The sequence below is a fragment of the Massilia eurypsychrophila genome (assembly GCF_002760655.1).
Taxonomy (GTDB): domain Bacteria; phylum Pseudomonadota; class Gammaproteobacteria; order Burkholderiales; family Burkholderiaceae_D; genus JAFCUW01.
Genome location: NZ_PDOC01000030.1, coordinates 1 through 48,566, shown reverse-complemented (window position 1 = coordinate 48,566; position 48,566 = coordinate 1). Strand labels below are relative to the sequence as shown.

The following is a 48,566-nucleotide window of genomic DNA, read 5'->3' as shown; positions in this document are numbered from 1 at the left end:
GCGGGCGGATGTGGCGGTGCACGAAGAAGCGCGCCGGTTCCACATCCAGTTGTTCGCTGATGTCTTCGCCAATCTTGACCAGGTCCTTGCCGCATTGGCCGCACTGGCAGGATTCGGGTTCGTGGCGCTGCTCAACACGTGGCAGCTCTGGAGGCAATGCTTGGCGGCCCGCGCGATCGTTGGCATAGGCGGCGGCGCTGCCGGTCCAGAACAGCAGCGGCGCGAACAGCAGCCACAACCCGGTCGTCGCCGCCGCCCAGCGCGCCCAGCCGGCGTCGCGCGACAGCGACAGCAGGCCGAACAGCACGAGCAAGGCGCCGCTGCCGACGTCGCTGGCGGTCATCCACGTGTCGGAGTACGGCAGGCCGCGGCCGTTCGGACCTGCGTATGCCTGCATTCTGCGGCCGCGGCACCACACCGGCATGCGATTGTTCAAACGGGCGCACCACCGGCGTGGTCTGATCTCGACGGGCAGGCTCAGCCAGGGTGCGGGGCGATGCCCTGCGCGCAGCGGCTTTGCCCGCCGCGCGCAGGGCATCGCCCCCTGAGCCCCGTGGCTTAGGCGGCCGCCTGGTAGGCGCCGGCGCCGTACGTCAGCTCGTAGCTGTGGCTGTAAATTTCGAGGATGTTGCCGAACGGGTCTTCCATGTAGACCATGCGGTATGGCTTTTCGCCCGGGTAGTAGTAGCGCACCGGCATGCGCTGCTTGCCGCCGGCGGCGACGATGCGCGCGGCCAGTGCTTCGACGTCGGGGTCCTGCACGCAGAAGTGGAACACGCCCGTCTTCCAGAACTCGAAGTTGTTTTCGCGCCGCTCGCCGTTGGCAAACTCGAACATCTCGACACCGACGCGGTCGCCCGTCGACATGTGGGCGATGCGAAACGAATTCCATGCCGGCCCGAAGACGTCGGTGCACATCACGCCGATCGCCGACGCGTCTTCCTTGATGGTGGTCGGCGGCATGATCACGTACCAGCCGAGCACTTCCGAATAGAACTTCACGGCGGCGTCCAGGTCCGTGACGGTAATGCCGATGTGGGAAAAGTTGCGTGGGTAGGTCATGTCTGCTCCTGCTGGAAAAGATACTACTGTAGGCCGATGAGCCTATAATGGGAAGCCGCGTTTAATAATCGATTCCATAAATTATTCTTATGATTAAACCGCTCAATCCGGCCTGGTTGCGTTCCTTGGTGGCGGTGTGCGAGAGCGGCAGCTTCACCCGCGCGGCAGCGCTGCTCGACCTGACCCAGGCGGCGGTCAGCCAGCACCTGCAGCGCCTCGAGGCCGAATGCGGGCCGTTGCTGATCCGGCGCACGCGCCAGCTCGAACTGACGCCGGCCGGCGTCAAGGTGCTCGAGCACGCGCGCGCGGCGGCCACCGCCCACCAGCGCCTGCAGGCGGCGCTGGCCGGCCAGGATCCGCATGCCGGCCCGGTCGCCATCGCCAGCCCGGGCAGCATCGGCCTGATCCTGTACCCGCGGCTGCTGGCGCTGCAGCAGCAGCATCCGGGCCTGATGGTCAGCTACCGCGCCGCGCCCACCGCCGACATCATCGCCGCCGTGCTGGCGGGACGGGCCGAACTGGGCATCGTCAGCCAGCGGATGGACGACGAGCGATTGTCGGCCGACCTGTTCGCGCGCGAAAGCCTGTGCCTGGTGATGCCGGCGGCGGCAGCCGACGACAGCTGGCCGGCGCTGGCCGCGCTCGGCTACATCGACCATCCGGACGGCCGCGACATGGGGCGCCGGCTGCTGGCGCGCGCGCATCCCGGCCATAACATCGACGAGCTGCCGGTGCGTGGTTTTACCAACCAGATCGGCACCATCCTCGACCCGGTGGCGCGCGGCCTGGGGTTCGCCGTGCTGCCGCGGTTCGCCGTCGCCGCCTACGCCGACCAGCGCGCGATCCGCGTCGCCAGTGCGCTGCCGCCGGTGGTCGACAGCCTGTGGCTGATCCATCGCGCGCAGTGGCCGTTGTCGGCCAGCGCCGCCTGGGCCGTGGGGCAGCTGCGCGCGCAGGACTGGTCGATGGGCATGCAGGCGGCATAAGAATGCGTCAATACGAGAAACGCGATATTTTTGCAAAATGATATGTTTTTCTCCGACGACAGGGCGGCGTTGACGTATTTCCTATCCACCAGGCTGTAGCGGAGTGCGCCGTGCGAGTAACGTTTTTTCATGTCCGGCCGGTTGCGGCCGCCGCTTTGCTGATGGCGGCCCAGTGCGCGCAGGGCGGCACCGCGGTCGACTACGCCGCAGCGCTGCGCCAGCTCAAGGCCAGCTCGGGCGCGATCAACGGCGCCAATCTCGATTTTCAGGCGAAGACGCTGCAGGCCGAGGCGGTGCGCCGCATCGACGGCCCCGACCTGCGCCTGTCCGGCTTCGCCGGCCGCGTCTCGACCACCCTCAGCGTCGACACCAGCAACCTGGCGCAGGCGGGCAACCCGGTGCTGGACCTGCTGCCGCCGCTGCCGGGCCTGACGCTGCCCGACATCCCGAGCACCCTCGACGTCGACCGCGTGTTCGACGTCCGCTCGCTGGGCGTGGCGTCGATCTGGCCGCTCTACACCGGCGGGCGCCTGCAGGCGGTCAAGCAGATCGCCGCCGGCCGCGCCGACGAAGCCGGCGCCGGCGTGCGCAAGGAACAGGACGAGGCGGCGACGTTGCTGGCGCAGCGCTATTTCACGGTGCAGCTGGCGCGCCAGGCGTCGCACCTGCGCGCCGACGCCGCGCGGCTGGCAAAGGAGCACCAGGGCGACGCCGTCAAGATGGAGCGCGCCGGCATGATCGCCAAGGTCGAGCGGCTGAAAGCCGATGTCGCCGTCGACAACGCCAGCCGCGAAGCGTCGAAGGCCGTCAGCGACCTCGAGATCGCGCAGCTGGCGCTGCGCCGCCTGCTCGGCGCAGCGGACGCCGTCAGCGCCACCACGCCGCTGTTCGTCCATGACCAGCCGGCCGGTTCGCTGGCCTCGTTCGTCGACGCGGCGATGGCGTCGAACGCGGCGTGGAAGCAGATCGACGGCAAGCGCCGCCAGGCCGCCGGCGCCGTGCAGCTGCAGGGCGGCGCCTTCAGCCCCACCGTCATCGGCGTCGCCAACTACAACCTGAACCGCGGCAGCTCGGCGCGCGCCAACTGGCTCGTCGGCGTGTCGGTCAGCGTACCGCTGATCGACCGCATCGACCGCGCCAAGATGAGCGCCGCAGCCCGCCTCGAGCAGCAGCGCGTCGAGGTCGCCGCCGAGCAGGCCGGGCGCGACATCCCGACGCTGGCCGAGAGCCAGTGGCGCGCGATGGAAGACGCCCGCCAGCGCTACCTGGCGATGGGCTCGACGATCGAACTGGCGCAAGAGACGCGGCGCCTGGCGCAGGTGTCGTTCAAGAACGGCCAGGCCACCTCCACCGACGTCGCCGACGCCTCGCTCAACTTCACCAAGGTGTCGCTCGAGCGCGCCCAGGCGGCCTACGAGTACGTCGTCGCGCTGGCCAAGCTGCTCGGCACCACGGGCGAGCCGGAGCGGCTGGCCGCGCTGGCACGCACCGCAACCCACACCGTCGACCTCACGAAAGACTGAACCCATGGCCAAACCCGCCACCCGTCGCCTGCTGGGCGGCGCCGCCGCCGTCGTCGTCATCGCCTTGCTCGGATGGGGCGTCTACCAGGCGTTCCGGCCGGTCCATGATCCGGTCCAGGGCCAGATCGAGGCGCAGGAAGTGAACGTGTCGTCGAAGGTGCCGGGGCGGGTCGGCCAGGTCCACGTGCAGCTGGGGCAGGCGGTCAAGCGCGGCGACCTGCTGTTCGAACTGGACAGCCCGGAAGTGCGCGCCAAGGTGGCGCAGGCGGCCGCCGCGCGCGACGCCGCCGGCGCCGCCAACCAGAAGGCGCAGGCCGGCGCGCGGCCGCAGGAGCTGGTCGCCGCGCGCGCCAACTGGGAGCGCGCGCAGTCGGGCGCCAAGCTGGCCCGCGTGACGTTCCAGCGCGTCCAGGCGATGTACGCCGAAGGGGTGATCGCGCGCCAGAAGCGCGACGAGGCCGAAGCGCAGGCGCGCTCGGCCGACGAACTGGCCACCGCCGCCCGCGCGCAGTACGACCTGGCGCGCCAGGGCGCCAGGCCGGAGGACAAGCTGGCCGCCGCGGCGCAGGTGCGCCAGGTGGCCGGCGTGGTGGCCGAGACCGACGCCGCGCTGGCCGAGACGCGCATCATGGCGCCGGCCGCCGGCGAGGTGACCAAGGTGGCGATCCAGGCCGGCGAGCTGGCGCCGCAGGGCTTCCCGGTCATCACGCTGGTCGACCTGGCCGACGTGTGGGCGGTGGTGGCGGTGCGGGAAGACGAATTTCAGCCCTACGCCAAGGACACGCTGCATCAGGCCAGCATCCCGGCGCTCAACGTCAAGGCGCAGTTCAAGGTCACGCTGGTGTCGGCGCTGCCGGCGTTCGCCACCTGGCGCGCCGCGCGTCCGGGCGGCACCGACCTGCGCACCTTCGAGGTGCGGCTGCGCCCGACCGCGCCGGTGCCGGGGCTGCGGCCGGGCATGACGGTCGTGTTCGAGCGCTGAGCATGTGCCGATGACGCGCGCCGCCAACGCCATCTCGTCGTCGCTGCGGCGCGAGTGGCGGCGCCTGCGCGCCGACCCGTGGGACCTGGCCATGCTGACCTCGATTCCGCTGGCGCTGTACCTGCTGACGTGGTGGATATTTGCCGCCGGCGTGGCGCGCGACCTGCCGCTGATCGTGCGCGACCTCGATCATTCGGCGATGTCGCGCAGCCTGGTGCGCATGCTCGACGCCTCGCCCGGCCTGCGGGTGGTGCGGGCGGCCGACAGCGACGCCGAGGCGTTGCGCCTGATCCGCGAGCGCAAGGCGTTTGGCATGGTATCGATCCCCGCCGGTCTGCAGAAGACCATCCAGGCCGGCGGCAGCGCCAAAGTGCAGTGGGCCTACAACGCCCAGTTCGCGGCGCACACGGGCGCCATGACGCGCGACGTGCGCGCCGTGGTGTCGACGCTGTCGGCCGGCATCGAAGTGCAGGCGCACACCAGGCGCGGCGCCGCCACCATCCTGGCAAGGCAACAGTACGAGCCCGTGCGAACCCGGACGGCGGCGCTGTTCAACGAAAACGGCAGCTACCTGCCGTCGCTGGCGCTGCCGGTGATCTTCAGCCTGATGCATATTTTCGTCACCCTGGCGGCGGTGACCGCCATCGGCCGCGAGTTGCGGGCGGCCACCGTGACCGAATGGCTGGCCGCCGCCGACGGCAAGCTGGGCGCGGCCTTGCTGGGCAAGCTGCTGATCCCGTTCGGCGCCTTCATCGTGCACGCGCTGCTGCTGGTGCTGCTGTTTGGCGTGATCCTCGGATGGCCGATCCTGGGCAGCGTGCTCGCCCTGATGCTCGGCACCGCCTGCTTCGTCAGCGCCTACCTGGCGATGGGCGCGTTCATCGTCGCCGCCACCGCGTCGCTGCGCTCGGCGCTGTCGATCTGCGCCTTTGTGACCGCGCCCGCGTTCGCGTTTTCGGGGCAGGGGTTTCCGATGCTGGCCATGCCCCTCGGCGCGCGCATCTGGGCCGATGCGCTGCCGCTGACGCACTACCTTCCGTTGATGAACAACACCTGGATGGCCGGCGCGCCGCTGCGCTTCGGCATCGCTCCGGTGGCGCTGCTGTTGTTGTTTACGGTCGGCTTCGGCGCCGCCGCCTACCTTCGCCTGGCCAGCCGCGCCAGGCAGCCCGACACCTGGGGCAAGCTGTGAACGGCGCGCGCGCGTTCGCGCTGACGTGGAAATCGATTTTCGGCGACAAGGCGGCGCTGCTGCTGTTTTTCATCTCCGGCATCGTCTATTCATTTTTCTATCCGCTGCCCTACAGCGCCGAGTCGGTGCGCGGCGTGCCGGTGGCGGTCGTCGACCAGGACAATTCGGCCCTGTCGCGCCAGCTGATCCGCTACGCCGGGGCGCATCCCGGCATCGACGTGGTGCGCGTCACCACGCGCCCCGAGGATGCGCAGGAATCGATATGGCGAGGCGACGCCGCCGGCGCCCTGTTCATCCCCGCCGATTTCAGCCGCAAGGTGCTGGCCGGCGCGCAGCCGGAAGTCGAAGTGAGCGGCAACGGCTCCTATCCCCTGTTGAACAAGGTGGTGCTGAACGCGCTTGCCGAGGTGGCCGGCACCGTTTCGGCCGGCATCGAAATCAGGCGCCTGGGCGCGGCCACGCCGTCGGCGGCGCAGGCCGCGGCGCTGCGCCAGCCGCTGGGCATCGAGGCGCTGCCGCTGTTTAACGTGCGCGAGGGGTACGCATCGTACATCGTGCCGGGCGTGGTCGTACTGGTCATGCAGCAGACCTTCTTGCTCGGCATCGGCCTGCTGTTCGGCAGCTGGGCGAGCGCGGGATCGTTTCCGTACGCGCCGAACGCGGCGTCGTATTTCGGCGCACTCAACGCGTTCGCGCTGGTTGTCGCCTTGAATGCGATGTATTTTTTCGGTTTTGTATTCTGGTGGCAGGATTATCCGCGCGGCGGCAACCTGGCCGGCACGGTCGTGCTGACGGTGCTGTATGCATACGCGGTGGCCGCCCTCGGCATCCTGATCGGGACGTTCTTCCGCACCCGCGAGCGCAGCATCCAGCTGCTCGTCGCCACCTCGATGCCGATCATGTTCTTGTCCGGACTGAGCTGGCCGACCAGCGCCATCCCGGTGCCGCTGCAGGCGGCCAGCTGGCTGCTGCCCTCGACCGCGGCGATCCAGGGATTCATCGCCACCAACCAGATGGGCGCGTCCCTTCACGAGGTACGCATCGAGCTCGCCGCGCTGGCCGGCCTGTCCGTCGTGCTGGTCGCGGCGGGCCTGCGCCAGTGGCGGCGCATGGAGCTGCCTGCCTAGCGGACGCCGTCTGCCTTCCTGGTCGTCACCAGGTTGCACCTCACCGCCAACGCGGCAATGTCGCTTGACAGCACCGTCGAAGCCGTTATAACGTAATATCGCACGTAATACCTCCGTCAAAGCCGATCAGAACGCTCCCGCTATCACAGAGCTGCTCGCCCGGTTTACCGTGAATCACCCTCCAGGGGATGGGACAGGCGGCGCTTGCTGCGGTCGCGGAGCTGTCGCCGGCACCCCAGGCAGCAATTCTGGGCCGCAAGGAGCGGGTCGACATCGCCAACGCGGCGATGATCAACGGCATCAGCTCGCACACATTCGACTTCGACGATACCCACCTGAAGACCATCATTCACCCTGCCGGCCCGGTCGCATCGGCGGTGCTGGCTCTCGGCGAACACATCGGCGCGACAGGCCGCGAGATGATCGATGCCCTGGTCATCGGCATCGAGGTGTCGTGCCGGGTTGGTAACGCCATCTATCCGGATCATTACGAGGTTACAGGCGCCGGCCGCAATATCGGCCGCGAAATTGCACTGCGGCTCGCAAGGCAAGGGGTCGCGGTCGCCGTCAACGTGCGCCAATCCGTGGCCGAGGGGCAGGCCGTCGTCGATGACATCAAGCGCCAGGGGGGCGCCGCCATCTTGTGTATGGCCGATGTCACCGACCGGGAGGCGGTCGAGAACATGGTCTCGACGATCGACGCCGCGTGGGGCAGGCTGGACATCCTCATCAATAACGCGGCGATCCGCAAGGAGGTCGAGTTTTCCGAACTGTCTGTAGCGCAGTGGCACGCCACGCTCGGCGTCGTGCTCGACGGCACGTTTCACTGCAGCCAGGCGGCATTGGCGCTGCGGAAAAAATCCGGACAGGGCACGATCGTCAACATCGGTGGCCTGACGGCGCACACCGGCGCCGAGCACCGGGTGCATGTCATTACCGCCAAGGCTGGCCTGGTGGGGATGACCAAAGCGCTCGCCAACGACCTCGGGGCCGACGGCATCACCGTCAATTGTGTTGCGCCCGGCATGATCGATACGCAGCGGGCCACCTCGAGTTCATCCGGCACGCCGGGGCATCATGCAACCCGCCATACCCTGCTTGGCCGCAACGGCACGCCCGCGGAAGTGGCAGATGCCGTGCTGTGGCTTGTCGGCGACGGCGCCCGTTTCATCACGGGACAAGTAAGTCACGTCAATGGCGGCGCCTACCTTGGCAGTTGATTGGTCCGCTTGCTGCGCGGCGCTTACCGGCGCCTTGGACTGACGCGCCCGCAGACGCTACGCAGGCGACGATGGCAGTCGCCTCGGCGCCACCGTGTTGCGGCAATCAGGATCACGACGCCGCTGTCACGTGCACCGCACCACCGTCGCCGCCGCCTGGTCCACCTCACGGCGGCCCGTCAGGCCGCCTGCCTGTAGTGCGAGCGGCCGCGCCAGTGGCGCGCGCGCCAGCGCCATGCCGCTGCCGTTGCAGGCGCTGAGCTTGCGGTTGCCTTCGACTGCCGCCATCCGAGGCTTCATCGCCACCAATCAGATGGGCTGCGCATGGCGCCGCCTGAATCGCCGGCGTCCTGCCTAATCAATTGATTTGGAGGAAATGGCAGGCCCGTTCCACGGGGCCCGCCGAGCGGCTCGCGCGCAGGTGGGCAATGGCAACCGTCAGCCGTGCACGGGAGAGAACGGGTAAAATATTGCTTTTTATATTGCGCACATCAACATGAAGACATTCGCTTCGTCGTTTCGCGGCGCGCGTATCGGCGCAATCATCTGCTGCTGGATCGCCATGCTGGCGGTCGCTGGCGCCGAGGCGGCCGAGCGCGCACCGGTCCGGGTCGGCATCGATGCCGAGTTCGAACTGGAAAACAGCACGTCGGCCCAAGCGGTCGAGCTCGGCGTGCGCAGCGCGATCGACGAGATCAACGCGGGCGGCGGGGTCTTGCACGGCCGCAAGCTCGAACTCGTGCTCAAGGATCACCGGTCGATTCCGGCGCGCGGCATCCGCAATATTGCACAGTTCGCGGCGATGCCCGACCTGGTGGCCGTGTTCGGCGGACGTTTCAGCCCGGTCGTGATCGAGCAACTGCCCAAAATAAAGGAAACCGGGACGCTGTTCCTGGCGCCCTGGTCATCGGCGGACGCCATTGTCGACAACGGCATGCACCCGAACTACGTATTTCGCCTGTCCTTGCGCGACAGTCTGGCGATGCCGACCTTGCTCGGTGCCGCGCGCAAGCGCGGACTGAAAAAGGTCGGGCTATTGTTGACCAACACATCCTGGGGGCGCAGCAATCTTGCCGCCGCCGACAGTTTCATGGCCAACGCACGCGACATGAAGGTGGTGCGCACCGCCTGGTACAACTGGCGCGACACCTCCCTGGTCGAGCATTACAAGGCGCTGCTGGCGGCCGGCGCCCAGGCCGTCGTGCTGGTGGCGAACGACGACGAAGCGGCCATCCTGGTGCGCGAAGTGGCCGCGCTGCCGCCGTCGCAGCGCTTTCCCATCCTGAGCCATTGGGGCGTGACCGGCGGCGAGTTCGTCAAGCAGGCCGGGCCGGCACTGCAACAGGTCGATTTCTCGGTGATTCAGACGTTCAGCTTTTTCAATGCGCAGCCGGCCATGGTCGAGCGCTTCCTTCGCCACGCCGCCAAGGTGTCCACCGTGCGCCGCATCGAGGACATCAAGGCGCCGGTCGGCGTCGCCCACGCCTATGACCTGATGCACCTGTTGGCCAAGGCGATCAACCTGGCCGGCAGCACAGAGCGCAGCGCGGTGCGTGATTCGCTGGAAAAGCTCTCGGCGCACCGTGGCCTGGTCAAGCTGTATCAGCCGGCGTTTACCGCCACGCGCCATGAAGCGCTCGGCGCCGGCGAACTGCTGATGGCGCGCTATCGGCCGGACGGCGTGCTGGTGCCGGCGAAGGACTAGCGATGCTGCGACGATTATTCGGCACGGCGAGCCTGGCGCGGCGCTTCGCGCTGGCCGCCGCGGTGCTGACGGCGAGCGCGATCGTCCTCGTTGCGCTCGCCTCGGCCGCGCTGATCCGGCAGCAAAGCGCCAGCGCCGATGCACTGCTGAGGCAGCGCGAGATGGCCTTCAATGCGATCCTGGTGCGCAACAACCTGACGGCGCTGTCGTCACGCGTCGGCGAGTTGGCGAACAATCCGATTCTTGCCAACGCGCTGGTCGACAGCGCCGGCAAGGAAACCTATCTGGCGCCATTCCTGCGGGGAATGCGACAGATCAACGGCATTCCGATCCAGTTGATGCTGACCGATTTTGAAGGCCAGGAGATCGCCAGCAACGGCGCCGCCCCATTCGGCAGCGAAGAGCTGGTTTGGTTGCGGGGCCAGCTCGCCGCCAATACGGAGCAGCCGTTGCTGGTCGGTACTGCCGACGGCGCCCGGCTGGTCGCCATCAGGTTGCTGCGCTACGCGCGCACCAGCGGCGCGGAAGGGGCGGTCATGTACAGCGTGCGGTTGGCCGACCTGGCGCCGGTGGACTGGACGCAACTGAGCCGGCGCGCCAGCGGCGATCGGCGCGGCGCGGCGGCGTCGATCGCGATCGACCAGCCGCCGCAATTTGCCGCGCTGGGATTGATTCTGGAAGCGAAGCCGACGCATGTCGCCGCCGCGCTGAGCGATCCGGCGCCGAACTATGCCATCATCGCCGCCATCGCGCTGGCGCTGGCCGGCAGTGTGTTTCTGCTGGCCTCGCGGCTGGCGTTCGGGCTCACGCGCGACCTGCGGCGGCTGGAACATTTCGCCAGCAACGTCGGCGAGGATGGCATCAGCGACCAGCGCGCCGAGCTGGTGGGCAGCACCGAGGTGACCGGCCTGGCGCGCTCGATCAACCGCATGCTCGACCGGCTGTACCTGCAGCATCGCGGCATACTGCATGAACGCAAGCGGTTCGTCGAACTGGCAAATACGATTCCGCAGCTCGCCTGGATTGCCGAGCCGGACGGCAAGATCAGCTGGTATAACGATCGCTGGTACGCCTACACGGGCGCCGCGCCGGCGCAGATGGAGGACAGCGGCTGGATGGCCTGGCATGACCCCGACACCTTGCCGGCCGTGCGCGAGGCCTGGCAGGCGGCAATTGCCAGCGGCAATCCGGCGCAGATGACGTTTTCGCTGCGCGGCGCCGACGGCTGCTATCGGCGCTTTTTCACCTCTGTCGCGCCGCTGCGCGACAGTCAGGGCCGCATCGCGCAGTGGTTCGGCACCAATACCGACCTGTCGCAGCTCGAACAGGCCGAACTGGTCGCCCGTCGCAGCGAAGAGCGGCTCCACCAGGGGATGGTGGCGGCACGCATGGCGGTGTGGGACTGGGACCTGGCCACCGGCCAGATCCATTTTTCCGCCAATCTGCGCAGTATTGTCGGCACCCAGTGGGACCGCATCGCCTGCGCCTGGGAGGCGGTACATGCCGACGATGTGGCCGAACTGAGGGCGGCGGTGACGGCGGCCGTTGCCAGCGGCAGCCAGTACCATGCCGTCGTGCGCATCAGGGGCGCCGCCGAAGCGCCGATGCTGTGGGTCGACATGCGCGGCCAGATCGGCATTGCCGCCGATGGCAGCGCGGTGATGCACGCGGTGGCGATCGACGTCACCGAGCGCAAGCGGGCGGAGGAGGCATTGCGCGAGGCCGACCGCAGCAAGGATGAGTTCCTGGCGATGCTCGCTCACGAACTGAGAAACCCGCTCGCGCCCATCAGCAGCGGCGCTGAACTGCTCAAGCTCGGCGTGCTGTCCGGCGAGCGCGTGGCGCGTACCGGCGAAGTGATCGCGCGCCAGGTGGCGCACATGACGCACCTGGTCAACGACTTGCTCGATGTCTCGCGGGTGACCCGCGGGCTGGTCTCGATTGCCAGCGGGCGGCTCGATCTGCGGCAGATCGTGCAAGAATCGGTCGAGCAGACCCGGCCGCTGATCGACACGCGCGGCCAGCGCTTGACGGTGGTGCTGCCGGCCGATCCGGTGTGGGTCGACGGCGACCGCACCCGGCTGGTCCAGGTGATGTCGAACTTGCTCAACAATTCCGCAAAATTTACCGCCGCCGGCGGCGTCATCGACGTCGCGCTGGTGCGCGATGACGCCGGCGCGGTGCTGACGGTGCGTGACAATGGCAGCGGCATCAGTGCGCAATTGCTGCCTAACATCTTCGATTTGTTCACCCAGGGCAAGAGAGCGCTCGATCGTTCGCAGGGCGGGCTCGGCCTCGGATTGGCGCTGGTGAAAAAACTGATCGAGCTGCACGGCGGCAGCGTCGCGGCGGCCAGCGCCGGCGTCGGCCACGGCAGCGTCATGACGATCACGCTGCCGCTGATGGGCGAGGATCGGCTGCGCCCTGCCAGCGGCGCGGCCTAGCCGCTGGCGTGCCGCCGGCCGCAGCGCATGAGCGCCGCGTCATGCCCGGCCGAGCAACGCGGCCAGCTTGTCGACATCGACAGGCAGGACGAAAAATCGACGCCGGTCGCAATCAAGCGGCTGACCTGGCGCTCGATGATCTGGCCCGTCTGTGCAAGGCGCTGCTGATCGAGGTGGCGGCCAAACTGCGGCAACGCCGGGGAAAAGTGCGGCAGGGGAGGGGGCATGGACGGGGGACAGGCACCGGCGACGGCGCTTCGACTTGCCTTGTGTTACCGGTTTGTATACCCTGACGGGACGACGCCGGCCACCGAGGTCGGCGCCATGCCTGTCGAGGAGCTGTCCCGTGCAAGACAAACGTTGGATGCGGCTCTTGTTGGCCAACCTGGTGCTGGCGGGGGTGTACTACGGCGCCGCGCGGCTCGGCTTGATGCTCGCGTTCGAGTCCACCAATGTGTCGCCCGTCTGGCCGCCATCGGGCATGGCGCTGGCCGCCTTGCTGCTGGTCGGGCGCAGCGTCTGGCCGGGCGTCCTGCTGGGCGCCTTTTCCGCCAACCTTGTCGTCTTTCTCGGCAGTGGCCAGCTCGGCGCCGGCGCCGCGCTGGCCAGTTCGCTGGCGATCGCCGCCGGCAATACCGTCGAGGCATTGACGGCGGCCTGGCTGCTGCAGCGCATCGCGGCGCCGGCGCAGCTGCTGGGCAAACCTGAACATACCTATCCGTTCGTCGGCGCCACCGCCTTCGCCGCGGCGGCCGGCGCGCTGATCGGCACCACCAGCTTGCTGTGGGCCGGCATCGTGGCGCCGGCGGCGGTGCCGATGATCGCGGCGACCTGGTGGGTCGGCGATCTTGCCGGCATGCTCATCGTGGTGCCGCTGGTGCTGGCCTGGCGGGCGGCGCCGGTGGCGCGCGGCACCGGCCGGCTGCGCGCCGGCGCCGAGCTGCTGGCGCTGCTGGCCTTGCTCGCCGCGCTGCTGAATCGCCCGCCCGATGCCGGCCAGCGCATCTGGCTGCTTGCCTTGCTCGCCTGCATCGGCTGGGCGGCGCTGCGCCATGGCCGCCGTGGCGCCACGCTGGTGGTGCTCGTCATCGCCGGTGCGACCGTGCTGGCGACGACGCAAGGGCTCGGGCCGTTTGCCGCCGGTAGCCGCAACGAGGCGCTGTTCGGCCTCGAAGTGTTCATTGGCCTGTTCAGCACGGTGGGCATCTTGCTGGCCGCCGACGCCGACCTGCGCGTGCAACGCCACAGTGGCGGGCCGGGCGGCTGGCTGCACTGGGCGGTGCTGGCCGGCACCATGCTGCTGACCTTGGTGGGATGGCAATACGTCACCAATGAGACCGAACAGCGCGCCGTCGATCGCTTCCGTGTCGAAACCGAGGACGCCCGGCGCCGCGTCGCCGACCGCATCGACGCCTACGCGCAAATCCTGCACAGCGGCCGTTCGCTGCTGACCGCATCGCCCGGCCTGGCTGGCGCCGACTGGCGCGATTTTGTGCGCGCCATCGACGTCGACAGCAAGTATCCCGGCTTCCAGGTGCTCGGCGTGGCGCGCCGCGTGCGCGAGCGCGATGCGCTCGAGCGCCAGATGCGCGCCGCCGGGCATCCCGCGTACGCGATCTGGCCGGCCGGCCGGCGCGAGTCCTACGTCGCCATCGTCATGGTCGAACCGTTCGTCGGCCGCAACCTGCGCGCGTTCGGCTTCGACATGCATTCGGAGCCAGTGCGGCGCGCCGCGCTGACGCGGGCGATGGAGAACGATGCGCTGGCCGTCAGCGCCAAGGTGACGCTGGTGCAGGAGGTCGGCAAGGACCGCCAGGCCGGCTTTCTGATGTACCTGCCGGTGTACCGGCGCGGCGCGCCGCACGACAACCGCCAGCAGCGGCTCGCCGCGATCGAGTCGTACGTGTACGGCGCATTCCGCATGGACGATCTGATGCGCGGCATCCTCGGTGCCGCCACGCCGGCCGTCTCGATCGAGCTGTTCGACGGTGTCGGCACGAGCGAAGTGGCGCGCCTGTTCGCCAGTGCGGCGGCGGCGAAGTCGGCCGACCGCGCCGGCGCCGCCTACACAAGCACCACCAGCGTCAGCGTCGGCGACGCGCGCTGGACCTTGCGGGTGACGTCGCTGCCGGCGTTCGAGGCGTCGATCGACCGCGCCAAGGGGCTGATCGTGCTGTTTGCCGGTACCCTGAGCGCGCTTTTACTTTTTGGCATGATGCGGGCGCTGCGCCAGACCAGCGAGGACGCGCTGGCGCTGGCCTCGAGCATGAAAGGGGCGTTGCGCCAGTCCGAACACCGGTTCGCCATCCTGGTCGATTCGGCCAGTGAATTTGCCATCATCGCCACCGACCTTGACGGTGTCATCGAGGTCTTCAGCGTTGGCGCCGAACGCATGCTCGGCTACGCTGCGAACGAGCTGGTCGGCGTGGCGTCGCCGGCCTTGCTGCACGACGCCGACGAAGTGGCGGCGCGCGCGCTGGTGCTCGGCGCCGAACTGGGCGAGCCGGTGGCCGGTTTCGACGTGTTTGTCGCCCACGCGCGGCGCGGGCGTGCCGAGACGGCCGAATGGACGTACCGGTGCAAGGACGGTTCGCGCCTGCCGGTGCAGCTCACGGTCAGTGCCATCCGCGATGGCGAAGGGGCGGTGATCGGCTTTCTCGGCATCGCCCGCGACATCACCGCGCAAAAGCGCATCGATCAGGACTTGCGCCTGGCGATGATGCGGGCCGACGCCGCCAGCCGCGCCAAGGGCGAATTTGTGGCCAACATGAGCCATGAATTGCGCACCCCGCTCAATGCCGTGCTCGGGATGGCGCAATTGTTGCAGCGCACTGCCTTGAATGACCGCCAGCGCCGCGATGTCGACGCCATCCGCACCGCCGGCGCGGCGCTGCTGGCCATCCTCAACGACATCCTGGATTTTTCGAAGATCGAGGCCGGCAAGATGGAGCTGGCGTGCATGCCGTTGCGCCTCGAGGACGTGGCGGCGGCGCTGGCGACAATGATGAGCCTGAATGCGCGCGAAACGCCGCTGGTGCTGACCATCGCGCTCGACGCCGCCTTGCCGCCGTTGCTGCTGGGCGACGCCTTGCGCCTGCAGCAAGTGCTGGTCAACCTGGCCGGCAATGCCGTCAAATTTACCGAGCGCGGCCACGTCGCGGTGCGCCTGCGCAGCGCCGGCCGGCGCGACGACACGGTGAGCGTGGAGATCAGCATCGAGGACAGCGGAATCGGCATGAGCGCCGAGCAGCTCGACACCGTGTTTTCCGAGTTCGCGCAGGCCGACTCGTCGACCACGCGCCGCTTCGGCGGCACCGGCCTGGGCCTGGCCATCTCGCGCCGGCTGGTGGCGATGATGGGCGGGCAAATCGCCGTCTCCAGCGCGCTTGGCGTCGGCAGTCAGTTCGTTGTCTCCTTGCCATTGGGCGTGGCGCCAGACGATGCCGTCGCCAGCGTGGCGCAGTTGCCGGCGCTGCGCGTGCTGGTCGCCGACAAGGCGCCGGCCAGCGCCGCCGTGCTTGGCGCGGCGCTGGCCGCGCTCGGTTGCCATGCCGAGCTGCTGGCGCCGCACCGGGGCGGCATCGCCGCCGCCATCGCCGCGGCCGCGCCGGCGCAGGTCGTCCTGCTCGACCTGGGGCTGGCGGGCGACGATCCCGCGGCGCTCATCGATGCGCTGCGCGGCGGCAGCGGCTGCGCGGTCGTGCTCATGCTCAGCGCTTATGAGCGCGCCGTGTTCGACTTCGACCCGGCCGCGCTGGGCGCCGATGCGGTGCTCGACAAACCGGTCACGCCGCTGCCCTTGCGCAACTGCCTGGCGGCGATCCTGGCGCGCAGGGCCGGCGGCGCCGCTGCCGCTGGCGCGCATGCGGCCGCGCCGCTGCGCGGCACGCTGCTGCTGGTGGAGGACAACCTGCTGAACCAGGCGGTGGGCCGACGCCTGCTCGAGGCGGCCGGCGCCCAGGTCGTCATTGCCGGCAACGGCCAGATCGCCGTTGACATGCTGCGCGCCGATCCTGGCCGCTTTGCGCTGGTGCTGCTCGACATCCAGATGCCGGTGATGGACGGTTTCCAGGCGATTGCGCTGATCCGCGGCGAACTGGCGCTGGAGCTGCCGGTGCTGGCGATGACGGCCGGCGTGATGGAACACGAGCGCGAGCGCTGTATCGCGGCCGGCATGAACGGCTTTATCGCCAAGCCGCTCGACGCCGAGCAGTTGTTCGACGAAATTGCGCGCCACCTGCCGCAGGCCGCTGCGGCGCCCGCCGCGGCGCCGCCGGACGCTGCAGCGAGCGACGCCGGCGGCGTGTTCGACGTCAGCAGCCTGGTCAACGAGGCCGACGCTGACGACGGCAACGCCGGCATCATGGCCGCCCTGATCGGCGCTGTCGTCGATACCGGCACCGACGAGCTCGACCAGGTCGCCGATGCCTGGCGTGAAGATCGCCTGCCGGCGGCGGCGCGCACGCTGCACGCGATGCGCGGCGCGATCGGTTCGCTCGGTGCGCGGCGCTTTGCCGCCGCCGCGCTGGCACTGGAACGGGCCATGCACGCGCGGCCGGACGACCATGCCCTGCTCGACCAGCTGCTGCTGAGCGCACAGCAGGAGCTCGGCGCGACCTTGCGCGCGGCGGCGGCGTGGCTGGCCCGGCGGCTGCCGCCGGTGGCCGGCGCCGGCGCCGGCGCCAGCGCGGTCACCGGCGCCGAGCTCAGCGACCTTGGCCGGCTGCTCGGCGAGCGCAACCTTGCTGCCTGCGAGTTGTTCGCGCGCATCGAGCCGGGGCTGGAGCCGCTGGTCGGCGCCGAGGTGGCGCAGCAGTTGCGCCTGGCCATGCGGGTACTTGACTTCGAGACCGCAGCGGCGCTGCTCGCAGCCGAGCCGGCCGCCACCGTGCGCACCCAGGCGGCGCTGCTCGGCGCACCCTGCTGATCGGCCATGCCTACCAGGCCGCGCTTGCCAACGACGGTCGATGCCAGTGCCGCGCAATTGCGCGCCCCCGATGCGTGGCGCTGGTAGAACAGGCGCTGGCGCCAGGGTGCAGTTGCTGCAGCTGGCGCCGAGCGAAGCAGGGGGCGCGATGACGTGGTGGCGCTGACCGGCAACATGGTTGCGTTGAAGTGTTGCGCTAGTTTGTTTTGCAAAAATTGTAAAAAATCAGTCGTTAATGTTGTAGTATTAAAATGATTTTCTTGGCGTCAACGCCGTGTGGTCGCCGCGATGCTGGTCGCCCGCCACCGCGGCACGCCGCCCGATGCGCCTTGGTCGTTCGATCCGGCCTGCGCGCACGGTTGAATTGCTTGAGGACGACATGGACACAGCTGTATCAACATCGCAGCACGGCGGGCCCGTTGAACCGCTGATTCTCATCGTCGACGACGTCGCCGCAAATATCACCTTGTTGGGCAAGGCGGTGGCGGGCCTGGCGCAGGTCGTGTTCGCCACCGATGGGATCAGTGCGCTCGAACTGGCGTTCAGCCGCGCGCCCGACGTGATCCTGCTCGACATTGAGATGCCGGGCATGGATGGCTACGCCGTCTGCAAGGCGCTCAAGGCGTCGCCGCGCACGGCCGGCTGCGCCGTCATCTTCGTCACCGGCCACGACAGCGCAGAGCACGAACTGGCGTCATTGAACGAAGGCGCGGTCGATTTTGTGCAAAAGCCGTTCAACCTGGCCGTGGTGCGCGCGCGCGTGCGCACCCATCTGGAACTGCGCGCGCGCACCCGGCAACTGCGCCTGGCCCGGCACGACCTGATGGACCTGGTCCATTCGCTGCCCGCGTTTGTCGCCTTTTGGGACGCCGCTTTTGTCAACCGGTTCAGCAACGACCGCGATGGCCGCTGGTTCGGCGTGGCGGCATCGGCGATGCGCCTGCGCCCGCTGGCAGAGGTCGTCGGGCCGGGCAACGCGGCGCTGATCGCCGCGCATGCCGCTTCGCTCGAGGACGGTGGCGAAACGACGTTCGAAATGCAGGTGTTACACCAGGCTCAGCGGCGATATTGCCATGCCGCGCTGGTGTGCCGCATGCGCGAAGGCGGCCGCCACGGCTATCTGCTGCTGCTGACGGACGTCAGCGCCAGGAAGCTGGCCGAGCTGGCGCTGGGCGAGGAGAAGGAGAAATTCCGCGTCACCTTGAATTCGATCGGCGACGCGGTGATCGCCACCGACGGCGACGCCAGGGTCACGTTCATCAATCCGGTTGCGGAACTGATGACCGGTTTTCACGCCGGCGAGGCGCTCGGCCTGGCGATCGAGACGGTCATGCCCCTTTGCAACGGCGCCAGCGGTGAGCCGAGCGTCAATCCGATCCGCATCGCCCTGCGCGAGAACCGCATTGTCGGCATGGCCTTCGATTCGCAGCTGATCGGCCGCGCCGGCCGGCGCTACGCAGTGGAGGACTCGGCCGCCCCGATCCTCGACGCCGGCGGCAAGCGCAGCGGCGCCATCATCGTGTTTCACGACGTCAGCGAGGCGCGCGCGATGGCGTTCAAGATGACCCACCTGGCCCAGCACGACGCCCTGACCGATTTGCCCAACCGGGTGCTGCTGCGCGATCGCACCAGCCAGGCGCTCGAACAGGCCGGCCGGTCGGGCCAGCGGGTAGCGCTGCTGTTGCTCGACCTGGACAATTTCAAGGCCATCAACAGTGCGATCGGTCACAGCATCGGCGACGCCCTGCTCAAGCAGCTGGCCGATCGCCTGCGCATGTTCCTGCGCGTCAGCGACACCATCAGCCGCCAGGGCGGCGACGAATTCGTGATCCTGATTCCGGCCCTCGATGAAGTCGCCTACGCCGACCGGGTGGCGCGCCAGCTGCTGGCGCTGGTGGCGACGCCGCTGTACCACGATGGCGTGCGCTATGACGTGACCGCGAGCATTGGCCTGAGCCTGTATCCGGACGATTGCAGCGAGCAGGAGGAGATGTATCGCCACGCCGATGCGGCGATGTACAAGGCGAAGCAGGATGGCAAGAACCGTTACCATTTCTTCGCCTCCGAGATCGAGGAAATTCTGCTGGCGCGCAACGCGCTCGACCGCGACCTGCGCATTGCGCTCGACGAGTCCGAGTTTGCCGTCGCTTACCAGCCCAAGGTCGACGCCCGCAGTGGCCGCATCGTCGGGCTCGAAGCCTTGCTGCGCTGGTGCCGCGCCGATGGCGTGCAGGTGTCGCCCGCCGACTTCATCCCGCTGGCCGAGGAGACCGGCATGATCGTGCAGATCGGCAGTTTCGTGCTCGACCAGGTTTGCCGCGATCTGGTCGAACTCACTGCCGCCGGTTGCGCCATGCGCATCAGCATGAACATCTCCGGCAAGGAATTCCAGGAAGAGGGCTTCGCCACCCGCATCGCCGCCGCGCTCGATGCAGGCGGCATCGCGCCGGCGCTGCTGGAGCTGGAAATCACCGAAGGCACGCTGATGGGCGACATCGAACGGTCGCGCGCCAACCTGCTGCAACTCAAGCGCACCGGCGTGAGCATCAGCATCGACGATTTCGGCACCGGCTATTCCAGTCTGTCGTACTTGAAAAATTTTCCGATCGACGTGCTAAAGATCGACCAGTCGTTCGTGCGCGACATGTTGAGCAACACGCAGGACGCCTCGATCATCTCGGCCATCATCCATCTGGCCAACAGCCTGCAGATCGCGCTCGTGGCCGAAGGGGTGGAGCAAGAGGGGCAAGCCGCTGCGCTGGCGGCGATGGGATGCAGCACGATGCAAGGCTACCTGTACGCCAGGCCGATGCCGCTGACGTTATTGTGGCCGCTGCTCAAAGCGGGCCGAGTGCCGGCGCGTTAGCGCTTACAGCGCGGCGCCGCAGACGCGTGCGCGACCCTCGCGTTTTGCCCGATACAACTGCGCATCGGCCGCTTGCACCAGCGCCGTCTCGACCAGTTGGCTGGGCGCGCCGATGCCGGCGACGCCGACGCTGACGGTGACGATGCCGCCGAGCGCCGCATCGGCGTGCTCGAGCGCCAGCGCGCGCACCCCTGCCTCGATCTCTGCCGCCTTCACCAGCGCGCCCTCGAAGGCGGTATCGGGCAGCAGGCAAGCGAATTCCTCACCGCCGTAGCGCGCCGCCAAGTCGTGCGGGCGGCGCATCGCCGCCTTGATCGCCGTCGCCACCGCGCGCAGGCAGACGTCGCCCTGCTGATGGCCGTAACGGTCGTTGTAGCGCTTGAAGTGATCGACGTCGATCATGATCAAAGACAGCGGCTGGCCGCTGCGCCCGCAGCGCCGCCATTCGCCGCTGAGCAAGGTGTCGAACTGGCGCCGGTTGGCGACGCCGGTCAGGCCGTCGATCAGGGCCATCATGCGCAGCAGGTCGGACTGGCGCTTGAGGGTGAGCTGGGTGTGGACGCGCGCCCGCACCACGGTGGCGTGAAACGGTTTGGCGATGAAGTCGACGCCACCGACCTCAAAGCCCTGGACCTCGTCGAGCGGATCGCTGTTGCCGGTGACGAAAATAACCGGGATGTCGCAGTTGCGCGGGTCGCGCTTTAGCAAATCGCACAGCGCATAGCCGCCCATGCCGGGCATAACCACGTCGAGCAGGATCAGGTCGGGCGTGCGGCGGGCGCAGAATGCCAGCGCGTCGGCACTGTTGACGGCCATGCAGACCTCGTAGCGGTCCTTGAAGATCGCGTACAAGGTCTGGATGTTGCTTGGTTGGTCGTCGACCACCAGCAGCAGCGGCGGCGGCGCATCGATGGCAAGCCGGTCGGCCAGATAATGAAAATCTTGCATCAGGTCGATTCCTTGCGAAGGTAGTTGCTGTGGTTCAGTGCCGCCTGGAAGTCCAGCGCGGCGATGGCGCCGGCCAGCGGATAGAGGCGATCGCCAAGCTGGGCGCCATAGTCTGCTTGCAGTGTACCAAACACGGCCAGCGCACGCATGTTGGCCTGGTCGAGCAAGGGAGCGAGTTCATCGAGGCAGGCGGTGAGGCCGGCGAGCGGGAGTGAAGGCGCCGGCGCCACGGACGCGGGGCGGTTGGCCTGTTCGATCAGCTTCAGTTCTGCCTGGATGGCCGCCACTGCCTCGCGGATCGCCGTCAACGCGGCGTCACTGTCGACTTGCTCGGGCGCCTTGCGCAACTGCTGTTCGAGCGTGCCGGCGAAATGGTGCAATTCTTCGGCGCCGATCATTCCCGCCGCAGTCTTGTAGGAGTGCAGGCGATCGGCTGCCTGTTTCCATGCGCGGGCGGTAAAGCAGCTGGCCAGTTCGTCGATCAGCGCATCCGATTCGGCGGCAAAAATGCCGCTCAGGCTAAGATAGATCGAGGTGTCACCACCGAGGCGGCGCACGGCGAGGTCGAAATCGACCGCGCTGCCCTTCGGGGGCGGCAGGCGCGGCGGGCCGGCCGCCGTGGCTGCTGGCTGAGCCGGCGTAGCCCGGCACAGCTGCAGCAGCGCAGCGACAACTTGATCGACGTCGATCGGCTTGTTCAAATGATCGTTCATTCCCGCCGCCAGCGACAACTCGCGGTCGCCCTGCATCGCATTGGCCGTCATCGCCAGAATCGGCAACTGGCGCCCGCGCGGATCGGCGCGGATGGCGCGGGTGGCCTCGTAGCCGTCCATGTCGGGCATCTGGATGTCCATCAGCACGGCGTCGAATGACGCCTGCGGTGCCAGCGCCAGCCGCACCGCCGCTGCGCCGCCATCGGCCACCGTGATGACGGCGCCGCGCCTGGCCAGCAGTTCGCGCGCCACTTGCTGATTGAGCGGATTGTCATCAACCAGTAACAGCTGCAGCCCGGCCAGCGGAGTGGCAGGCGCCGCAATGCCGGCCTGCGCCGCCGCCTTCGGCAGCGTCGCTTCCCGAATCGCATCGACGAGCATCGGTGCGGTGACCGGTTTGACCAGGAAGCCGTGCGGCAGGATGCTAGCTAGCTGCATCCGCTCGGACAGCTCGGCGCGACCGCTGGCAGTGACCATGATCACCACCGGCAGCTCCTCGGCGCCACATTGATGGGCGATCCGGCTAGTCAGTTCCCAGCCATCCATGCCGGGCATGCGCCAGTCGACCAGGATGACGTCGTAGAGCGCCGATTGCGCCAGCATGGTGAGCGCTTGCGGCCCATCGGCGGCGCTGTCGGCGCGCCAGCCGAGCGCCTCGACCATGCCGGACAATACTTCGCGCGCGGCGCCGTTGTCGTCGACGATCAGCACCCGCATGATCTTGCTCGCGCGCGCGGCCGGCCACGGCAGGCGCGGCGCCGACGGCCCACCTTGCGCCGGTTCGGGCAGCGCGAGCGCGAAGCTGAATCTGCTGCCGCGGCCCGGGCTGCTCGCCACGTCGAGCCGACCTCCCATCAGCCGCACCAGCCGCTGGCTGATCGCCAGTCCCAGCCCGGTGCCGCCGAAGCGTCGCGTGGTCGATTCTTCGGCCTGACTGAACTGGTCGAAGATGGAATCGAGCTGGTCGGCGGCGATGCCGATGCCGGTGTCGGCGACTGCGAACCCGATCAGGCCGTTGGCATCGCGCCGGATCGACAGGCGCACCTCGCCGCGGGCGGTAAATTTGATGGCGTTGCCGGCCAGGTTGATCAGCACCTGGCGCAGCCGCAAGGCGTCGCCGAACAGGTGACGCGGCAAGGTCGAATCGATGCTCAGGATCAGTTCGACTTGTTTGTCGCCGACCAGCACGCCGAGCATCGACGACAACTCGCCCGTCAGCGCGGCCAGCTCGAAGCTGTGCTCCTCGAGCCGCAGTCCGTCCGCTTCGATGCGCGACAAGTCGAGGATGTCGTTGAGCAGCGCCAGCAGCGACCTGGCCGCGCCCAGCGTCTTGCTCGTATAGTCGCGCTGGATCGCCGTCAGCTCGGTGTACTCGAGCAGCTGCAGCATGCCGATCACCGCATTCATCGGGGTGCGGATTTCGTGGCTCATGTTGGCCAGGAACTGGCTCTTGGTCTGGCTGGCCGCCTGCGCGGCATCGCGCGCGGCGATCAGCTCGTGCTGACGCGCCTTGTCGATGCCGATGTCCTTGGCCAGGCCGAGGTAGCCGATGACGGCGCCGGCGTCGTCGCGCACCGCCGACATGGTCAGGCTCACCGTCAGCGCGCTGCCGTCCTTGCGCCGATACGTCCACTCGCGCGATTCCGAGCCGCCGTCCATGACGGGCGCAAATACCGCGCTATACAGGCTGGGCAGGGGGCCGCAGCTGTCGCCCAGGCTGTCGGCGCGCGCCAGCAATTCGGCGCTCTCATGGAGCAGCTCGGGCGTGCTGGCGCCGACCAGCTCGTCGGCGCGGTAGCCGAGCATCAGTTCGGCGCCGGGGCTAAACAGGGCAATAATGCCGGCGGTGTCGGTCAGGATGATGGCAAAATCGCGCGCCGCGTCGACCACGCCGCGCAGCTGCGCCAGCGCCGCCGCCTGGCCGGCCTCGGCCTGGCGCAGTGCCGTGACGTCGCTGACGAAACCGTAAAAGCCCTTGACGACGCCGTTGTCGATATCCGGAATATAGGAGAACAGCGCCTGGCGCTGCTCGCCGCCATTCAGGTCGACGAGCGATTCGAACAGCGCCGTCTCCCCCTTCAGCACGGCGCGCACGCGCGGTTCATGCAGGGCGAAACGGCGGCGCCCGACCAGATCGACCATGTTCATCCCCTGCAGCTGTTCCGGCGCCAGGCCGAGCCAGTCGTACGAGGCGCGGTTGGCGAAGCGGTTCACCAGTGCGGCATCCCAGTAGACCACCAGCGCGGGGGTGTGATCGATCACGGCCTGGACGTCGGCGCGCGCGCGCGCCAGCTCGGCCACGCTGGCCTGCAGGGCCAGCTGGGCCGCCTCGCGCTGGACGATTTCGTCGCGTGTCAACGCCTGCGTGCGCTCCAGCTGATCGGTCATGTCGTTGAAGGTGGCGGCCAAAAAACCGAGTTCGTTGGCCAGCGGCAGCCGCACGCGCGTCGCCAGGTCTCCTGTCGAGACCGCTTCCATGACGCCCTTCATTATTTCGATAGGGCGCAGCACGCGGCGCCGGATGGCGAAGCTGCCAAAGGCGATCAGGCTGCCCAGCATCACCACGTTGCCCAGCATCAGCGCCGACAACAACTGCTGTGTGCTGCTCAGTTCCTCGCGCCTCAGGCGCGTCAGTGCGAACGCATCGTCCGCCATTTCCTGTGTGACCAGGAACAGCGCGTTCATCAGCGCAGGGGCTTGTTGCGCGCCGGCCGTGCCGCCATTGACCAGCGGGGCGATCCCCGGAAGCGTCAACCTGGCGTAAAGGCGTTGTATCACTTCGAGGTTGCTGTGCTGGCGCGCCAACAGCGCGCGCGTCGGCGCCGAGTCCGGTTGCAGTGTCGCCAGCGCAGCGCGGAAACTGTCGATCCGCGCGCGCCACTGCGCTTCGGACCGGTCTTCCTGGTACATCGCAGTTTCCATGGCCATATAGAGGAAATGCGAGGTCGCACGGGCAACGACCTCTGCCTTGCCGGCGTGCGTCGCGGCGTCGCGCGCCAGCGCGCTGGCGTACAGCGTGAGCGCCAGACACAGCGCGATAGCGACGCTGGCGGCGACGATGAACCAGTTGGTTTGGCGGTGCAAGGTCATGGTGGCTACCGGATCAGCTTGATGGCGGCCGGTTGCGTCAGTGCCAGCGGGCGCACGTCGATCGCGTCGAGATAGTTCGGTACCCGGCCCGCTCGAATCAGGCCGCGTTTCATGGCCCAACGGGTCTGGTCGTCGAGCGAGAGCAGCAGCGACTGGTCGAGCGAGAGCGCATAGTCGCCGGCGCGAAACGAGGCCGCCAGTTGCTGCGGCTGCAGCCCGATGGCGCGCGCGATCAGCGCCTGGGCCTCGGCCGGGTGTTCCTGAATCGATGCGGCGGCGTCCGCCAGTGCCGACAGCGCGCGCGCGACGCGCTCCGGATGGGCGTCGAGGAAGCGTTTTTTGCCCACCAGCACGAAACGGTAGACGAACATGTCCGGCTCCATCAGCACCGCCGCATTCGCCCCGTGGGCGGCCTGGATTCGGGTCAACAGCGGGCTCCAGGCGGTGAGCGCGTCGACCTGGCCGCTGCGCAGCGCCGCATCGAACTGCTCCGGCTGGAGTTCGACAATCATGACGGCGGCGTCAGGAATGGCATGAATGGCGAGCAGCTTGTCAAGAAAATACTGTGCGTTGGTGCCTTTCACGGTGCCCAAGGTCTTGCCGGCGAGGTCGCCCGGCGCGTTAATGCCGCGGTCGAGCCGGCCCAGCAGCGCCATCGTGTGGCGCGATGCGAACACGGTCGCCACGACGGCGATTGGCTGCTGGTTGGCGCGTGCGAACATGAAAGGGACGTCGGCGACCAGCGCGAGGTCGGCCTTGTCGTCGAGCACCGACTGCAATGCTTGCTTGCCCAGGGTAAACGACTGCACCGTCACCGCCAGATCCTGCCGGCTGAACAACCCCTTGTCGCGGGCGACAAACACCGTTCCGGCGCTCATCTGGGTAGGAATGGCGATGGTGATCGATTCGGCCGCGGTTGCATCGCTGCGCTGCCACCCATACCAGCCAAGAGCGATCGCGGCGCCGGCCATCAGCAAGGGGACTGCAATACGGGACAGTGAGGGCATCGTCATTCCTGGCAGGGTGGTGCGAATTCTTGTTGGGGATTATACGTGTCGGCGCTGCGTTTCCCGCAGGGAATTTTGCCGTGCATCAGAGTGTCGCGATATGGCGCTGTTCAACCAGAAAGCAGCCATCGAGTATTCCCGCTTTCGAGCGGCTCGACAGGTAGCGTACCGACCAGGCGGGCCTGCCCGCCAGCGCCACCGTCAGCGCCGCCGAGCTTGGCGCGGCGCCCGTCAGCGCCTGCTCGAGCGCCGCCTTGTGGATGGCGCGCGAGCCCGGCTCGATCAGCGCCGGCCACGCGCCGTGCTCGAGGTTGGCACGGTGATCGCCAAGCAGGGCGGCGAAGCGCGCGTTGCTGAAGTGGCAATGGGTCGACAAGTCGAGGAAGGCCAGCGCCCGTCCGCTTAGGTCGGCGATGGCATGGGTGAAATGGTCATTTACTTCCAGCGCGCGCGTGCCCGCCTCGGCGCGGTTGCGCGCCTTGATCAAATCGGCTTCGAACAGGCTGCGCTCGCGGGCGACGAACAGCACCCACGTATAGCCCGGGTGGGCGCCATCGCTGCCGCGGCTGGCGTTAACCATCACCGGGATGCGCGTCGCGTCGCCCGCGCGCAGGTGCAGGTAGATCTCGCGGGCGGCGCCTTCACGCAGCAGCATCGGCCAGACGTGGGTCTGGAGAAAAATGCGACTCGCCGGCGGCAGCAGCTGGTCCATCAGGGCGCCCGGGCGCACCGGCGAAGCTGGGCCGAGGATGCGCAGCAGTTCGGCATTCATCTGGATGATCTTGCCGTCGTCGTCGGTGTGCAGGACGGCACAGGGAAGCTGGTCGAACAGGTTCATCGCGGCTGCGTGACCAGGCTGGCCGGCGCCAGCGACAGATAGCGGCGCATCGCCGCCACCACCAGATCCGGGTGGCTCATGTGGGCGCAGTGGCCGCTGACGTCAAGCACTTGCAGCCGGCTGTTGGCAAGATGGGCATGCAGGTAGTCTCCCACCGTGAGCGGCGCCAGGGCGTCGCGGCGATGCTGCAGCAGCAGCGACGGCACCGTCACCGCGGCAAGGTCGGCGCGGTTATCGGCGAAGAACGTTGCACGCGCAAATGTCTTGGCAGCGAGCGGATCGGTTGAACAAAAGCTCGTCGCCAGTTGCGCGCCGGTGGCGTGGGCCTGCTCGGCGCCGGCCACGATCGGCGCGAGGTACTGGGCCCAGCCGACATAGTTCTGCTCCATCATGTCGAGCAGGCCGGCGAGGTCTTCGCGCTCGAAGCCGCCGTAATAGTCCGGCGGGCAATTGAGGAAGCATGGCGACGGACCGATCATGACCATTCGTTCGAACAGGGCTGGACGCGCAATCGATGCCAGCAAGCCGATGCTGCAGCTGACGGAGTGGCCGACAAAGCGCACCCCTTCGGACAGGCCGAGCGCGTCGCATACATCGAGCAGATCCTGCACGTAGCCGTCGAGGCTGGAATAGCGCCGCGCATCGAACGGCACGCCGCCGGCGCCACTGCCCGTGTAGTCGAACAGCACTTGGCGATAGTCGCCAAACTCGCTGGTGATCTGCTGCCACATCGCCTGATTGCAGCCGAAACCATGGGCATAGATCATGGTCGGCCCGGTGTTGCCTTTGATGGTGACGCGATTACGGTCCAAGATGTCTTGCATTTGCGTCCTGTCGCGCGAAGGTGCGCGGGCTAAGGTGGTAGGTGCGCGGCTTGCCGCGGTGCGAGTTTGGCCTCGGGGATGGGGAGGCGCGGCGGGCGTCCATGCGGCGCCGAGCGCCGGACGCCTGGCGATGTTTAGCCAATGCATTGTGCAGTGGAAACTAGTATATGCCGTTCTAACCGTGCGTGTCTATCTGCGCAGGACTTCATTCGAGCCATCGCCGAGCGTTATCCGCAGCACGCAGATCGCCCGTCCGATTTCGCCTGCACGGGAACGACGTGATCTGCGCCGCTGTCGCGACGCCTTTTGCCTCATGTATAATTTAGCTATACAAAGCTTGCAAGTCTACAAGGAGACCCGCCAGAAACCCAGTGGCACTTGCACCAGAGGGCACGATGGTTTTCAGTTCCGCGGTTTTCCTTTTCTATTTCTTCCCTGCGTTTTTGCTCTGCTACTACGCGCTGCCGTGGAAAAATGCCGTCCTCCTGATCGCCAGCCTCGTCTTCTATGCATGGGGCGAACCGCGCTTCGTGCCGCTGCTGATGGCCTCCGCCGTGCTCAACTACGCCTTCGGCCGCCTGGTCGATGCAGCCGCGACCCAGCAATGGCGCTGGCGCTGGCTCGTCGCCGGCGTCGCCGCCAACCTGGCGATGCTGGCCTGGTTCAAGTACATGGGCTTCTTCGCCGATTTGCTCAAGCAGGTGGGGCTGCTCGATGACGGCCTGAAGCTGCCGGCGATCGTCCTGCCGCTCGGCATCTCCTTCTTCACATTCCAGGGCATCTCCTACCTGGTCGATCTGTACCGGCGCGACATCGCGGTGCAGTCGAGCTTCTGGCGCTTCGCGATGTACAAGTCGATGTTTCCACAGCTGATCGCCGGCCCCATCGTGCGCTACAGCCAGATTGCCGCCGACATCGACCAGCGCAGCATCGACAACACAAGGGTCTGGCGCGGCATGCAGCTGTTCGTGCTTGGCCTCGCGCAGAAAGTGTTGATCGCCAATACGGTTGCCGTCTACGCCGACCGCATCTTTGGCGTCGACGCCAGCCTGCTGACGCCGGGCGTGGCGTGGCTGGGCGTGGCCTGCTACGCGATCCAGATCCTGTTCGATTTCTCCGGTTATTCGAACATGGCGATTGGCATCGGCCACATGATCGGATTTACCTTTCCGCCTAACTTCCAGCGTCCGTACAGCGCGCGCTCGGTCACCGAATTCTGGCGCCGCTGGCACATGAGCCTGTCGTCCTGGTTCCGCGATTATGTGTACATTCCGCTCGGCGGCAATCGCGGCTCGCCGTGGCGCACCTACTTCAACCTGGCGCTGGTGTTCGTGCTGTGCGGCCTGTGGCATGGCGCGGCCTGGACGTTTGTCATCTGGGGCTGCTGGCACGGGGCGCTGCTGGTGGTCGAGCGGCTCGGCCTCGGACGCTTGCTGGCGCGCCTGCCGGGGCCGCTCGCCCAGGCCTACACCCTGCTGTGTGTGCTGCTGGGCTGGGTGTTCTTCCGTGCCGACGATGTCCCGCACACGCTGAAGTATCTGCGCGCCATGTTCGGCATGCAGGCGTCGGCCGTGGCGCCACTGGCCGCATGGCAACTGAGCTTCGGGTCATCCGCGGCAATCGCGCTGGTAGTCGGCAGCATTCTTGCCTGCTGGCGCTGGCCGGCGGCCCTGCCGCTGGGCCGTACTGCCTGGCGCGCGGCGGCGCCGGTTCTGGTGGCGGCGGGCTTTGTGCTGTGCGTGGCCAGCCTGGCTGCCGGTACCTACAATCCTTTCATCTATTTCCGCTTCTGATGCCGACCATGCGACCTGTCCGAGCCGTGTACGCCAATGCGCTGAAGATCGCCGTGGTTGCCATCTTGTCGGTGCCGGCCGTCGCGTCGCTGACGCTCGATCGCAAACCCGGCGAGGAAAACCGCGCACTGGCGAGCCTGCCGCCCATGCCGCGCAGCCTGGACGCCGGACTGAAGGCGCCGGCCGCCTTCAGCGCCTGGGTCAACGACAGCTTCGGCTATCGGGCGGCGCTGGTGGCGCTGAACAACCGGCTGCGCTTCAAGTTGTTTCGCGAGTTTCCCTCGGATATGCTGATCGCCGGGCACAACGACCGCTACTTCCTGGCCAAGCACGTTCCCACCTGGGTGCCCGCGCTCGGGATCGCCCAGGTGTGCGGCAACATGGGCAAGCCGGAAGCCGACACCCAGGAATACTTCAACGCGCTGTTTGCCGATTTTGCGGCGGCCGGCTTGCACCCGCGCCTGTTGATCGTGCCGTCGGCGCCGGTGCTTTACCCCGCCGACCTGCCTGCCAGCCTGGCGCCCAACTGCAGTCGCTCCGATACGCCGGCCGCCGTGGTGCTCGCCTCGCCGCGCCTGAATGAAAGCGCGCGCGCGCAGATTTTCTATCCGCTCGAAGAAATGCGGCGCATCAAGGACAAGGCGACCCTGTTCCCGAAAACCTGGTTCCACTGGACGGGAGAGGGCCTCGATGAGGTAGCGCGCCTGAGCCTTGAACACTTCTGGCCGCGCAATGGCGCGCCCGGTCCGGCGTTAAAAGTCGGTAGCACAGTGGCCAGGTCCGACATGTCGCACCTGGTTCCGGGCATCGAACTGGTCGGCAACATCGTCGAGCCCGACCTGGAAGCGTCCGGCATCAAGGCCTGCTTTGGCGCGCTATGTATCCCTGAGCTGGGCGACGCCGGCCAGGTACTGGGCGATATAACGCGCTTCACCAACCCTGCCGCGCCGGCGCGACGGCTGGTCATTTTGTCCGACTCGTTCGGCTCGAAAGTATCGCCGTGGTATGCACGCTATTACCGCGAGGTCGCGCAGGTGTCGACCAATAACGTCGGGGCGCTGCGGCCGGATCAGGTTGCCGCCGTCAGGGCTGCGCTGCTGAACGACCCTGCCGGCACCGACCTGCTGCTGCTGTTTCACGATGGTTCGGCGGTCCACAACGGCATCAAGCTCGGTGTCCAGCGCCTGCACGCAGCGCCGGCCGCAATCGACGGGCGCGTGAACGGTCTTTAGTGTGCCGCACAGGTATCCGTCACCACGCCACGCAGCCAGCGGTGCGCCAGGTCGGCATCGAGGCGCGGGTGCCACAGCATGGCGATGGTGATCGCCGGCGCCGGCACCGGCAGCGCGAAGCTGTGCATGCCTGCGCGCAGTCTGCCGGTTTGCCGTTCCGGCACGCTGGCGATCAGGTCGGAGTCGCCGGCCAGCGCCAGCGCACTGGCAAAGCTGCCGACGATGGTGGCGATATCGCGCGTCAGCCCGAGCGATCCCAGCGCCTGGTCGACCGGGCCCTTCTCGTGGCCGCGCCGCGATACGCTGATGTGGCGGCCGGCGGCATAGCGTGTCGCCGTGACCTTGCCGCGGCTTAGCGCGTGACCGGCGCGCACCACGCTGACGAAACGATCCTTGAACAAAGCGCGCGTGCGCACCTCCGGACTGGCCGCAGCGCCGACCACGCCAATGTCGAGGTCGACGCTGGCGTCGCGCAGCGCGGTGCTCTCCTTGTCGTCCTTTGAAACGAAGCGCAGGCGCACGCCGGGTGCTTGCGCGATGATGCGGGCGATCAGGTCGGCGCCGAAGTTTTCGACGAAGCCTTCGCGCGCGCGCACGGTGAAAGTGCGGACGAGTTGCTTGAGGTTCAGCTTTTCGGTCGGGCGCAGCACGGCCTCGGCATCCTGGACCAGCTGGCTGACGCGCTCGCGCAGTTCTACGGCACGCGGCGTCGGGACCAGGCCGCGCCCTGCGCGCACCAGCAGCGGATCTCCGGTGGTCTCGCGCAAGCGGGCAAGCGAGCGGCTCATTGCGGACGGGCTCAGGCCCAGGCGGCTGGCCGCGCCGGCGACGCTGCCTTCGGCCAGCAAGGCGTCGAGCGTAAACAGCAGGTTGAGGTCGGGGGAGGGCATGATCCGATAGTACCGTGACATGGCGTGCCGCGCACGAATAGAGTGCAATTGGTGCGTCTTCCGCCAGGTGTCGCGACAGGGTATCTTTGTGTGGCTGCTCTGATGAATGGGGTCCGCGCGTTCGTGAGGATGACGTGATTGCGGCCAGTCGTGGATTTTCGAGGAACGGAGCTTATTGTGAGACCAGTCATTGTGGAAGGCGTGTCGGCCGCCAGCGCCAGGCTTACACCGGCGAGTCGCTGGGCGCTGGCGAGCTTGTCGATGTCGATGCTGCTGTCGTCGCTCGGCACCAGCATTGCCAATGTCGGCTTGCCGGCGCTGGCGCAGGCGTTCGATGCGTCGTTCCAGCAGGTGCAGTGGGTGGTGCTCGCGTATCTGCTCGCCATCACCACGCTGATCGTCAGCGTCGGACGGCTCGGCGACATGACCGGCCGCCGCCGGCTGCTGCTGGCGGGGATCTGCCTGTTCACTGTCGCCTCGGTGCTGTGCGGCGTGGCGCCCACGCTGTGGCTGCTGATCGCCGCGCGCGCGGCACAGGGCGTCGGCGCGGCGGTCATGATGGCGCTGACCATGGCGTTCATCGGCGAGACGGTGCCCAAGGAGAAGACCGGCAGCGCCATGGGGCTGCTCGCCATGATGTCGGCCGTCGGCACGGCGCTCGGTCCCTCGCTGGGCGGCTTGCTGATCGCCGGCCTCGGCTGGCGCGCCATCTTCCTCGTCAACGTGCCGCTGGGGATCGTCACCTTGCTGCTGGCGCTGCGCTACCTGCCGGCCGATCGTCCAAAAGCGCGCACCGAGAAGGCCCGCTTCGACCACGTCGGCACGCTGCTGCTGGCGATGACGCTGGCCGCGTATGCGCTCGCCGTGACGACCGGGCGCGGCAAATTTGGATTGCTCAATGTGGCCTTGCTGGCAGCGGCCGCCGTCGGCATCTGGTTGTTCGTGCGCGCCGAGGGGAGGGCGCACGCGCCCTTGATCCGGTTGGCGATGTTCCGCGATCGGGCACTGACTGCCGGCCTGGCCATGAGCGCCCTCGTCTCGACGGTCATGATGGCAACACTGGTGGTCGGGCCGTTCTACCTGTCGCGCGCGTTCGGGCTGGAGGCGGCGATGGTGGGACTGGTGCTGTCGGCCGGGCCCGTTGCCGCCGCGCTGGCCGGCGTGCCGGCCGGCCGCCTGGTGGACGGTCTCGGCGCGCATCGCATGACGGTCATCGGCCTGGTTGGCATTGCCGCTGGCTGCGGCGTGCTGTCGGTGGCGCCGGTGTCGTTCGGGCTGGCCGGATACATCGCACCGACCATCGTCGTCACCATCAGCTACGCGCTGTTCCAGACGGCAAACAACACCGCCATCATGCTCGACGTCGGCACCGACCAGCGCGGCGTGGTCTCCGGCATGCTGAACCTGTCGCGCAACCTCGGATTCGTTACAGGCGCGTCGGTTATGGGCGCCGTGTTCGCGCTGGCGGCGTCGGCAAGCGACATCACCACGGCCGGCGTGGTTGCCGTCGCCACGGGGATGCGGGTCACGTTCGCGGTGGCGACGGGACTGATCCTCATTGGCCTTGCAATCGCCATCGCTAGCCCCGCGCTGCACAAACCGAAAACGTCGGCCTAAGTTGTCACATTTGCGCCTACAATTGAATCCTAATAAACAGGAGCAAGTATGAAGCTCACCGCGCGAGTCAAGCCGATCAGTTACCTCACTAGCCATGCTGCGGAGGTCGCTAAGGAAATAGCAGATAGCCGTGAACCAATGGTGTTCACACAGGACGGCGAAGCCAAGCTTGTCGTCATGGATGTGGCTACGTATGAGGAACAGCAAGAAACAATGGCGCTGCTCAAGATCCTGGCACTTGGTAGTCAAGAAATTGAGGAGGGCGACTTCCGATCTGACGAAGCGGTGTTCGCTGAGTTGGACAAGGACGATGACGAGTGACGTTTCGGGTTGTCTTTGTCGATTCCGCGGAGCAGGACCTCAAGGAGTTAAAGCGCTACATTGTCCGAAATTTCGGCCGCAATGCATGGCAAAACTCCTACCGTGAGATCAGAAACAGTATCGCGGCACTGAAATTGTTCCCTTTGTCAGGCAGTGTGCCGAACGAATTACGAAACTCTGCGACGCCCGTAAAGATTTGCGGACATTGCTGATAACAACGCTCTTACGACCGTGAATATAGGGCTATCAGTCGAACACGTCTGTATCGGCTTTCTGATGCGTCGATAGCCGAGTCGCGCTTGCCGAAGTAATGCGCCATCGTCCACCTGGCCTTGTCGGTGCCGTAGTACTGGCGCAGCAATTCGCCCACGGCGCCGGCGGTGCACGAGTGCGCGGCCGGATATTCGGGATGGCCCGGTGTCGTCAGGCTCGGCTTCCACGCCGCGTCGGCGATGGTGGCCGGATTGGTGGCGACATCGGCAAGGTGTTTGTCGACTCAGTGGTTGCGCCGGCCGGCGCGTTAGAATGGAACACTCAACAGACGAACGGGATACGCGATGACATTTTTGATTATTGGGCTGGTGATCTTCCTCGGCGTTCACTCGGTGCGCATATTCGCCGACGACTGGCGCCGCCAGCAAATCACGCGCATGGGAGAAAACAAGTGGAAGATCGGCTACTCCCTGATGTCCGCTGTCGGCCTGGCGCTGATCGTCTGGGGCTACGGCGTTGCGCGCGAGACGCCTGTCGTGCTGTGGAATCCACCGACCGGAATGCGCCACCTGGCAGCGCTGCTCACGCTGGTCGCTTTCATTTTGCTGGCCGCTACCTACGTGCCGCGCAACCAGATCAAGGCGCGCTTCCACCATCCGATGGTGCTGGGCGTGAAGGCGTGGGCGCTGGCGCACTTGCTGGCCAACGGCACCGTGGCCGACGTGCTGCTGTTTGGCGCCTTCCTGGCGTGGGCCGTGATGTCCTTCATCGCCGCTCGCCGGCGCGACCGCGCGGCGGCAACGACGTATCCGGCCGGCGCCATGAGCGGCACGCTCATCGCCGTTGTGGTGGGCGTCCTCGCCTGGGTGGCGTTCGCGTTCTGGCTGCATGGCCCGTTGATCGGAGTGCGGCCGTTCGGCGTGGCGATGTAAGTATGTCGGCATGAAGATCTTCACGATCGGTTTTACCAGGACGTCGGCCGAAGATTTCTTAACGCGGCTGAAGCAATCGAAGGCGCAGCGCCTGGTCGACGTGCGGCTCAATAACGTTTCCCAGCTGGCGGGCTTTGCCAAGCGCGACGATCTGCGTTACTTCGCCCGCCAGCTTTGCGGCATCGGCTACCAGCACGAGGTCGAACTGGCGCCGACCGCGCCCATGCTGGCGGACTACCGCGCCGGCCACGCCGCTTGGGACAGTTATGCCACCAGCTTCCTGCAGCTGATGGCGCAGCGACGCATCGAACAGATCGACCGCGACGAGCTGGCCGGCGCCTGCCTGCTATGCAGCGAAGACGAGCCGCACCACTGCCATCGCCGCCTTGTCGCCGAATACCTGCGCGACAAGTGGGGCGACGTCGACATCGTGCACCTTCAGGCCGGCCGCGCGGCCTTGTAGGACGAGCGTTGGCGCCAGCGCCCGGCGCCCGCCAGCGCCACCAGTCCCAGCCCCCACATCGCATAGGTCGCCGGCTCCGGGATCGGCGCCGCAACAAGGAAGCCGCGAATCTCGCCGGCCGGGTAGGCGCTGGTGTGGATATTGAAGTACGCCTCGCCCGCGCGTATGCCTTCGACCAGTTCGGTGGCCGCCAGCGCCACGGTGCCGCCGGCCGCTTCGATGAAGGCGGGGTTGTAGGTGCCTGGCGAGAGCAGGTCGAACGTCATGTCGTAGCTGCCGCTGGTGACCCCGAGCGGGAAGTCGGGGAATGCCGGCAGCGGCGTCGCCGCGGGCGCGGTGCCCGGTGGCGGCGTGCAGCAGTGGATGTGGGCGGCAACCGTCGGCGCGGTCAGGCCGGTGAAGTCGACCTGCAGGCGTATCTCGTTGAAGTTTTCGTTGATCAGCAGTGTCGCCGCGCCGGTGCCAGGCGAGGAGTTGGGTGGCGCTTCGTTCGGGCCGCTCATGGTGGCGGTGTGGTTGGTCACCTGTGAATGGGCGGTGCTGGCAAAGCCCAGCACCATCGTGGCGAGTAAGGGAGTGAGAATTTTACGCATGATGTCCTCGTTAGTGAGGCGAGCCGGCGCCCGCGATGTGGAGCAGCGAAACATGCATCGTGTCCACGTCGCCGACTGGCGCATCGAAGGACACTTAATTCTTCGACTGCGCTGCCGCGTTCTCGTTCATCTTGTTTGTCTCTTGCCGACTTCCATGGCCGCCGAGTGTAGGTGCGCGAGAAGTGGCAAATATGGAGAGCGCGCACCTCCCTATGGAATGGGAATGCGCGAAAGTGGCGGTGCTGGCAGGCCAGCGTTACGGTGATTTTGTTGGCGTCGAAGTGGCCGGTAGTGTGATAACGATAGGCGCTGGCTGCGCCCTGGAACCTTGCGATGCAGCGTTAAAGATTGTGGCAATGCCAAAAATGGCCGCCAGCATTGTCCCAATGATTGTTAGGACGGTTGCCAAAGTCCATGTTTTGATTTCGGCATTCATCTTGTTCATGTCAACGCGGATCTCAGCGATGTCAGCCTTTGTGGCCAACGTCGGAAGGATCGTGTCCAGTCGAGCTTCCAGTGCTGTCAGTCGCTGTTCCATCCCGCGATCATCCGGCGGTTCGCCACTACTGTCAAGAACTGGCGGTGCGACCCATGCCGGCCGCACCGACGGCAATTACCGTTGCGGCATCGGATAGCTTGCAGGACTGACGTTGCCGTCCTTGTCGATTGCCTGCACACCGAAAAACACGTTGTCCTTCGACAGCGGCACGGTGAACGCGGTGACCTTGCCAACCAGCTGGCTGCCTTGCCACTGCGCCGCGGTGGTGTCGCGCCACACGATGCGGTAGCCGGCCAGGTCCGGTTCGGCGTTCGCCTGCCAGGTCAGGTCGGTGTTGTTGTCGAGCCGCGCGGTGCGGATCTTCACTTCCTGCGGTGCGGCCGGCGCCAGCGCCAGCGCGGCGAGCGAGGCCGCATTCACGCGCGCCACCTGGGCGATGTAGGCCGGATCGACGAACTCGGTCAGGTCGCCGTATTGCAGCGCGCCTTCCTTGCGCACGTTCTGGTGCTGGTGGTTGAAGTTCTCGGCCGGCTCGGTAAAACGCAGCGCCGCGAAGCCGCGATCGAGGAAGGGCGCATGGTCGCCGCCGCGCAGGTAGCGGTCGCGCCGGTTGACGATGGTGACCTTGAAGCCGTCGACATAGCGCTCGCCGACGTCCTTGACGTGGCGCGCCAGCTGGCGCGTCGGCGTATCGTTCTCGCCGCCGGTGGCGATCAGCGCGCGCAGGTTGTCCGGCATGTCCTTGACGGCGGGGATGCCTTCGGCGAACAGGCGCACCTGGGTGTTGTCGCGCTTGCCGTCCTGGTTGTGCGAACTGCCGATGATGTCGTTGGTGAACATGCCGGCGATATTGAGTTTCTTCTGCTTGGCTTTCTCGGCCCAGTCGGCCGCGCCGTACAAGCCTTGCTCTTCGGCCGCCACCGTCATGAACACCAGGGTTGCATCGAACTTGTGGCGCGACATCACGCACGCCAGCTCGATCACGGCGGCGGTGCCGGAGGCGTCGTCGTTGGCGCCGGGCGCGTCGCCAACGGCATCGGCGTCGTCGCTGTTGCGCGAGTCGTAGTGGCCGCTGACGACGTACATGCGCTCGCGCGATTCGGCCTGGCTGCCGGGCAAGGTGGCGACCACGTTGACGATCTCGGTCGGGCGCGAGATGCGGCGGTCGACCGGATGCAGGTGGCCGTCGAAGGCGACCTGCAGGCGGCCGGCGCCGCAGCGCTCGAACTCGGACTTGATCCAGCGCCGCGCCGCGCCGATGCCGCGCGTGTCGGAAACGGTGTCGGACATCGTGTGGCGGGTGCCGAAGCTGACCAGCTTGTCGACGTAGCCCTGGATGCGCTGCGGCGAAATGTCGCGCACGATGGCGTCGATCTGCGCCTGGCGGGCAGCGGCGACCGGTTCGGCGGCGCCAGCCGCGCCGGCGGCGGCGAGCAATGCCGCCAGTAGTAATGGTTGTGGAACGACACGGGACATCGACAATCCTTCTCAGCGAATGGGTGGCCGACCGGGGCCGGTCGGCGTTCAATAGTGTAGCGATAAATGCTCAGTCCGTGTCCAATTGTCCGCGCGCGAGCGCCGCGACATCGCATTGTCGTTTCGACTAGTATTGGTTGATTCCCTTCCAACCCAGATGCGCAGCCATGAAAAACGACCACCCATCGGCGCTTTCGCCAGTTCCCAACAGCGACCCGACGGAGGCTGCCAAGTCGGCCGGGCTGCGCTACGTCACCGACGGCAAGCGCGGCATCACGCGCGAACGCGACGGCGAGCATTTCCGCTACCTCGACTCGCACGGCGACGTTGTCACCGACGAGGCCACGCTGGCGCGCATCAAGTCGCTGGTCATTCCGCCGGCGTGGACCGACGTGTGGATTTGCCCGCAGGCGAACGGCCACCTGCAGGCGACCGGGCGCGACGCGAAGCAGCGCAAGCAGTACCGCTATCATCCGCGCTGGCGCAGCGTGCGCGACGAGGTCAAGTTCGAGCGCATGCTCAAGTTCGGCCAGGCCTTGCCGCAGATCCGCCGCACCGTCGACGCCGCGCTGTCGCTGCCGGGCCTGCCGCGCGAAAAGGTGCTCGCCACCATCGTGCACTTGCTGGAAGTGACGATGATGCGGATCGGGAACGAGGAATACGCGCGCACCAACAAGTCGTTCGGGTTGACGACCTTGCGCTCGCGCCACGTCAAGGTGGCCGGCAAGGAAGTCGAATTTCGCTTCCGCGGCAAGAGCGGGGTGTTCCACACGATCAAGCTGGAAGACCGGCGCCTGGCGCGCATCATTGCGCGCACCCGCGAGCTGCCCGGGCAGGACCTGTTCCAGTACATCGACGACGACGGCCACCAGCACACCGTCGGCTCGGCCGACGTCAACGACTACCTGCGCGCGATCACCGGCGAAGACTACACGGCGAAGGATTTCCGCACCTGGTCGGGCACCGTGCTGGCCGCGCTGGCGCTGCAAGAATTCGAAAAATTCGAGTCGGAGGCACAGGCGAAGAAGAATATCGTGCGCGCCATCGAATCGGTCGCCGAAAAGCTGGGCAACACGCCGACCATCTGCCGCAAGTGCTACATCCACCCGGCCGTGATCGACTCCTATCTCGACGGCACCATCCTGGAAGCGCTGCGCGAACGCGCCGCCCGCGAGCTGGTCGACGACCTGCACGACCTGTCGCCGGAAGAGGCGGCCGTGCTGGCGCTGCTGAACCAGCGCCTGCAAATGCCGGCGCCGGCGCTGCCGAAACCGGCACCCGCCAGGCGCGAAGCGGCCTAGCCGCGGCGGACCGCCGGCGCGCGCACCGGTTCCGGCGCGTTCGCTGGTAAAACGCCAACCTTGGCGGTGCAATCGGAGTAATCTGGCGCTTCGTCCAAACTATCCGAGGAGAACAACATGAACGCAGAAGTCAAGCCTATCCCTGAAGGAATGCATTCGGTCACGCCGCACCTGGTGATCGCCGGCGCCGCCGATGCAATCGAGTTCTACAAGAAAGCCTTCGGCGCTGTCGAGCACGCACGCATGGCTGGCCCCGGGGGCAAGGTGATGCACGCACAGATCACGATCGGCGATTCGCATGTGATGCTCGCCGACGACTTTCCCGACTGGGGATCGGTCGGGCCGAAGGCGCTCGGCGGCACGCCGGTGACGCTGCACCTGTATGTGCCGAATGCTGACGAGGTATTCCAGCGCGCGCTCGACGCCGGCGCCACCGTCAAGATGCCGATCTGCGACGCCTTCTGGGGCGATCGCTACGGCATCCTGACGGACCCGTTCGGCCATTCGTGGTCGGTCGCCACCCACATCAAGGACATGACGCCGGAAGAGATGGCCGAGGCTGGCAAGCAGGCCATGAGCTGATCGGGCGCAGCCTGGCCCGGCGCCGCGCCGGGCTCGATTGACAAGCTGCCCGGCGAGGACAATCATATGATCATGGATGAAAACAACCATCGGATCACCGTATTGGAGGACGACGTGTCGGCTGTGAAATCGGACACGGCGATCTTGAAGTCGGACGTTGCACAATTGAAGACCGACGTGGCGGTCATTCTGTCGAATTATGTGACCAAGGCAGACCTGCTTGAGCTCAGGACGGATGTTGCGAGCCTGGAATCCAAAATGCTGAGGTGGTACATCGGTGGCGTCTTCGCGATGGCCAGTGTCGTGATTGGCGCCGCGCGGTTCATGCGCTAAGCTACCAGGTCAGCGCGCCGTTGCCGGCGCCGCGGCCGGCATCCGGAAACTGAACGTGGTGGCGTCGGCGGTCGACGTCACCTCCATCGCGCCGTGATGCGGGCGGGCAATTTCGTTGACGATGTACAGCCCAAGGCCGAGGCCGCCTGACGCGCCACTGTTGTCGCCGCGCCAGAACGGCTGGAACAGGGCCGCCAAGGTCGCCGGTGCCATCGGCGCACCGCCGTTGGTCACCGACAAAAACAGGCCGCCATCAGCGGGAACGTGCGCTGCAACCCTTACCGGCACCTCGTGCGCGCCGTACAGCAGCGCGTTGACGAGCAGGTTCGACAGCAGCTGGGCGATGCGCAGCGGATCGCAGAACACGCTGCCGTCGATGTCGATGTCGCTGTCGATGCGGCGGCCCGGATGGATGTCGCGCAGCTCGTCGACCACGTGGCGCAGCTGCTGCTGCAGGTCGGTCGATGCGCGCGCCTGCAGCGGGATGCCGGCGCCCATGCGCCCGCGGGTGAAGTCGACGACATCGTCGACCAGGCTGGAGATGCGCCGGCCGCTGCGCTCGATCCGTTCGACCACGGCGAGCGACTTCTCGTCGAGCCCCATGTGGCGCAGCAGCGCGGTGCCGGTCAGCATCGAAGACAGCGGCGTGCGCACGTCGTGGCCCAGCACGGCAATGAACTGCTCGCGCAGTTCGGACGCCTCGCGCGCGCTCAGCAAGGCCGATTCGCTCTGTTGCAGGCGCTGCTCGTCATGCAGCTGGCGCGACAGCAGGTCGGCGAACAGCACCAGCGTGTCGACCACCTTCGGATCCGACACCCGCAGCGGGCGCGGGTCGAGCGCGCACAGCGTGCCGAAGAACTCGCCACCGGGGCGGTACACCGGCACCGAGATATAGCTTTCGAAGCCGTACCTGCGCGGCGTCGAATGGGCGCAATACTTGCCGTCTTCGCTGGCTTTGTCGATGACGATCAGCTGATTGCCTTCGCGCACCTCGCGGCACAGCGTGGTGGCGATGTCGAGTTCATCGCCGGCCTCCAGGCCGAAGCCGAGCTCGTCGAGCACGGCGCAGGTCGTCCAGGTCTCGGCGTCGACGCGGGCGATGCAGACAAAGCGCATGCCAGTCGTTTCGGCCACCACCCGCAGGATGGTCGGCACCGCGCTGACAGTTTGCACCGATGCGATGTCGGTGGAGATGGATGTATTCATCAAGCGTGCAATTAGATAGACAGCGCAAACTCTACGCCGATTCGGGCGATCCTGTTGCACTGTATCGGCGGGGGGCGGTGCTACAATTCCCGTCCGCAAAATATGCCCCTTTGCCAGATGCGCCAACTTTCCTGTTCCATATTTTCCGGCCAATGCCGATGACCGGTTTGCGCCGCCACCCGTTGGCCTGGCCGCTGGCCGCGGTGCTGCTGCTGGCGCTTGGCTGGGCGGCGCTGGCGCCGCTGCGCTACGCCAACCACGACCAGCTGCTCGAAATCGAACAGGGCACGGCGGCGCGCCGGCACAGCGGCGACCAGGCATTGATGCTGCCTTCGGCGATCCGGCTCACGCTCGGCGTGCAGGACGTGCTGCTGTTGCGCAACCGCGACACGATGGGCCACGCGTTCGGCCCGGTGCTGCTCGAACCCGGCCAGGATTTCAGGCTGCCATTCGAGCAGGCCGCCGACTACGCCTTTGCCAGCAGCGCGCACGGCGGGCGCGAGGTAGTGGTGACGGTGGTGCCGCTGCCGGACCCCGGCTGGCAGCGGCTGCGCTGGCGCCTGGCCGCGCTGGTGCACGCGGTGCGCTACCTGAAACTGCAGCCGCCGTCGGCAGCTTAGCGCCGATCGTGCGCCGGCCCGGCGCGCGATTCTGTCATGATGGATGCATGACGCCGATTTCGATTCCCCTGTTCCCGCTTGCCACTGTGCTGTTTCCCGAAGGCGTGCTGCCGTTGCAGGTGTTCGAGGTGCGCTACCTCGAGATGATGCGCAAGTGCATCGCCCATGACGATCCGTTCGGCGTCGTCATGCTCACCGAAGGGCAGGAGGTGCGCTCGCCCGAAGCGGTGGAAAAATTCGCTGCGGCCGGCACCTTGGCGACGGTGGACGACAGCAGCACGCCGTCGCCCGGGCTGTTGCAGGTGGTGTGCCGCGGCGGCGCGCGGTTCCGGGTGCTGTCGTCGGAGCGGCGCCGCAACGGCTTGTGGATGGGCGAAGTGGAATTGCTGCCGGGCGATTTGCCGGTGCCGATTCCGTCCGAGCTGCAAGGCGCGGCGGACGCGCTGAACCGCGTGCTCGGTTCGCTCGGCGACGTGCCCGAGCACCGCTGGCCGGTGCGCCCGCCGTTCCGGCTCGACGACTGCGGCTGGGTATCGAACCGCTGGTGCGAGCTGCTGCCGCTGACCCTGGCGCAAAAATACGGCATGCTCATGCTCGACAATCCGCTGATCCGGCTCGAATTAATGCACGACCTGCTCGACGAGCATGGCTTGATTACATCGTAGCCATGGCCGCCCGGCACCGAGTGGAAAGCTGGCCGGCGCGGTGATAGACTATTCGATCGGATCGGTTTAGCGAGGATCGCACCATGAGATTTTCCGATGAGACCCTGATCGCCTTTGCCGACGGCGCGCTCGATGAGCCGACCCGCCGCGCGGTCGAGCGCGCGATGCGTACCGATCCGGCGCTGGCGGCCAAGGTCAAGCAGCACCTGGCGATGCGCGACGAAGTGTTTCGCGCGTTCGCGCGCACCTTGCACGAGCCGGCCGCGCCGCCGCGGCTGCACACGGTAACGACCTCGGCGAAGGTGGTTCACCTCGACAGCGTGCGGGCGCCGCGCAAGGACGTCGTCGAAGCCGAGCCAGAGCGCGGCTGGTCGTGGCGCGAATGGTGCGCGCTTGGCGCCGCGCTGGCGGCCGGCGTGCTGGCCGGCGCGCTCGGACTGGCTGGCGTGCAAGATGAGATTCAGCTGGCCACCGCCGTCGGCGAGGGCGGCACGCTGAGCGCCCGCGGCAAGCTCGACACGGCCTTGTCGCGCCAGTATGCCAATGCGCCGCGCAGTGCCGCCGGCATCAAGGTCGGCATCAGCTTCATCGGCCGCGACGGCCAGTATTGCCGCACGTTCGGCATTGGCGCCGCCGCCGGACTGGCCTGCCGCAGCGGCGACGCGTGGAAAATTCCCGTGCTGGCCGAAGGCGGCGGCAGCGCCATGCCGGCAGCCGTGATGGCGGCCGTCGATGCGCGTGCGGTCGGCCCGGCGCTCGACGCGAAGGGCGAAGTGGCCGCCGTCCAGCGCGGCTGGACGCGCTGACCTGGGCGCCGCGGGGGGCGCAGGGGCCGCAGGGGCTGACCCGATGTTGCTTTTATGGGTCAGACCCCGGAGTCGCGGACGCCAACACAACCGGGGTCAGACCCTTTAAAAGCAGCATCGGGTCTGACCCCTTAGGCTTGTTCCCGTTGCAGGTCCGCGGCGCCGGCCGGCAGCATGGCCCGGTTGCGCCCGGCCTGCTTGGCGCGGTACAGCGCGCGGTCGGCCGTCAGCAGCAGCAGCTCGGCATTGTTGTCGTCGGCCGGCGACAGTGCCGCCACCCCGATGCTGATCGTCACCACGCCGTACGGCGAGCGCGCATGCGGCAGCGCCAGCCGTTCGAGCTCGCGGCAGATGCCCTGCGCCAGCGCCAGCGCTTCGGCTTCGCTGGTCACCGGCGCCAGCAGCGCGAACTCTTCGCCGCCGTAACGCGCCACCATGTCGCCGGTGCGCCGGCCGAACGTTTCGATCACGCCGGCCACCGCGCGCAGGCACTGGTCGCCCGACTGGTGGCCATAAAAATCGTTGTAGCTCTTGAAGTGGTCGACGTCGAGCATCGCCAGCGCCAGCGCGTGGCCGCCGCGCCGCGCGCGCCGCCACTCGGTCTCCAGCGCCTCGTCGAAACCGCGGCGGTTGGTGATGCCGGTGAGCGAATCGGTCGACGACAAGGTGGCCAGCTTGGCGTTGCTTTCCTCCAGCTCGCCGGTGCGCTCGGCCACCAGCGCCTGCAGCTGCTTCTGGCGCCGCGTCAGGCTGCGCACGCGGGCACGGTAGGCCATCGCCAACAAGCCAATTGCCAGCAGCGCGCACAGCAGGCGGAACCACCAGGTCTGCCAGAACGGCGGCAGGATGTGGATTGCCACGCTGGCCGGCTTGTCGCTCCACAAGCCCTGCTCGTTGGCAGCCTTGACCTCGAAGGTGTAGCGGCCCGGATCGAGATTGGTGTAGGTGGCGGTGCGGTGGTTCGAATCGGTGACGACCCAGTCGCGGTCAAAACCGATCAGCCGATGGGCGTAGGTGTTGCGCAGCGGGTCGGTGTAGTGCAGCGCGGAAAATTCGAGCGAGAACACCGATTCGCGCACCGACATGGTGATGTCGGTCGGCGCCGTCACCGTGCCGCCGAGTTTCACGTCCGGGCTGTGCGCCCCTTCTGCCAGCGACCGGTTGAACACGCTGATGTCGGTGATGGCGACGTGCGGCGCCACCGAGATCGAGCGCACCTTGTCGGGATGCACGCCGGTGATGCCCTTGACGCCGCTAAAGTACAGCACGCCGTCCGGCGCGGCATACGAGGCGCCGCTGGCGAAGCCGCCCGACAGGCCGTCCGAACTGCTGAAGCGGCTGACCGCGCCGTTGGCCGGATCGAGCCGCAGCAGGCCGCCGGCGGTCGACATCCACAGCAGGCCGGCGCGGTCGCTGCGGATCGCCAGGATCTTGACGGCGCCGACGCTGCCCTTGCCGTCGTAGTGGCGGAAGCTGACGGCGCCGTCGGCGGCGGTGACCACCTGGTCGAGGCCCTTGGCGGTACCGACCCAGATGCGGCCCTGCGGATCCTCGAACAGCGACGACACGTTGTCGTCGGCCAGCGAAGCCGGGTTGGCGCCGTCGTGGCGGAAGTGGCGGAACTTGCCGCTGGCGGTGTCGAGAAGGTCGAGGCCGCCGCCGCTCCAGTCCGATCCCATCCAGACGCGGCCGCGCTTGTCCTCGACGATGCTGGTGGTGCCGGTGACGCTGCGGCTGTGCGGGTCGGCCGCGTCGGTCGGATACGTCGTCGATGCGCCGCTGGCGATGTCGTAGCGGATCACGTGCTGGCCGGTGCCGAGCCACAGCTGGCCGCCGGCGCCGGGCGCGATGACGTTGATGAAGTTGCTCGCGACGTTGCCGAACAGGATGCGCTGGAACGGGCCGTCGACCTTGTCGAGCCGGTTCAGGCCGGCCGAGGTGCCGACCCACAGCGGGCCGCCGCTTTGCTGGTGCAGCGCGTAGACGACGTCGTGGGACAGGCCGCCGGCGCGCCTCGGTTCGCCGCGCCAGGTCTTGATCACGGCGCCGCTGGCCGGGTCGAACAGCGAGAAGCCGGTATTGCTGCCGAGCCAGAGGCGGCCGTCCGGCGCCCCTTCGACGTTTTGCACCGAGTTGTTCGGCACGATGTTGTCGGGCGCGGCGTCGAACGGGATGAAGCGCGAGAAACCCTGGCTGTTCAGGTTGACGAGGCTGATGCCATCGGTAAACGACGCTACCCACAGCATGCCGCCGCGGTCCTGCATGACGGCGCGGATGTGGTCCGACTGCAGGCTGTGCGGGTCGTTGGCGCGGTGCACATAGCGTACCGCCGTCTCGCTGCCCTTGTCCCAGCGCAGCAGGCCGCCGGCGAGCATGCCGGCCCAGACGCCGCCGTGGCTGTCGCCGTACAGCGCGTTGACGCGCAGCGGCGGCGATTCGATGCGCCGGCGCGCCGACCACGGCTTGCTGCTGTCCCACTTGACGACGCCCGTTTCGGTGCCGATCCACAAGGTGCGGTCGGCATCGTAATACAGCGCGCGCACGATGTTGAGCTTGTCGTCGGGCGCCTGCGCCGAGTCGACCCGGTAGTGGACGAATTTTGTCGCTCCCGGCGCCAGGTAGTCGATGCCGCCCGGCCAGGTGCTGGCCCACAGGCCGCCGCGCTCGTCGAGCGCCAGCGCGTTCAGGTCGTTGCTGGCCAGGCTGTCCGGATCGGCCTTGTCATGGACGTAGCGCAGCACCTTGCCGCTGGCGCTGTCGACGTGCTGCAGGCCGCCCCAGGTGGCCACCCACATGCCGGCGCCGCCATCGCTGATGATCGATTTAACGATGCGCTGGCTGGACGGGCCGGGCGGCAGCGCCAAGCGCACGAAGGCGCCGCTGTGCGGATCGAAGCGGGCGATGCCGTCCTGGGTGCCGGCCCAGATGCGGCCCTGCCTGTCTTCGAACAGCGCCGAGACGCGGTCGTTCGGCAGGCTGCGCGGGTCGCGCGGATCGTGGGTGTACTTGACCGCCTGATAGCCGTTGTAGCGGTACAGGCCGCCGCTATGGGTGCCGATCCAGATGAAGCCCTGGCGGTCCTGCAGCATCGACAGGATCGACAGGTCGTCGGCGTCGAGCGAGCCGAGGCGCTTGAAGCGCAGGTCGGAAGTGGGCGTAGCGCCGGCGACGATGGCGCACAGTAACAGCCAGCAGGTCAGGAGCAGGCGCAGCATTCGAAAGCGGTACAGGGGGAGCATCAGGAATCCATGAAAAGCGCCCCCGGCCGCGGCGCCGGTTGCATTGTAACTACAGCAACTGAACTGTGACGCTTATGATGCCTACTGTCAACGTATTTGCACCCGCCGCCAGCAGCAATGTTGCATTAAAGATACGAATTTATAGTTTCTCATGCCCCCTGCATTGCCTCAAAAACAGGGTCAGACCCGGTTTTTGTTTGGCAGAGCACCGTGCCTGCCAGCGAACAAACGGGTCTGACCCCAATATTGAGGATATGCCGGGCAGGCCTCAAACGCAGAGGCAGACTCAGTTTTTGTTCAGGCGGCACTGCTTCAAAATCGGGGTCAGACCCGTTTTTTGTTTGGTCCATAGACGCAGCATGCCAGCAAACATCCGGGTTTTGCCCCGGTTCTGCAAGGGCTGCGCGCGGCCGCGCGGCAGCATGCGCCATATACAGCGCCATCAAATTAGGGTATCGTGTATGGCCTGTAAAAGTATCGACGTCAAGCCGCGTGCCCGCCGCTGCCGGTGCCGCCCCGCAATTGCGGCGCAGCCCCCTTTGATCCGAGCCGCCGCCGCGCGGCGGGCCCGCATCGCGCGCCGGCCGGCGTCCAGCCATGAATCTACTGAAGAAAGCAGGCGCCCGGTGCGCCAAATAAACTGATGCCTGAAATCGACGTAACCGACCCAATCGCTTCACCCGCCGCCGAGCAGCCAGTGCCGCGCTTCGACCAGTTCGGCCTGTCGCCGGAGATCCTGCGCGCCTTGAGCGACCAGGGCTATGTCCACCCGACGCCGATCCAGGCGCAAGCCATCCCGATCGTGCTGCAAGGGCGCGACGTGATGGGCGCGGCGCAAACCGGCACCGGCAAGACGGCCGGCTTCTCGCTGCCGATCATCCAGCTGCTGCTGGCCCACGCCAGCGCCTCGATGTCGCCGGCGCGCCACCCGGTGCGCGCGCTGATCCTGACGCCAACGCGCGAACTGGCGGTGCAGGTGGCCGAAAACGTCAAGGCCTACGCCCAGCACACGCCGCTGCGCTCGACTGTCGTGTTCGGCGGCATGGACATGAAGCCGCAGACCGTCATCCTGCGCGGCGGCGTCGAGATCGTCATCGCCACCCCAGGCCGCCTGCTCGACCACGTCGAGCAGAAAAACGTCTCGCTCGGCCAGGTGCAGATGCTCGTCATGGACGAGGCCGACCGCATGCTCGACATGGGCTTCCTGCCGGATTTGCAGCGCATCATCAACATGCTGCCGAAGCAGCGCCAGAACCTGATGTTTTCGGCGACGTTCTCGCCGGAAATCAAGAAGCTGGCCAACAGCTTCCTCAACGACCCGGTCGTCATCGAAGTGGCGCGCAGCAACCAGACCGCCGACAAGGTCACCCAGGTGGTCTACAAGGTGAGCGAGTCGAACAAGGTCGAAGTGGTCGAATTCCTCATCCGCGGCCGCGACCTGAAGCAGGTGCTGGTGTTTTCCAACACCAAGATCGGCGCCTCGCGCCTGTCGCGCCACCTCGAGCAAAGCGGCATCAAGGCCACCGCCATCCACGGCGACAAGACCCAGCAGGAACGCATGGCCGCGCTCGAAGCGTTCAAGAAGGGCGACATCGACGTGCTGGTCGCGACCGACGTCGCCGCCCGCGGCCTCGACATTTCCGACCTGCCGTGCGTGATCAATTACGACCTGCCGTACAACGCCGAAGACTATGTACACCGGATCGGCCGCACCGGCCGCGCCGGCGCTTCGGGCGACGCCATCTCGGTGTATTCCGACAAGGACGAGCGCTTGCTGGTCGATATCGAAAAGCTGATCAAGCAGACTATCCTGCGCGGCGAGCTGGCCGGCTTCACGCCGTCGTCCTCGTCTTACTCGTCCTCGTCCTCGTCCTCGTCGCCGCGTTCGCGTGACAGCGGCGCGCCGGCCGCGCCATCGGAGCGCCGTACCCGCCGCCCGGAAGGCGAATCGGCGCCGCGCCTGGCCGAACGGCCGCCGCGCAGCAGCGCACCGTCGGCGCGCCGCGACAAAGTCGATCCATGGTTCCTCAAGCCGTACGAGCCGGCCACGCCGGCCGTCAAGACCGAGGCGCCGGCCAATCCGTCGATCAAGCCGGCCAAGCAGAAGGTCGCTGCCTTGCTGGGCGGCGGACCGAAGGCGTAAGCCAGCGCCGATCAGCAGGACAAAAAAAAGCGCGTCGATATCGACGCGCTTTTTTTTATTCGTGCGCCCAGCATGGGCGCACTCCTGTGGGTGAAAGTCCCGCCGCGAGCTGACCACAGCGAGCGAAGTGAAGCGCAACTGCGGAAGAGTAATCAACCGTGGAGAGGAAGCGTGGAGCATAAATCACG

General features: G+C 67.2%; 38 protein-coding genes and 2 pseudogenes. 24 read left to right on the top strand and 16 right to left on the bottom strand.

Translation table 11 applies throughout. From position 1 onward, the window contains the following. Positions 1-175 (bottom strand): annotated as a pseudogene (locus CR105_RS25215) (IS66 family transposase zinc-finger binding domain-containing protein); the annotation flags it as partial. Between the two features lie 383 nt (positions 176-558). Next, positions 559-1,062, bottom strand: a complete 504-nt coding sequence (locus CR105_RS25210) for a lactoylglutathione lyase family protein (protein ID WP_099793386.1) — start codon at positions 1,060-1,062, stop codon at positions 559-561. Positions 1,063-1,151: 89 nt separating this feature from the next. Here CR105_RS25210 and CR105_RS25205 point away from each other — a divergent pair, with 89 nt between their 5' ends. The 6 genes from CR105_RS25205 (at position 1,152) to CR105_RS25180 (ending at position 8,092) form a co-directional block, all read left to right on the top strand. Then, positions 1,152-2,048 (top strand): LysR family transcriptional regulator, encoded by an 897-nt coding sequence (locus tag CR105_RS25205; RefSeq protein ID WP_099793385.1) that lies wholly within the window; start codon positions 1,152-1,154, stop codon positions 2,046-2,048. 110 nt (positions 2,049-2,158) lie between these two features. After that, a complete protein-coding gene (locus CR105_RS25200; RefSeq protein ID WP_131021836.1) occupies positions 2,159-3,571 on the top strand; it encodes a TolC family protein in 1,413 nt (470 codons plus the stop codon). A 4-nt stretch (positions 3,572-3,575) separates the two neighbouring features. Further along, positions 3,576-4,553 carry an HlyD family secretion protein gene (locus CR105_RS25195; RefSeq protein WP_099793382.1) on the top strand — a complete coding sequence of 326 codons (978 nt, stop codon included), beginning with the start codon at positions 3,576-3,578 and terminating at the stop codon, positions 4,551-4,553. Between the two features lie 10 nt (positions 4,554-4,563). After that, a complete protein-coding gene (locus tag CR105_RS25190) occupies positions 4,564-5,745 on the top strand; it encodes an ABC transporter permease (RefSeq protein WP_099793381.1) in 1,182 nt (393 codons plus the stop codon). Next, complete coding sequence (locus tag CR105_RS25185) at positions 5,742-6,872, top strand: ABC transporter permease (protein WP_229414123.1); 1,131 nt, start codon at positions 5,742-5,744, stop codon at positions 6,870-6,872. Before CR105_RS25190 ends, CR105_RS25185 begins: the two co-directional genes overlap by 4 nt. 188 nt (positions 6,873-7,060) lie before the next feature. After that, positions 7,061-8,092, top strand: coding sequence for an SDR family oxidoreductase (locus tag CR105_RS25180; RefSeq protein WP_099793379.1), 1,032 nt, complete (start codon positions 7,061-7,063; stop codon positions 8,090-8,092). A gap of 126 nt (positions 8,093-8,218) precedes the next feature. Here CR105_RS25180 and CR105_RS28555 read toward each other — a convergent pair whose 3' ends face one another. Next, positions 8,219-8,392, bottom strand: a complete 174-nt coding sequence (locus CR105_RS28555) for a hypothetical protein (protein ID WP_180288308.1) — start codon at positions 8,390-8,392, stop codon at positions 8,219-8,221. Between the two features lie 196 nt (positions 8,393-8,588). Between CR105_RS28555 and CR105_RS25175 the strand changes: the two genes are divergently transcribed. Then, positions 8,589-9,797: an ABC transporter substrate-binding protein gene (locus CR105_RS25175; RefSeq protein ID WP_218968753.1), complete on the top strand. Its 1,209-nt coding sequence runs from the start codon at positions 8,589-8,591 to the stop codon at positions 9,795-9,797. A 2-nt stretch (positions 9,798-9,799) separates the two neighbouring features. After that, complete coding sequence (locus tag CR105_RS25170) at positions 9,800-12,241, top strand: ATP-binding protein (protein WP_099793377.1); 2,442 nt, start codon at positions 9,800-9,802, stop codon at positions 12,239-12,241. On the opposite strand, the gene CR105_RS25165 is transcribed toward CR105_RS25170, so the two are convergent. After that, complete coding sequence (locus CR105_RS25165) at positions 12,238-12,468, bottom strand: hypothetical protein (RefSeq protein ID WP_131021837.1); 231 nt, start codon at positions 12,466-12,468, stop codon at positions 12,238-12,240. The genes CR105_RS25170 and CR105_RS25165 overlap by 4 nt on opposite strands. 119 nt (positions 12,469-12,587) lie before the next feature. On the opposite strand from CR105_RS25165, the gene CR105_RS25160 reads away from it, so the two are divergent. Together CR105_RS25160 and CR105_RS25155 are read left to right on the top strand one after the other, a co-directional pair. Next, a complete protein-coding gene (locus tag CR105_RS25160) occupies positions 12,588-17,168 on the top strand; it encodes a CHASE domain-containing protein (RefSeq protein WP_131021838.1) in 4,581 nt (1,526 codons plus the stop codon). Between the two features lie 379 nt (positions 17,169-17,547). Further along, positions 17,548-20,034 (top strand): two-component system response regulator, encoded by a 2,487-nt coding sequence (locus tag CR105_RS25155; RefSeq protein WP_099793371.1) that lies wholly within the window; start codon positions 17,548-17,550, stop codon positions 20,032-20,034. 3 nt (positions 20,035-20,037) lie between these two features. Here CR105_RS25155 and CR105_RS25150 read toward each other — a convergent pair whose 3' ends face one another. The 5 genes from CR105_RS25150 to CR105_RS25130 form a co-directional block, all read right to left on the bottom strand. Further along, a complete protein-coding gene (locus CR105_RS25150; protein WP_099793369.1) occupies positions 20,038-20,982 on the bottom strand; it encodes a diguanylate cyclase in 945 nt (314 codons plus the stop codon). Continuing rightward, entirely contained in the window at positions 20,982-24,785 is a 3,804-nt protein-coding gene (locus CR105_RS25145; RefSeq protein ID WP_099793367.1) for a response regulator, read from the bottom strand. The genes CR105_RS25150 and CR105_RS25145 overlap by 1 nt, the downstream gene beginning before the upstream one ends. 5 nt (positions 24,786-24,790) lie before the next feature. Then, positions 24,791-25,792, bottom strand: a complete 1,002-nt coding sequence (locus CR105_RS25140; RefSeq protein WP_180288307.1) for an ABC transporter substrate-binding protein — start codon at positions 25,790-25,792, stop codon at positions 24,791-24,793. Between the two features lie 85 nt (positions 25,793-25,877). After that, positions 25,878-26,630, bottom strand: coding sequence for a PAS domain-containing protein (locus CR105_RS25135; RefSeq protein ID WP_099793363.1), 753 nt, complete (start codon positions 26,628-26,630; stop codon positions 25,878-25,880). Next, entirely contained in the window at positions 26,627-27,454 is an 828-nt protein-coding gene (locus CR105_RS25130; RefSeq protein WP_099793361.1) for an alpha/beta fold hydrolase, read from the bottom strand. Before CR105_RS25130 ends, CR105_RS25135 begins: the two co-directional genes overlap by 4 nt. A gap of 395 nt (positions 27,455-27,849) precedes the next feature. Here CR105_RS25130 and CR105_RS25125 point away from each other — a divergent pair, with 395 nt between their 5' ends. Both CR105_RS25125 and CR105_RS25120 read left to right on the top strand, forming a co-directional pair. After that, positions 27,850-29,247 carry an MBOAT family O-acyltransferase gene (locus tag CR105_RS25125; protein ID WP_099793359.1) on the top strand — a complete coding sequence of 466 codons (1,398 nt, stop codon included), beginning with the start codon at positions 27,850-27,852 and terminating at the stop codon, positions 29,245-29,247. An 8-nt stretch (positions 29,248-29,255) separates the two neighbouring features. Then, the gene (locus CR105_RS25120) at positions 29,256-30,479 is read left to right on the top strand and encodes an alginate O-acetyltransferase AlgX-related protein (RefSeq protein ID WP_131021839.1); all 1,224 of its coding nucleotides are present in this window, start codon (positions 29,256-29,258) and stop codon (positions 30,477-30,479) included. Here CR105_RS25120 and CR105_RS25115 read toward each other — a convergent pair. Continuing rightward, the gene (locus CR105_RS25115) at positions 30,476-31,369 is read right to left on the bottom strand and encodes a LysR family transcriptional regulator (RefSeq protein ID WP_099793355.1); all 894 of its coding nucleotides are present in this window, start codon (positions 31,367-31,369) and stop codon (positions 30,476-30,478) included. The genes CR105_RS25120 and CR105_RS25115 overlap by 4 nt on opposite strands. 177 nt (positions 31,370-31,546) lie before the next feature. Here CR105_RS25115 and CR105_RS25110 point away from each other — a divergent pair, with 177 nt between their 5' ends. The 3 genes from CR105_RS25110 to CR105_RS25100 are packed head-to-tail and all read left to right on the top strand — an operon-like array spanning position 31,547 to position 33,519. Next, entirely contained in the window at positions 31,547-32,986 is a 1,440-nt protein-coding gene (locus tag CR105_RS25110) for an MFS transporter (protein WP_267873918.1), read from the top strand. A gap of 48 nt (positions 32,987-33,034) precedes the next feature. Beyond that, positions 33,035-33,307, top strand: a complete 273-nt coding sequence (locus CR105_RS25105; RefSeq protein ID WP_099793353.1) for a type II toxin-antitoxin system Phd/YefM family antitoxin — start codon at positions 33,035-33,037, stop codon at positions 33,305-33,307. After that, positions 33,304-33,519, top strand: coding sequence for a type II toxin-antitoxin system RelE/ParE family toxin (locus CR105_RS25100; protein ID WP_229414122.1), 216 nt, complete (start codon positions 33,304-33,306; stop codon positions 33,517-33,519). Before CR105_RS25105 ends, CR105_RS25100 begins: the two co-directional genes overlap by 4 nt. A gap of 11 nt (positions 33,520-33,530) precedes the next feature. Here the strand turns inward: CR105_RS25100 and CR105_RS29720 are convergent. Next, positions 33,531-33,764, bottom strand: a pseudogene (locus CR105_RS29720) (hypothetical protein); the annotation flags it as partial. A gap of 100 nt (positions 33,765-33,864) precedes the next feature. Here CR105_RS29720 and CR105_RS25095 point away from each other — a divergent pair. Beyond that, a complete protein-coding gene (locus tag CR105_RS25095) occupies positions 33,865-34,452 on the top strand; it encodes an NnrU family protein (RefSeq protein WP_099793351.1) in 588 nt (195 codons plus the stop codon). A gap of 10 nt (positions 34,453-34,462) precedes the next feature. Then, positions 34,463-34,915 carry a DUF488 domain-containing protein gene (locus CR105_RS25090; RefSeq protein WP_099793349.1) on the top strand — a complete coding sequence of 151 codons (453 nt, stop codon included), beginning with the start codon at positions 34,463-34,465 and terminating at the stop codon, positions 34,913-34,915. On the opposite strand, the gene CR105_RS25085 is transcribed toward CR105_RS25090, so the two are convergent. From CR105_RS25085 to CR105_RS25075, 3 genes are all read right to left on the bottom strand, one after another. Beyond that, positions 34,891-35,508: a CHRD domain-containing protein gene (locus CR105_RS25085; RefSeq protein WP_229414121.1), complete on the bottom strand. Its 618-nt coding sequence runs from the start codon at positions 35,506-35,508 to the stop codon at positions 34,891-34,893. The genes CR105_RS25090 and CR105_RS25085 overlap by 25 nt on opposite strands. Before the next feature lie 256 nt (positions 35,509-35,764). Further along, positions 35,765-36,046, bottom strand: a complete 282-nt coding sequence (locus tag CR105_RS25080) for a hypothetical protein (RefSeq protein ID WP_099793347.1) — start codon at positions 36,044-36,046, stop codon at positions 35,765-35,767. A gap of 75 nt (positions 36,047-36,121) precedes the next feature. After that, positions 36,122-37,483 carry a M28 family peptidase gene (locus tag CR105_RS25075; protein ID WP_099793391.1) on the bottom strand — a complete coding sequence of 454 codons (1,362 nt, stop codon included), beginning with the start codon at positions 37,481-37,483 and terminating at the stop codon, positions 36,122-36,124. Positions 37,484-37,650: 167 nt separating this feature from the next. On the opposite strand from CR105_RS25075, the gene CR105_RS25070 reads away from it, so the two are divergent. From CR105_RS25070 to CR105_RS25060, 3 genes are all read left to right on the top strand, one after another. Continuing rightward, positions 37,651-38,784 carry a DNA topoisomerase IB gene (locus CR105_RS25070; RefSeq protein ID WP_099793345.1) on the top strand — a complete coding sequence of 378 codons (1,134 nt, stop codon included), beginning with the start codon at positions 37,651-37,653 and terminating at the stop codon, positions 38,782-38,784. Between the two features lie 117 nt (positions 38,785-38,901). Then, positions 38,902-39,366, top strand: a complete 465-nt coding sequence (locus CR105_RS25065; RefSeq protein ID WP_099793343.1) for a VOC family protein — start codon at positions 38,902-38,904, stop codon at positions 39,364-39,366. A gap of 66 nt (positions 39,367-39,432) precedes the next feature. Continuing rightward, complete coding sequence (locus CR105_RS25060) at positions 39,433-39,699, top strand: hypothetical protein (protein ID WP_099793341.1); 267 nt, start codon at positions 39,433-39,435, stop codon at positions 39,697-39,699. A gap of 9 nt (positions 39,700-39,708) precedes the next feature. Here CR105_RS25060 and CR105_RS25055 read toward each other — a convergent pair whose 3' ends face one another. After that, positions 39,709-40,905: a GAF domain-containing sensor histidine kinase gene (locus tag CR105_RS25055; RefSeq protein WP_099793339.1), complete on the bottom strand. Its 1,197-nt coding sequence runs from the start codon at positions 40,903-40,905 to the stop codon at positions 39,709-39,711. A gap of 158 nt (positions 40,906-41,063) precedes the next feature. On the opposite strand from CR105_RS25055, the gene CR105_RS25050 reads away from it, so the two are divergent. The 3 genes from CR105_RS25050 (at position 41,064) to CR105_RS25040 (ending at position 42,996) form a co-directional block, all read left to right on the top strand. Continuing rightward, positions 41,064-41,525 (top strand): cupredoxin domain-containing protein, encoded by a 462-nt coding sequence (locus CR105_RS25050; protein WP_099793389.1) that lies wholly within the window; start codon positions 41,064-41,066, stop codon positions 41,523-41,525. A gap of 47 nt (positions 41,526-41,572) precedes the next feature. Next, positions 41,573-42,190: an LON peptidase substrate-binding domain-containing protein gene (locus CR105_RS25045; RefSeq protein WP_099793337.1), complete on the top strand. Its 618-nt coding sequence runs from the start codon at positions 41,573-41,575 to the stop codon at positions 42,188-42,190. A gap of 83 nt (positions 42,191-42,273) precedes the next feature. Then, positions 42,274-42,996 (top strand): anti-sigma factor family protein, encoded by a 723-nt coding sequence (locus tag CR105_RS25040; RefSeq protein WP_099793334.1) that lies wholly within the window; start codon positions 42,274-42,276, stop codon positions 42,994-42,996. A 131-nt stretch (positions 42,997-43,127) separates the two neighbouring features. On the opposite strand, the gene CR105_RS25035 is transcribed toward CR105_RS25040, so the two are convergent. Further along, entirely contained in the window at positions 43,128-46,235 is a 3,108-nt protein-coding gene (locus CR105_RS25035) for a ligand-binding sensor domain-containing diguanylate cyclase (RefSeq protein WP_229414120.1), read from the bottom strand. 643 nt (positions 46,236-46,878) lie between these two features. Here CR105_RS25035 and CR105_RS25030 point away from each other — a divergent pair. Then, positions 46,879-48,378 (top strand): DEAD/DEAH box helicase, encoded by a 1,500-nt coding sequence (locus CR105_RS25030; RefSeq protein WP_099793332.1) that lies wholly within the window; start codon positions 46,879-46,881, stop codon positions 48,376-48,378. The last annotated feature ends 188 nt before the right edge of the window (positions 48,379-48,566 follow it).

What these genes read in the sequence shown, in the direction of transcription:
- CR105_RS25145 (WP_099793367.1), bottom strand. Translation starts at nt 24,785, where the DNA reads ATGACCTTGCACCGCCAAACCAACTGGTTCATCGTCGCCGCCAGCGTC.
- CR105_RS25035 (WP_229414120.1), bottom strand. Translation starts at nt 46,235, where the DNA reads ATGCTCCCCCTGTACCGCTTTCGAATGCTGCGCCTGCTCCTGACCTGC.
- CR105_RS25120 (WP_131021839.1), top strand. Translation starts at nt 29,256, where the DNA reads ATGCGACCTGTCCGAGCCGTGTACGCCAATGCGCTGAAGATCGCCGTG.
- CR105_RS25135 (WP_099793363.1), bottom strand. Translation starts at nt 26,630, where the DNA reads ATGAACCTGTTCGACCAGCTTCCCTGTGCCGTCCTGCACACCGACGAC.
- CR105_RS25210 (WP_099793386.1), bottom strand. Translation starts at nt 1,062, where the DNA reads ATGACCTACCCACGCAACTTTTCCCACATCGGCATTACCGTCACGGAC.
- CR105_RS25170 (WP_099793377.1), top strand. Translation starts at nt 9,800, where the DNA reads ATGCTGCGACGATTATTCGGCACGGCGAGCCTGGCGCGGCGCTTCGCG.
- CR105_RS25090 (WP_099793349.1), top strand. Translation starts at nt 34,463, where the DNA reads ATGAAGATCTTCACGATCGGTTTTACCAGGACGTCGGCCGAAGATTTC.
- CR105_RS25175 (WP_218968753.1), top strand. Translation starts at nt 8,589, where the DNA reads ATGAAGACATTCGCTTCGTCGTTTCGCGGCGCGCGTATCGGCGCAATC.
- CR105_RS25080 (WP_099793347.1), bottom strand. Translation starts at nt 36,046, where the DNA reads ATGGAACAGCGACTGACAGCACTGGAAGCTCGACTGGACACGATCCTT.
- CR105_RS25130 (WP_099793361.1), bottom strand. Translation starts at nt 27,454, where the DNA reads ATGCAAGACATCTTGGACCGTAATCGCGTCACCATCAAAGGCAACACC.
- CR105_RS25155 (WP_099793371.1), top strand. Translation starts at nt 17,548, where the DNA reads ATGGACACAGCTGTATCAACATCGCAGCACGGCGGGCCCGTTGAACCG.
- CR105_RS25115 (WP_099793355.1), bottom strand. Translation starts at nt 31,369, where the DNA reads ATGCCCTCCCCCGACCTCAACCTGCTGTTTACGCTCGACGCCTTGCTG.
- CR105_RS25065 (WP_099793343.1), top strand. Translation starts at nt 38,902, where the DNA reads ATGAACGCAGAAGTCAAGCCTATCCCTGAAGGAATGCATTCGGTCACG.
- CR105_RS25180 (WP_099793379.1), top strand. Translation starts at nt 7,061, where the DNA reads ATGGGACAGGCGGCGCTTGCTGCGGTCGCGGAGCTGTCGCCGGCACCC.
- CR105_RS25070 (WP_099793345.1), top strand. Translation starts at nt 37,651, where the DNA reads ATGAAAAACGACCACCCATCGGCGCTTTCGCCAGTTCCCAACAGCGAC.
- CR105_RS25140 (WP_180288307.1), bottom strand. Translation starts at nt 25,792, where the DNA reads ATGCCCTCACTGTCCCGTATTGCAGTCCCCTTGCTGATGGCCGGCGCC.
- CR105_RS25045 (WP_099793337.1), top strand. Translation starts at nt 41,573, where the DNA reads ATGACGCCGATTTCGATTCCCCTGTTCCCGCTTGCCACTGTGCTGTTT.
- CR105_RS25085 (WP_229414121.1), bottom strand. Translation starts at nt 35,508, where the DNA reads ATGCGTAAAATTCTCACTCCCTTACTCGCCACGATGGTGCTGGGCTTT.
- CR105_RS25030 (WP_099793332.1), top strand. Translation starts at nt 46,879, where the DNA reads ATGCCTGAAATCGACGTAACCGACCCAATCGCTTCACCCGCCGCCGAG.
- CR105_RS25105 (WP_099793353.1), top strand. Translation starts at nt 33,035, where the DNA reads ATGAAGCTCACCGCGCGAGTCAAGCCGATCAGTTACCTCACTAGCCAT.
- CR105_RS25195 (WP_099793382.1), top strand. Translation starts at nt 3,576, where the DNA reads ATGGCCAAACCCGCCACCCGTCGCCTGCTGGGCGGCGCCGCCGCCGTC.
- CR105_RS25060 (WP_099793341.1), top strand. Translation starts at nt 39,433, where the DNA reads ATGATCATGGATGAAAACAACCATCGGATCACCGTATTGGAGGACGAC.
- CR105_RS25050 (WP_099793389.1), top strand. Translation starts at nt 41,064, where the DNA reads ATGACCGGTTTGCGCCGCCACCCGTTGGCCTGGCCGCTGGCCGCGGTG.
- CR105_RS25040 (WP_099793334.1), top strand. Translation starts at nt 42,274, where the DNA reads ATGAGATTTTCCGATGAGACCCTGATCGCCTTTGCCGACGGCGCGCTC.
- CR105_RS25205 (WP_099793385.1), top strand. Translation starts at nt 1,152, where the DNA reads ATGATTAAACCGCTCAATCCGGCCTGGTTGCGTTCCTTGGTGGCGGTG.
- CR105_RS25075 (WP_099793391.1), bottom strand. Translation starts at nt 37,483, where the DNA reads ATGTCCCGTGTCGTTCCACAACCATTACTACTGGCGGCATTGCTCGCC.
- CR105_RS25150 (WP_099793369.1), bottom strand. Translation starts at nt 20,982, where the DNA reads ATGCAAGATTTTCATTATCTGGCCGACCGGCTTGCCATCGATGCGCCG.
- CR105_RS25165 (WP_131021837.1), bottom strand. Translation starts at nt 12,468, where the DNA reads ATGCCCCCTCCCCTGCCGCACTTTTCCCCGGCGTTGCCGCAGTTTGGC.
- CR105_RS25125 (WP_099793359.1), top strand. Translation starts at nt 27,850, where the DNA reads ATGGTTTTCAGTTCCGCGGTTTTCCTTTTCTATTTCTTCCCTGCGTTT.
- CR105_RS25055 (WP_099793339.1), bottom strand. Translation starts at nt 40,905, where the DNA reads ATGAATACATCCATCTCCACCGACATCGCATCGGTGCAAACTGTCAGC.
- CR105_RS28555 (WP_180288308.1), bottom strand. Translation starts at nt 8,392, where the DNA reads ATGAAGCCTCGGATGGCGGCAGTCGAAGGCAACCGCAAGCTCAGCGCC.
- CR105_RS25095 (WP_099793351.1), top strand. Translation starts at nt 33,865, where the DNA reads ATGACATTTTTGATTATTGGGCTGGTGATCTTCCTCGGCGTTCACTCG.
- CR105_RS25190 (WP_099793381.1), top strand. Translation starts at nt 4,564, where the DNA reads ATGACGCGCGCCGCCAACGCCATCTCGTCGTCGCTGCGGCGCGAGTGG.